The following is a 46,290-nucleotide window of genomic DNA, read 5'->3' on the forward strand; positions in this document are numbered from 1 at the left end:
GCGCGGCCTGGCTCGCAGCCTGGTTCGCGACGGCCTGCGTGGCCTGCTTCACGGCGTCGGCGGACTGCTTGCCGAGGTCGGGTGCGGAAGCGTCCTGCTTGTTGCAGCCGGCCGTGAGCGCCACGCACACGAGAAGCGGCGCGAAACCCAGCCTTGTCGTCGATACCTTCAAAAACATGGTCATCCTGAGAAGTTCACCGCATGGAGCGGCTTGCATAGGTGAAAACGCGGCAATGATACGCCGTCGCGCCAAACCCATTCTGACGAAATCAGCGAAAACCCCGCGCGCTCGAAAACGGGCCGCGACAACGCGCTCGCATCCACGCTCAACACGCTCGCCCGCGACTCGCGCGCGAACGCTTCGAGCCGCGCCACCAGCGCCGTGGCGAGCCCGCGGCGCGACCAGGCCGGCGCCACATACAGCATCTCCACGTGATCGCGCGGAAAGAGCTGGCCGAACGCCACGGCAGCGCCGTCGCAGTGTGCGACCAGTGTCACGCCGCGCGCCAGTCGCGCCTCGAAACCGGCGAGATCGTCGGCGGCCGCGGCCCAGACCGCACGCTGCGCCGCGTCATAGTGCGAAGCCGCCAGCGTGGAGACGGACGCGCGAAACAAGGCGGCCAGCGCAGGCGCGTCGCGCCCCGCCGCATAGCGGCGCCAGTCGATGGAAACCGGCGCGCGACCGCTGCCGGAATGCGTTGCAAAATCGTCAAACATGTTGAGGTAGACTCCGTGAGCGCACGATCTGTTCCACCGTCCCCTCTGGAGATCAACGATGGCCGTCAAGAAGATCCTGTTTCTCACCGGCGACTTTGCCGAAGACTACGAAACGATGGTGCCTTTCCAGGCGTTGCAGGCCGTCGGCCATCGCGTCGACGCCGTGTGTCCCGGCAAAAAGGCCGGCGAGCGTGTGAAGACCGCCATCCACGACTTCGAGGGCGACCAGACCTACACGGAAAAACCGGGCCATCAGTTCACGCTCAACGCGACCTTCGACGAGATCGACGCCGCCGGCTACGACGCGCTGGCCATCGCGGGCGGCCGCGCGCCGGAATACCTGCGCCTGAATCCGAAGGTCATCGAGCTGGTGCGCTATTTCGCCCAGGCGAACAAGCCCATCGCGGCAATTTGTCATGCTGCGCAACTACTCGCCGCCGCCGAGGTGATCCGCGGCAAGCGCATCTCGGCCTACCCGGCCTGCGCGCCCGAAGTGCGACTCGCGGGCGGCGAATACGCCGACATCGCCATCGACAGCGCCGTGACCGACGCGCCCTTCGTGACCGCGCCGGCGTGGCCCGCCCACCCCGAATGGCTGCGCCAGTTCCTCGCGCTGCTCGGCACGCGCATCGAGCCGTAAGCACCCGATCGTCGACTCGCTCATCGCTCGCCGTGCGCACCGGTCCTGCACACGACATGGTGCGAGCCGACTTGCGATTCGGACTGGTCTGATTTCACCGCACGCCGCCACTGGCCAGAATGAGCGCCAGTTATTCGGAGTGCGAGTCGATGAATCTAACAGACTGGTTAGTGATACTCGCGATCGCCCTGGCGGCGATCGCTTTTTTTTGTTCGCGTAACGGGCGCAAGGGCAGCTTGACCGACCGCGCGCGCCACGCGCATGGCACGCGTCTGCTCGTGCAGGCCACGCTGGCCTTGTGGGCGGCCCTGCTCGTGCTCGAGCGCTGCTTCGCCGGGTCCGTCAGCGTGCCGTTCGGGCTCGGCGCGAGTCCTCGCGTCGCGCTGGCCGTGGCGCTCGCGCTCGCAGCCGTGGGCGGCATCTGGTCGTTTCGCGCAAGCCGCCTGCTCAAGGCGCGCCGTATCTTCGGCGCCTGCTGAGCGCACGGCTATATCACATGCAATATGACTAGGCGCCCGCGGGCGGGCGCAAAACCGTTCCCGCTTCCGTGCCTGGCTGCGTGCCCGCCTGCGAACGCGTCTCGGTTCGCTCGCCGGCTTTCGCATTCGCACCGCCGGCGCCGTCTGCGGCGGTGCTGCTCGCCTCCCGCTCCGCGCGTTCGAGCGCGCTGATGATCTGCTCGGCGTCGCCGGGCGCCGGCGGCGCGACCGCCAGCGCGTCGGGCAACGACAGATAGAACGTCGTCCCCTCGCCTTCCACCGACTCCACCCAGACGCGCCCACCGTGCCGCTCGACCACGCGCCGCACGAGCGCGAGCCCGATGCCCTCGCCCGGCGCGACATTGCCGTGCATGCGCGCGAACGCCTGAAAGAGGCGCGGCAGCCCCACTTCGGGAATACCGAGTCCGTTGTCGCGCACATAGAAAATCTGGAGCGACTCGACACCCGGCGGCGCGCTCGCCGTGCCGATCTCCACGCGCCCTTCACGCTCCGGATCGAGATAGTTGAGCGCGTTGCCGATCAGGTTCGCAAACACCTGTTCGAGCGCCGTCGGATCGCCCCAGACATCGGGCAGCACCTGCACGCTCACCTGCGCGCCGCGCGCGCGAATCGAAGCGTGCATGGCGTCGACTACGCGCTGCACGAGCTCGCGCACGCCCACGCGCTGGCGCCGGTACTCCACGCGGCCCACGCGCGCGAGGCGCAACAGCGCGTCGATGATGTGGGACGCGCGCAGCACGGCCGTCTGGAGATAACGCAGCGCCTCGCCAATGTCCTCGTTGATGGTTCGCTCGATGCGCTCGCGCACCTCGGGCGCCAGCGAGGACTTCGCCACGCGCTCGCGCAAGTCGTTGCACGCGTGATCGAGTTCGCGCGAAAAACCCTGGAGGTTCACGAGTGGCGCGCGCAGATCGTGCGACACGCCGTGGATGAACATCTCGTTTTCCTGCGTCTGCTGGCGCAGGTTTTCGTTGATGCGCGCGAGCTGGTCGGCACGCCGCGCGAGGTCGGCCTGAAAACCGAGACGCAGGCGTTCGGCCTCGATCAGCCGCTGGCTGATCTGATGGAGCGTGAGGTCGAGTTCGGCGATTTCGTCGTTGCCTGCCGTGAGCGGCGCGAGCGGCTCGTTCGCGGCGAGCCGGTTCGCGTTGTCGGTGAGCGCGTCGAGCCGCCCGCGCACGCCGCGCGTGAACAGCCACACGGCCAGCGCCACCAGCACGATCGACCCGATCACGGCCGCCATCACGAGCGTTTGCTGCTGGGCGCGCGCCGCCTCGGCGGCGCTCACGCGCATCACGTCGAGGCGGCGCTCCTCGGTCTGGAACGAGACAATCTGCGCGCGCACGCGGTCAAGCACGTCGGCGCCCGTGAGCGCACGAAAGCGCTCGGCCAGGTCGGCGCGACGTCCCGAGCGCAGCAGGTCCTGCATGCGGTCCGACCACTGGCGATAGTTCTGCACCGCCTGGCGGATCTGCACCGCGCGCTCGACCTGGGACGGATTATCGGAGACGAGATCCACGAGCCGGTCGATGCGGCGATCCACGTCCATCCACAACGAAACGGGCGTCACATAACGCGTGTCGTCGGCCGCCACCGCGCCACGCAGTTGCACCGACTCCACCAGCACCGGTTCGAGTACGCGCGACGCCTGGGCCAGCACGGACTGGCTGTGCTGGCCCCAGCGCTCGGCAGCCTCGGCGTCGGCCTCGGTCTTCACGATGGCCGACAGCAGGATCAGTTCGAATACGGCGGGAATCGCGATCAGCAGAAGCCCTTTTGTCGTGAGACGCATTGCTTGGCGGGTTCGGGGCGACCGGACGCGCGTGAGGTGGCGATGCGGCCATTATGTCGGCGTTTGCGCCCTATGTGTGCCCTGCTGCGGCTCGACCGGGCAGGCGGCGGCATGGTGTGGAATTCGCACAACGCGAGGGTCCGCGCCACGCCACGCGCTCGCCCCCAGGAAAGTTTTCGAATAGCCGACAACACCTTGATAAAGAAAGGAAATTCGAATTTATCGCCCTATTCTGGCGCGCCATTTCCCCACCTTTGCGCGCACGCCCAGAAAGAGTGCCGCGCCGTGGTGCATGTGAGACGTGGCCGAGCACCAGATTTGCAGACCTCGCACGGCACTTTTTCCCGCTTCGGTGCACGTCCGCACCGGCTTAACGCGTTTTCTTACGCTCGTTCACCAGTTTGGCGCTCAAGCTGGCCCGCATCTTGCTGACTATGCGCCCATTTTGGGCAAACTGGGCAAGCCAGATGGACAATCTCAAGACCGGCACCGACACGCTGTTTCTGCTGCTCGGCGCAGCCATGGTGCTCGCCATGCACGCGGGGTTCGCGTTTCTCGAACTCGGCACCGTGCGCAAGAAGAACCAGGTCAACGCGCTCGTGAAGATCCTCGTCGATTTTTCGATTTCGACGATCGCGTACTTCTTCATCGGCTATACGCTCGCCTACGGCGTGCAGTTCTTCTCGCACGCCGACGTGCTCGCCGAGCACAACGGCTACTCGCTCGTGCGCTTCTTCTTCCTGCTCACCTTCGCGGCGGCCATTCCGGCCATCGTGTCGGGCGGGATTGCGGAGCGCTCGAAATTCAATCCGCAACTGTTCGCAACCTTCGTGATCGTCGGTTTCATCTACCCGTTTTTCGAGGGCATGGTATGGAACAACCGCCTCGGTTTCGAAGATGCGATGACGCACGTGTTCGGCGTACCGTTCCATGACTTCGCGGGCTCCGTGGTCGTGCACGCGTTCGGCGGCTGGATCGCATTGCCGGCCGTGCTGCTGCTCGGACCGCGCCACGGCCGCTATACGCGCGACGGCCGCATTGCCGCGCATCCCCCCTCGAACATCCCGTTTCTCGCACTGGGCGCGTGGGTGCTCGCGGTGGGCTGGTTCGGCTTTAACGTGATGAGCGCGCAGACCATCGACAAGATCAGCGGCCTCGTCGCCGTCAACTCGCTCATGGCGATGGTGGGCGGCACGCTCGCGGCCTGGTTCGCGGGCCGCAACGACCCGGGCTTCACCTACAACGGGCCGCTCGCGGGGCTCGTGGCCGTGTGCGCGGGATCAGACATCATGCATCCGCTCGGCGCACTCGTGACGGGGGCGGTCGCCGGCGCACTGTTCGTCTATATGTTCACCTGCGTGCAGAACCGCTGGCGCATCGACGACGTGCTCGGCGTGTGGCCGCTGCACGGACTGTGCGGCGCATGGGGCGGGATTGCGGCCGGCATTTTCGGCCAGCACTGGCTGGGCGGGATCGGCGGCGTGTCGCTCGGCGCGCAGATCGTCGGCACGCTCGCGGGCATCGTGATCGCCTTCCTCGGCGGCCTGCTGGTGTACGGCCTGCTGCGCAAGTTCGTGGGCTTGCGCATCGATCGGGAGCAGGAGTTCAACGGCACCGATCTGTCGATCCACAAGATCACGGCCACGCCCGAGCGCGAAACGGTCTCCTGACGCTGTACCCACGCGGGCGGCGCCCTGCCGCCCGCGCTGCCCGACATCAGCGGCCCATCAAAGCTGGCCCATTCCGCCGGCAACGATCACTTCGGTGCCGATCATGAAAGCCGACTCCGCCGCGCTCAGATGCAGCACCGTCGAGGCGATTTCCTCCACGGTCGCGAAGCGCTTGAGCGGCACCAGCGCGCGGATCGATTCCTCGGCCGCCGCAAGCGCGGCGGCATCCATGCCGAACTTGTTGTAGAGCGGCGTCTTCACGGGCCCGGGGCTCACCACGTTCACGCGAATGCCGCGCGGCAGCAGTTCGGCCGAGAGCGTCTTGGCGAACGAAATCAGCGCGGCCTTGCTCGCCGCGTAGACCGACGACGTCGGCATGCCGATATGCGCGTTGATCGAGCCGTTGAGCACGATGGCCGCGCCATCGTTGAGCACCGGCAGGAGCGCCTGAATCTGGAAGTACGCGCCCTTCACGTTGGTGTCGAAGGTGACGTCCCAGAGCGCTTCGTCCACTTGCTCGAACGGCGCGAGCTTCGCCACGCCTGCGTTGATGAATACGGCGTCGAGGCGCAGGCCCGCGTCGCGCACGGCGGCGGCCAGTTCGCGCGCGCCGGTGATCGAGGCGGCGTCGTTGCGCCAGGCGTGCGAGTTCGGGCCGAGTGCTGCGCGCGCGGCTTCGAGCCCGGCTTCGTCGCGGCCGGTGACGATGACATGCGCGCCTTCGGCCGCATAGGCTTGTGCGGCCGCGAGGCCAATGCCGCTGGTGCCGCCGGTGACGAGGACAGTTTTGTTTGCAAAGCGGTTCATGACGTTTCTCCTTGAAGGGGTGGGTCCGAACTGCGACCGTGACGCTATGGTGCCGCGAGCAGCTTCGTCTGCCGTGCGATGACCCTGGCGCAAACGTTCGAAGGCATCGAACGTCGTGGCGCGTCAGCCTGTGACCGCGATGCCTTCCACAAGACGTTTCGCCAGCCGCGGTTCGCGCAGCCGGTCGAGCCACCATTGCTGCGCCCGCCCCGGCTGTTCCCCGCGCCACGCCACGTAAAGCACGTTGGGCTCGCGCGCGGCCACCGTGGGCTTCTCGACCAGTTCGCCGCGCTCGATCAGCTTCGCGGCGCGCAGGCGCGGCACCCAGCCCACACCCAGGCCGTCTCGCTGCGCGAGGATCTTGGCGCGCATCGACGGCACCGCCAGCACGTCTTGACCGCCCAGCAGCCCGTAGGCTCGCCCCGGCGTGAGACGCGCCGAGTCGCCCACCGCCACGCCACGCTCGGCAAGCATACGCTCGCGCGAGAGCGGCGCATTTTCGCGCGCAAGCCGGTGGCGCGGCGACACCGCGAATACCCACTCCATCACGCCCAGCTCGAACCAGTGAAGGCCGTCGATCGCGGGCGGCTCGTTGGTCGCACCGATGATCAGATCGGCGCGACCGTCGCGCAGCGCCTCCCACGTGCCCGAGAGCACCTCGTGCGTGAAGCGCAGCCGGACGCCGGACTGCAAGGCGTCGAAGTCGCGAATCAAGGGCATCAGCAGTTCGAATTCGAGAATCTCGTCGGTGACGATCCACAGGCGGTCTTCCCACCCGTTCGCGATCTGCCGCACGCGCTGCGTCATGCGTGCGACGTCCTGCATCAGACGTCCCGCTTCCTCGGCAAGCAGATGCCCGGCCGGCGTGAGTTGCAGGCGATAGCGCCGACGGTCGAAGAGCAGCGCGTCGAAGCGCGCTTCGAGTTGCCGTGCGGCGTGCGACACCGTGGAAGGCGCCTTGTTCAGGCGCACGGCGGCGCGCGTGAGGCTACCGGTTTCGCGAATCGCATCGAGCAAGGCGAGTTCGTCTTCGGAAAGCATGTGCCACTCCATCGAACGGGTATGGTGCGATGGTACGGCAGTTGCGAAGACTGGAGCGTTCGAAGCGCGAGCGTGGCGAAAGCCACCGACGCTGTGTGAAAAAGCAGGCAAAAAAAAGCGCCACGCTTGCACGTGGCGCCTTGAAAAGTTCTAGCCATTCCGAGGGCCGTGCTAGAACCTGAGAGACGATATTCGGCTGGCGAGCGCCGCACTGCCGGGAGCATTACCGGGGAAACCACCGGAAAAATATGCGTAATGCATAGTTCCGGGCATATTAAAACCCCGCAAGTTATACGGGGTTAAGCGGCGTTTCAGCACTTTACCGAAATGAGATTCCATTTTTTACCTGCATGCTGACTAAGTCAAGCAAAATCTCGCCAAAATACGCGAATCATCAAGCATCTCGCATCCATTACAATCGCTTGCCGATATGTGCCCCAATTTTGGGAATGTGATATCGATCACACGCAAAAACTCGCGCCATGTAACACCTGCCCGCCAAGTCTGGCGTTGCCAGAAAGTAACCGGCACGAAACCTACGCAGAACCAGAATCTGAAATCCTGTTTCGGAAAAATCCTTCGCCGATGACCAACCCACCCGAACCGAGCGGCAACAACGAAGCGCCCCGCGAAAAAGACGGCGCCGCCGACGAAGTCACCGCGCTCGCGCGCGGCCTCGCCGTCCTGCGCTGTGTCGCGGCCGCCGACGCGCCGCTGAGCAATCGCGAGCTGACCGAACTGACGGGCATCCCGAAGCCCACGCTGTCGCGTCTCACGGGCACACTCGTGAGCACCGGCTTTCTCGCGCGGCTGCCCGACAGCGAGCGCTTCGTGCTCACCTCGTCGGTGCTGGAGCTCTCCAACGGATTCCTGCGCAACTCCGACATCCGCAGCCGCGCGCGGCCGTTCCTCACCCAGCTTGCCGAACGCACCGCCCTCTCGGTGCACCTCACGGTGCGCGACCGCCTCGATATGGTGGTGATCGACGCGATCCGCCCCCGTACGGCGGTGCTCGTCACGCGCCTCGAAGTCGGCTCGCGCATCGACATGGCGCGCACCGCGGTGGGCCGCGCCTATCTCGCCGCGCTCCACCCCGATGCGCGCACCGAACTCACCGCAGCGCTGCGGGCCTCGACCGGCAACGACTGGGGGTTCGTCGGCAGCCGGCTCGACGCCGCGATCTCCGAGACCTCGGCACAGGGCTACGGGCTCGCGATCGGCGAGTGGTACGACGGCCTGAACGCCATCGCCACCGCGTTCGCCGGACCCAATGGCGAGATCTACGCGATCAACTGCGGCGGCGCCGCGCAGCAATGCCCGCGCGAATGGCTCGTCGCCCACGTCGTGCCGCTGATGCGCGAATGCGTCGCGCGCGTCGTCGAGGAAATCGGCGGCGCGCAGCGCCTGCCCATCGGATCCTGAGTGCCCACCGCCCCTTCGCCTTACAGAAAACCCTCAGCAGGTGTAACGACCGTAACGTCCTGAAAGAAACGCCGCTGGACTGTAACGAAGGGGGCAACGTAGCATCATGCTTTTTGGCGGCAAGGGCCGTCAGGGCTCGCCTGCGCGAAACCGGGCCTGGAGCAGGCCCAGGACGCAATCGCACGCGGCTCGCGCTGGGGCTGCCGGCTCGGCGCCTGCATGGCACACCGCGCGAACGGACGGAACGCACGGCTCACCTGGCCGCGCCCGCAGCGTCCGGTGCGCCTGTTGCGCCCACACGCCAGCCAGCCGCACACCGCCCGTGACCTCATGGCGCGGCCCCGGCCAGCCCGCCACGGCGCCTGACATCAAGCTTGCGCGCCATCCACGTAGCATCGGCGCTCGTGCGGCGCGAGTGCGCCGCCCCATGCGTGCGCCTCGCCGCCCGCGACACATAATCCGCTCACACGAGAGCCCACGAGAACCCGTTACCGACCTGACCGATGGATCAACAAGAAAAGCGCCCGGATTCCTCCCGTAGAGATACGAAGCCGCAGTCCCCCGCTCCGGTCGCCGCCAGGCGCGGCAAGGGCAAGTTCATCGCGCTCGGCGTCGTGATCGTGATCGCCGGCATCGTGCTGGCACGCTGGCAACCGTGGAACAAGGCGCTTTCGGGCGGCAACGCAGCACCGGCGGCCGGCGCGCGCATGCGCCACGGCGGCCCGGGCGCGATGGCCAACATGCCCCAGCCGGTGAGCGTGGCCACGGCGAAGGCCGGCGACATGCCCATCGTCATCACCGCGCTCGGCACGGTCACGCCGCTCGCCGACATCACGGTGCGCACGCAACTTTCCGGCACGCTCCAGAACGTGTACTTCCAGGAAGGCCAGATGGTGAACAAGGGCGACGTGCTCGCCCAGATCGACCCGCGCCCGTACCAGATCTCGCTCGCCAACGCCGAAGGCCAGCTCGCGCGCGACCAGGCGCTGCTCGCCACCGCCCGCCTCGACCTCAAGCGCTACCAGACGCTGCTCTCGCAGGACTCGATCGCGAGCCAGCAGGTCGACACCCAGGCGTCGCTCGTCAAGCAGTACGAGGGCACCGTCAAGTCCGATCAGGCCAACGTCGACACCTACAAGCTCGACCTCACCTACGCGCGCATCACCGCGCCCGTGTCGGGCCGCGTGGGCCTGCGCCAGGTCGATCCGGGCAACTACGTGACGCCGGGCGACACCAACGGCCTTGTCGTGCTCACGCAGCTCGAACCGATCAGCGTGATCTTCACGACCTCGGAGGACAACCTGCCCTCCATCATGAAACAGTTGCGCGCGGGCACGAAGATGTCGGTCACGGCCTACGACCGCAGCAACACCACGATGCTGGAAGCCGGCTCGCTCCAGACCATCGACAACCAGATCGACACCACGACCGGCACCGTCAAACTGCGCGCGAGCTTCACGAACCACGAGCAGATGCTCTTCCCGAACCAGTTCGTCAACGCGCGCCTGCTCGTCGATACGCTCCACAACGCCGTGATCGTCCCCACTTCAGCCGTGCTCAACGGCTCGCAAGGGCAGTACGTCTATGTCGCGAAACCCGACAACACCGTGACCGTGCGGCTCGTGAAGGTCGGCCCCGTGGACGCCGAGCGCACCAGCATCGCCTCGGGACTCGCCGTGGGCGAGCGCGTGGTGACCGACGGCTCGGACCGCCTGCGCGAAGGCGCGAAGATCACGATTCCCGCCGAGCATCCTCAGCACGCGAAGGGGGCAGCGGGCGCATCCGGTGCGAAGGGCGCATCGTGGGCCGGCGCCGCCTCGGGCGCGCATCATGGCCGCCGCCACGCCTCGCAGACGCAAGCCCAGTAAGCCAGCATGAATCCATCCCGCGCCTTTATCCTGCGGCCGGTCGGCACGGCGCTGCTCATGGCGGCGATCATGCTGGTCGGTCTCGTCGCGCTGCGCTTCCTGCCGCTCTCCGCCCTGCCTGAAGTCGACTACCCGACCATCCAGGTGCAGACCTTCTATCCGGGCGCGAGCCCGGATGTGATGACGTCCTCGGTCACGGCGCCGCTCGAGCGCCAGTTCGGGCAGATGCCGTCGCTCAACCAGATGTCGTCGCAAAGCTCGGCGGGCTCCTCGGTCATCACCTTGCAGTTCAGCCTCGACCTGCCGCTCGATGTGGCCGAGCAGGAAGTGCAGGCCGCCATCAACGCGGCCGGCAACCTGCTGCCCTCGGACCTGCCCGCGCCGCCGATCTACGCGAAGGTGAACCCCGCCGACGCGCCGATCTTGACGCTCGCGATCACCTCGAAAACGCTGCCGCTCACGCAGATCCAGGATCTCGCCGATACGCGCCTCGCGCAGAAAATCTCGCAGGTGGCGGGCGTGGGCCTCGTGAGCCTGTCTGGCGGCCAGCGCCCCGCCGTGCGCATCCAGGCGAATCCGCGCGCGCTCGCGGCCTACGGCCTGAATCTGGACGACCTGCGCACGAGCATCTCGAACCTGAACGTCAACACGCCGAAGGGCAACTTCGACGGCCCCACGCGCGCCTACACGATCAACGCGAACGACCAGTTGACCGACGCCGACGCGTACAAGGACGCCGTGATCGCGTACCGCAACGGCCGCCCCGTCATGCTCACGGATGTCGCGAACATCGTGCAGGGCGCGGAGAACACCAAGCTCGGCGCGTGGGCGGACGGCACGCCCGCGATCATCCTGAACGTGCAGCGCCAGCCGGGCGCGAACGTGATCCAGGTGGTCGACAACATCAAGGCGCTCTTGCCGCAGTTGCAGGAATCGCTGCCCTCCTCGCTCGACGTGCAGATCGTCACCGACCGCACCACCACGATCCGCGCCTCGGTGCGCGACGTGCAGTTCGAGCTGCTGATGTCCGTGGTGCTCGTGGTGCTCGTGATGTACCTGTTCCTCGCGAACATCTACGCCACGATCATCCCCAGCCTTTCCGTGCCGCTTTCGCTCATCGGCACGCTCGCGGTCATGTACCTGTGCGGCTTCTCGCTCGACAACCTCTCGCTCATGGCGCTCACCATCGCGACAGGCTTCGTGGTGGACGACGCCATCGTCATGATCGAGAACATCGCACGCTATGTCGAGGATGGCGAAACACCGCTCGAAGCGGCCTTGAAGGGCTCGAAACAGATCGGCTTCACCATCATCTCGCTCACGGTGTCGCTGATCGCGGTGCTGATTCCGCTGCTCTTCATGGGCGACGTGGTGGGCCGCCTCTTTCACGAATTCGCCATCACGCTCGCAGTGACGATCGTGATCTCGGCCGTGGTCTCGCTCACGCTCGTGCCGATGATGTGCGCGAAGATGCTGCGCCACACGCCGCCGCCCGAAAGCCATCGCTTCGAGGCGCGCGTGCACGCGTTCTTCGATTACATCATTGGCCGCTACGGCGTGGCGCTCGAATGGGTGCTCGAGCGCCAGCGCCTCACGATGATCGTGTTCCTCATCACGCTCGCGCTCACCGGCTTTCTTTACGTGGTCGTGCCCAAGGGCTTCTTCCCCGTGCAGGACACGGGCGTGATCCAGGCCATCACGCAGATGCCGCAGTCGGTGTCCTATGCGTCGATGGCCGAACGCCAGCAGGCGCTCGCCGCGGAGATCCTCAAGAACGAGAACGTCGAAAGCCTCACGTCGTTCATCGGCGTGGATGGCACCAACATCACGCTCAACAGCGGGCGCATGCTCATCAACCTGAAGCCGCGCGACGACCGCAGCGAAACAGCGAGCGAGATCATTCGCGACCTGCAAAAGAGCGTGGCCCACGTGCCGGGCGCGACGCTCTACATGCAGCCGGTGCAGGACCTGACGATCGACTCGACGGTCAGCCCCACGCAATACCAGTTCATGCTGACCACGCCGAACATCCAGGACTTCACGACCTGGGTGCCCAAGCTCGTGCAGCGTTTGCAGCAGTTGCCCGAACTCGCCGATGTCGCGACCGATCTCCAGGACCAGGGCAGCTCCGTGTTCATCGAGATCGACCGCGCGAGCGCGGCGCGCTACGGCATCACGCCCGCGACGGTGGACAACGCGCTTTACGACGCCTACGGCCAGCGCATCATCTCGACGATTTTCACGCAGTCGAACCAGTACCGCGTGATTCTCGAAGCCGACCCGGTGCTCCAGCACTACACCGATGCGCTGAACTCGATCTACCTGCCCTCCTCGACTTCGACCACGGGCCAGGTGCCGCTGTCCGCCATCGCGAAGTTCCACGAACGCCCCTCGCCGCTGCTCGTCTCGCATCTCTCGCAGTTCCCGGCCACGACGGTGTCGTTCAACCTGGCTGCGGGCTCGTCGCTCGGCGCGGCGGTGAAGGCGATCCAGCAGGCGGAGAAAGACATCGGCTTGCCGGGCTCGTTCCAGACGCGCTTCCAGGGCGCGGCGCTCGCGTTCCAGGCGTCGCTCTCCAACGAGCTGTTCCTGATCCTCGCGGCCATCGTCACGATGTATATCGTGCTCGGCGTGCTGTACGAGAGCTTCGTGCATCCCATCACGATTCTCTCCACGCTGCCTTCGGCCGGGATCGGCGCGCTGCTCGCGCTCATCATGACCGGACACGATCTCGACATCATCGGCATCATCGGCATCGTGCTGTTGATCGGCATCGTGAAGAAGAACGCCATCATGATGATCGACTTCGCGCTCGAAGCCGAACGCCAGGAAGGCAAGCCGCCGCGCGAGGCGATCTATCAGGCGTGTCTCCTGCGATTTCGCCCGATCATGATGACGACGATGGCGGCGCTGCTCGGCGCGCTGCCGCTGATGCTCGGCACCGGCGCGGGCAGCGAGCTGCGCCGGCCGCTCGGCATTGCGATCGCGGGCGGCCTGATCGTGAGCCAGGCGCTCACGCTCTTCACGACGCCCGTGATCTATCTCGCGTTCGATTCGCTGGCGCAGCGCTTGCGGCAACGCTTTGGCGGCGGCGCATCCGGCGCCTCGTCCACGGAGCGCTGACGCGATGAATCTCTCGCGCCCGTTCATCTCGCGCCCTGTCGCCACCACGCTGCTCGCCGTCGGCATCGCGCTGGCCGGCCTCTTCGCGTTCACGAAGCTGCCGGTCGCACCGCTGCCGCAAGTGGACTTCCCGACCATCTCCGTGCAGGCCACCTTGCCGGGCGCGAGCCCGGAAACCGTGGCGACCAGCGTGGCGAGCCCGCTGGAGCGGCACCTGGGGTCGATCGCCGACGTGAGCGAGATGACCTCGCAAAGCTCCGTGGGCAGCACGCGCATCACGTTGCAGTTCGGCCTGAACCGCGACATCGACGGCGCCGCGCGCGACGTGCAGGCGGCGATCAACGCCGCGCGCGCCGACTTGCCGACGAGCCTGCGGCAGAACCCGACCTACCACAAGGTCAATCCCGCCGACGCGCCGATTCTGATTCTCGCGCTCACCTCGCCCACGCTGTCGGCGGGCCAGCTCTACGACTCGGCGGCCACGGTGCTGCAACAGTCGCTCTCGCAGGTGGACGGCGTGGGCGAAGTCGACGTGAGCGGCTCGGCGAACCCGGCCGTGCGCGTCGAACTGGAACCGCACGCGCTCTTTCACTACGGCATCGGTCTGGAGGACGTGCGCGCGGCGCTCGCCTCGGCCAACGCGAACAGCCCGAAGGGCGACATCGAGTTCGGCCCGCAGCGCTTCCAGCTCTATACCAACGACCAGGCGAGCAAGGCGAGCCAGTACAAGGATCTCGTGATCGCGTACCGCAACGGCGCGGGCGTGAAACTCTCGGACGTGGGCGAAGTAGTCGATTCGGTGGAGGACCTGCGCAACATCGGTCTCGCCAACGGCAAGCGTTCGGTGCTCGTGATCCTTTACCGCCAGCCGGGCGCGAACATCATCGAGACGGTGGACCGCGTGATCGCGATGCTGCCGCAGTTGAAAGCGTCGCTGCCCGCCGACGTCGAAGTGATCCCCACTTCGGACCGCTCCGTCACGATCCGCTCGTCGCTCAAGGACACCGAGCACACGCTCATCATCGCCGTGGCGCTCGTGGTGATGGTGGTGTTCCTGTTCCTGCGCAACTGGCGCGCGACGCTCATCCCGAGCGTGGCCGTGCCCATCTCGATCATCGGCACCTTCGCGGCCATGTATCTGATGGGCTTCTCGCTCGACAACCTCTCGCTCATGGCGCTCACCATCGCGACGGGCTTCGTCGTGGACGACGCCATCGTCGTGCTGGAAAACATCTCGCGGCATATCGAAAACGGCGTGCCGCGCATGAAGGCGGCCCTGCTTGGCGCGCGCGAAGTGGGCTTCACGGTGCTCTCGATCAGCGTGTCGCTCGTCGCCGTGTTCCTGCCCATTTTGCTGATGGGTGGCATTGTCGGACGCCTGTTCCGCGAGTTCGCGCTCACGCTTTCGCTCGCCATTGCGGTGTCGCTCGCTGTTTCGCTCACGCTCACGCCGATGATGTGCTCGCGCCTGCTCGAAGAGGCGCACGAGAAGAAGGAAGAAGGCCGTTTCGCGCAGTGGCTCGAACGCGGCTTCATGCGCATGCAGGGCGGCTACGAGCGCACGCTCGGCTGGGCGCTCGCGCATCCGTTCATCATCCTGCTCACGCTCGTCGCGACCATCGCGCTGAACGTCGCGCTCTACGTGGTCGTGCCCAAGGGCTTCTTCCCGCAACAGGACACGGGGCGCCTGATCGGCGGCATCCAGGCCGACCAGGCCACCTCGTTCCAGGCGATGAAGGTGAAGTTCGCCGAGATGATGCGTATTGTCCAGGCGAACCCGGCCGTCGAATCGGTCGCGGGCTTTTCGGGCGGTCGCGCGACCAATGCCGGCTTCATGTTCGTCTCGCTCAAGCCCAAGAGCGAGCGCAAGCTTTCCGCCGATGAAGTGATCGCGCAACTGCGCGGGCCGCTCTCGAACGTGGCGGGCGCGCGCACCTTCCTGCAAGCGGTGCAGGACATCCGCGTGGGCGGCCGGCAGTCGAACGCGCAGTATCAGTTCACGCTGCTCGCCGACAACACCACCGACCTCTACAAGTGGGGGCCCAAGCTCACGGAAGCGCTCCAGGCGCGCCCCGAACTCACGGACGTGAATTCGGACCAGCAGCAAGGCGGCCTGGAAGCGATGATCAACATCGACCGCGCGAGCGCCGCGCGACTGAAAATCACGCCCTCGCAGATCGACAACACGCTTTACGACGCGTTCGGCCAGCGCCAGGTCTCGACGATCTACAACCCGCTCAACCAGTACCACGTGGTGATGGAAGTCGCGCCGAAGTACTGGCAGAGCCCGACCATGCTCAACGAAATCTGGGTGAGCACCTCGGGCGGCACGGCGAGCGGCGCACAGAGCACAAACGCGACGGCGGGCACCGTGACCGGGCCGACCACGGCTTCGACGGGCGGCACGGGTGCCACCACGGCGTCGAGCGCCGCGGCCATCGCGGCCGATTCCGCACGCAACCTCGCGACCAACTCGCTCGCGGCGAGCGGCAAATCGAGCGCCTCCTCGGGCGCGGCCGTGTCGACGTCGAAGGAAACGATGGTGCCGCTCTCGGCGATCGCTTCGTTCGGCCCCGGCACGACGCCGCTTTCGGTCAATCACCAGAGCCAGTTCGTGGCCTCGACGATCTCGTTCAACCTGCCGCCCGGCAAATCGCTCTCCGACGCCACCCAGGCGATCTACGACACGATGGGTCAGATCGGCATGCCCGCGACGATCCACGGCAGCTTCCAGGGCACGGCGCAGGCATTCCAGCAGTCGCTCGACAACCAGCCGCTCCTGATTCTCGCGGCGCTCGCGGCGGTGTATATCGTGCTGGGCATTCTGTACGAGAGCTATATCCATCCGCTCACGATTCTCTCCACGCTGCCCTCGGCGGGCGTGGGCGCCCTGCTCGCGCTGCTGCTCTTCAAGACGGAGTTCAGCATCATCGCGTTGATCGGGGTGATTCTGCTGATCGGTATCGTGAAGAAGAACGCGATCATGATGGTGGACTTCGCGATTCAGGCGTCGCGCGAGGGGCTGAGTTCGCACGATGCGATCCGCCAGGCGTGTCTCCTGCGGTTCCGGCCGATCATGATGACGACCTGCGCGGCCCTGCTCGGCGCGCTGCCGCTCGCGTTCGGACGCGGCGAAGGCGCGGAGCTGCGCGCGCCGCTCGGCATTTCCATCGTGGGCGGGCTGATCGTGAGCCAGATGCTCACGCTGTATACGACGCCGGTGGTGTATCTGTATATGGACCGGCTGCGCGTGTGGTGGGATGCGAAACGCGGGCGCGGTGCGCCGGCGGCGACGGTGGAATAAGCGACACGCGTGAGCGTGCTCCGAATGCGGCTGAAGCGTGGCTTCAGCCGCTTTTTTTTGCGCTTATCGCGGTCAGAAATTCCCGCGCCAGGGCCGCACAGTGGTCGAATGACGGGGTATAGCCAAGCGTCTGGATATCGTTGAACCTCGCCGCAAGATACGCTCGACGCTCAACCAGAAGTCGCAGAAACGCGTCTCGATGCCGGACGAGGTACGCTCCCGCTGCGATCAACCCGTCCGGGTCCTTTTCTATCACGAGGCTCAAATCGAACAGGTCGCGCGCCGCCGGGCGATCGCCTCGGTGCCACATCTTCTTGGCGACGATCTCCGCTGCGGTCTCGACCCTTACCGTCTCGCCCATCAGCAGCCACTCGTCGTAGCCTGGTTCGGTCAAATTCTGCGACACGACGAAGTCGATTTCGCCTTCGGGTAGGAGCAGCTTCACAAATCCGGCGTGTTCCTCGTAGTCGTTCGTGATGTCGGACGCCGCCTCGCTGATGCGCGGATTGACGTAGCCGAGGTACTGCGGATTCGGAACGAAGATATCGATGTCCCGGCTCATGCGGTGGCCGTAACGCAACATGAGCACAGTGCCGCCGCCAAAGGTCCAGAACGGCGTGGCCGTGCCGTGTACACGGATCTCATCGATCAGCGTAAGCGCATGCCGGAAAAGACTCCGCCACTCGCCGCCGGGCAACGGCGAAGGCGCGCTCATACCCAGACTTCCCGGTACAGGTGCAGATCCTTTGACCAGGCCGCGAGATTCTTCCAGATCGTTCTGGGTGGCGTGCCCGAGCTTCTCGACACTTCCTCCACCGCCTTGACGACAACGGGCACGGGCACTTCGTCGAGGATCGTGGAGATCTGCGACTCACAACCCTCAGGAATCCTGCCGGTCGCAAGCGCCCTGGCAAGCGCTCGCTCCGTGAGATGCCCTTTGTAGCTGACGTTCGCACTCACCGTCGCCTTGTAGAGCCCTCTTTGCTCCGGCCGCGGCGTGGCCGCCAGTTCGAGACCCAGCACGCCCAGCAAGCCAATGAGCTTGTTGGCGCCCAGGTCCTTGACCTTACCGGCCTCGAGCTGATTGATCGTGACGCGTGACAGGCCGGCGAGCTTCGCCAGTTGCGCCTGCGTGAGATCGAGCTCGGCGCGCCGCTGTGCAATAGCCTGGCCAATTTCGTAGAGTTGCATGAGGATCTCCACCGCGCCGCCTGGCGGCCCTTGAATGTAAAGTATATTTTACATCAAGCTAGTCAGCCCGGCAGCGGCGTCATGGCGATCTCACGCCCGCCGCATATGCGCGGGCAAACACCGCACCATCACGTGCAACAGCAGCGGCACGATGATCCCGTCGTCCACCACGCCCGCCAGCGGCATCGCGATATTGAACGGGTCGAGCGCATAGAGCGCGACCAGCGCCGTGGCGGGCACGAGCCACACCGGGCGCTCCGGCTGGCGCAGCGCGTGCCACAGCACGCGCGCATCGCCCTTCACCACGTTCCACAGCAACGCAATACGTTTCATCATCGGTTCCCTCCTCGCGACTCGCACCCCGGGCGCGCCGGCCTCAATGCTGCTCGTGGCCCGGCGCGTCCGAACGCGACGTCCTGATCACGAGCCCGTCCGGTGAAAAATGGGCGTTGAACATGCCGTCGCCGGCCACGCCGCCTTCGGCCCAATGCCAGCTCCAGACTTCCTCGTGGCTCAGCGCATAGTTTGCCACCGTCGCCGGCTTGCCGAGCAGGCGTCTCACTTCTTCCTGCGTCATGCCCGGCGCGACCTGCGCGATGTTCTGCGCGGTCAGCGCCTGCGTCATCGCGACGAGCTTGCCGTCCGCGTCGAAGTCGAGCATCCACGTGGTGAGGCCGTTCGGGCCGCGCGGGTATTCGAGGCGTTGCGAGCCGTCGTCGTCCTCCCACACCATCTCGGGCTTGCCCGCCTGGCGGCGCACGTCCTCGACGGTCGAAACGCCGATGCGCAGGCCGCCGAAGGCCATCGAGTCGGGCTTGATCGCATTGACCGCGTCAGCGACCTTTTGCTGGTCGCAGGCGCCAAGCAGGGCGGCGCTCGCAGCGGCGAGCACGAGTGCGAGGCAAAGTTTTCGTGACATGAATAAATACAGAAGTGAAACGTGCGGTTGGCGTGCGCAATTGGCATGCGCGACGGCGAATGGCGAAGGAGTATGCCATCTGACAGGGCCGCGCCCGCTGCGTTCCTGGGCACACGCCACCGGTTCGGCCAATTGGCCTGCGCAAGGGTTGTGCTCGCGCAAACACCGGTCGTTTGATGCCGCCCCGGCGCCCGCCACGACCGTCACAGATTCTGTGCGATCGCCAGCGTGAAAATGCGCGCCCAGCGCTTCGCCTCGCGCTCGTTTTGCATCGGCAACTGCCAGAGCGGGCGCTTCGGGTCAGCCACGCGCAACGCGACGTGCCAGCCGTCGGCATCGCGCCCCGGTTGTGCGCCTCGCAGGTCCGCGAAGATGTACGCGCCGCGCGCGCCGCCCTGCGTCACTTCGCACAAGCGTTTGCCCGCCGCGAGCCGGGCCTCGCCCCACGCCCCCGCCACACGGTGCGTCCACTCGCCTTCGCCGCGCAGGTTGGGCGCGATATCGCGGCGGCGGCGCCACCACCAGGCCACGAGCGCGACGAACAGCGCCGCGGCCAGCACGGCCGCGCCCACGGCGACGCCCCGGCCGAACTGCGCGGCGATGGCGTTAAAGGACCAGTACGCGCCATAGACGAGCGCTGCGAACGCAAAAAGGACGACGAGAATCGGCATGCGGCTATTCCGTGCGGGGGCAAGTGACGAAAGCAGTGACGAAGGGCGAGGGGTCGGCAGGCCAGCCGGGGCACGCCAGGACGAAACGCGGGAGCCGGAGCGGGAGCGGGAGCGAGGCGGATTTGACGCGGAATCGAAACGGAATCGAAGCTGAACCGAAGCGGACCGCGGCCAGGCTCGCGCAAGCGGCGGACCTGGCCTTCATGACGCTCGTGATGCGCGTTCGCGACGCTTATTGCTGCGGATGCTGCGCGGCCCATTCCTTCACGGCGCGCAGCGTGTTCTCGACGTGCTGGTCGGGTGACAGGCTCGTGTATTCATAGATGACCTTGCCGTCGGGCGCGATCACATACGAAACGCGATTGGCCATCGATTCGTGCATCGGCATCGAGGCGTCGTACGACTTGATGATCTTCGAGTCCTGGTCGGCCGCCACGGGGAACTTGCTGCGGCACTCGCTCACCGAGAACTTCGTGAGCGTGTCGATGTTGTCGTGCGACACGCCGATCACGGTCGCGCCGTACTTCTTGTATTCATCCACGGCCTCGGCGAATTCGTGCGCTTCGATCGTGCAGCCTTTCGTGAACGCCGCCGGATAGAAGTACACCACCACCGGCCCCTTCTTCAGCTCGGAGGCGAGTGAATAGCTATAGGTCTTGCCGCCAAGCGAGGCCTGGGTCGTGAAGTCGGGCGCCGGATCGCCCGGTTTGAGCGTTGCCTGCGCGGACAGGCTGAAGAGCGCGAGACCGGCGCACACGAGCGCCGCGGCCCCCGCCGCAATGAACCTCGGTTTCATATCGGATGTCCTGGAGTTGAATCACCACGCCGGCGCGAGCATCGTGGCCGCGCGTCCGGCGATGCCCGTATTGGACCACACTCTGCCCGCGCCCGCAGAGCAGCGCCCGGAATGCTTTACAAGCGCCTTTCAGCCTTCCGCGTAGGCAGTGAACCACGCGCCGGCCCACAGGTTCAGCTCGGCGAGCAACGGCGGCGTGAGCGCGGCGAAGATGCCGCCCGCCTCGCTCGCGTAGTGCTGCGCGCCGTCGTGGTCGCCGCGCTCGGCCGCCATCGCGATGTGCAGCAGCGTGCCCAGTTCGCCGCGATAGCCGTCCACGGCCTCCACGATCTCGCGCGCCAGGCCCAGGCGATCGAGCGTGTTGGCGGGGGTCGATCCCACCAGCACGTGCACGAGCGAGAAGATGCCGGTCATGAACGCGGCATCGGCGAAGTCGGGGTCCTGGGGCTTCAGGCTGCGCGCGGCAAGCTCCATGAAGTGCGAGCGCGTGCCGGCAAGCTGCACGAGCGGGTCCGAGCCCCACGGCAGGTCGCGCCCGCTCGCATAGAGCAGCAGTTGCGCCCAGCGCGCGATCTGGCGCGTGCCCGCCGCGAGCACCGCTTCGCGCAGCGAAGAGATGGGCCGACCCGGCGCATAGGCGCTGGAATTGACCAGACGCAAAAGTTGCACGACGACGGCCGGGTGGCTGCGCAGCTCGCGCTCAAGCTCCGCCGTGCCCACGTCGTTGGCGACGAGTGCGAGCAGGCGCACGAGCGCCAGTCGCGAAGCGCGCACTTGCGGCGCGCGCAACACCTGCGGGCGCGCGAAGAAATACCCCTGGAACAACTCGAAGCCAAGCGACGATGCCAGCTCGAAGTCCTCGGCCGTCTCGACCTTCTCGGCGATCAGCGTCTTGCCGTAGGTGGCGAGCGTCGCGACGAGCGCGGGCAGCGCGGCGCGCTCGGTCTGCATCAGATCGACCTTGACGATGTCCGCGTAAGGCAACGCGCGCAGCAGGTTCTCCGTGACCTCGCACACGTCGTCGAACGCGATGCGGTAGCCGGCGCGGCGCAACTGCGCGAGACGCTCCAGCACGGCGGCGTCGAAGTGCACGTGTTCGAGCACCTCCAGCACGAAGCGGCCCGGCGGCAGCAGATGCACGATGTCGTCGAACAGCAGCTCGCGGCTGATGTTGACGTAGCCATAGTGACGCCCGAGCACGGCGGGCACGCCGAGCTGGCCGATGGTGCGCGTCATCACCTGGGCCGTGGCGAGTGCGTCATCGTCGACGTCCGCGCGGTTCTGCACGCCGCCGCGAAACAGCAGCTCGTAGGCGTTCAGCGCGCCGTTGCGATCGAGAATGGGCTGCCGGCCGAGATAGACGAACGGCTGCGCAGCGCCAGGGCTCGCCCCCGACGCCTTGGGCTGTGAACCAGGCTGTGAACCGGGCTGCGGACCAGGCGGCAAAGCGGATGATGACCCGTGCTGCGGGTCGGGCTGTGAAGCTGACGACATAGTTGGCGCGGAACCAGGCGTGCCCTTGCCCCCATCGCCTGGTGCGGCCTCGCTTGCCGGCGCGCCGAACGCTGACGATGAATCGGACATGGCGAATAACTCGTGTTTGTAATGGCCTGCGATGCAGCCTGGCCGCCCCTGCGGCCGGCAAGACGGCGCTTCACGCGCGCAGACCCAATGCGCATGGCGAACGGCGTCTCGACCGGCGCCACTTTAACCGAATCCGGACGCCGCCGCAGTGCCTGCCGTCACGTTTCTGCGCCGGTTGTTTTTTCGCCTCGGCCGCTAAAGATTTTCGGCTTACGGTCGATAACTTGCTCTGATGGGCGGCTTCAGCCGGACGTAAAATCCGGCCGCCGCGCCCCGCGCGTTCAGCGACGCGAGGGAGCGCAGCAGGCACGCCCGGGACAAACACAGGGTTGCCAGCGACAGACATGGAAGCGAACAGGATCACCGCGCCCCGCCAGGGCTGGTTGCGCACGGTCGTGGACCGGCTATGCGCACTTGCCGGGCTCAAAGGCGAAGCCGGCGACCCGCCCCTGTCCGCGCCGCGGCACGACATGGGCGCCGCGCCGCTCGTGCCCGCCTCGCTTGCCGCCGCCGAACCCGACTACGCGGACGCCGTCTCGCTCTCGTTCGAGAACACCGCAGCCGCGGTGGACTTCCTCGCGCACGTGGACGCCCACCTGCACTTTCTCTACGTCTCCGACGCGAGCCTGCGCTTTGCCGGTTACCACCGCGAGTTCCTGCTCGGCGCAACGCTTGCCGACATCGTCGCGCCCGAGCATCACGAACGCCTCTCGGCGCTGTTCGCGCGCGCCGCGCACAGCGGCGCCGTGGAGAAAGACACCATCGATCTCGTCAAGGCGCTGACCTACCCGCTCGCCGTCGAGCTGCGCGTGCAGCGCGCGCAATACGGCGAGACGGCGGGCTTCGCGGTGGCGGGCTTCGACGTCGCCGCCTGGCAAGGCACCGAGGCGGCGCTCACGCACGCGCTTCATCACGACCCGCTCACGGGCCTGCCCAACCAGACCGCGCTCGCCCCCGCGCTCCAGCGCGCCCAGGCCGACGCCGATCATTTCGGCGTGCCGGTGGCGCTGCTGCTGCTCGACCTCGACGACTACCAGCGCGTGAACCGCGCACTGGGTTACGACGCGGGCGACGAGCTGCTGCGCGAGACCGCGCGCCGCCTCTCGCATCTCGCGCTGCAAGGCGAGATGATCGCGCGCATCGGCAGCGACGAGTTCGCGATCCTCATCACGCCGCAACGGCACGCCGCGCCCGACGAAGTGCGCGCCGCCGCCGAGGCGCTGGGCCGGCGCCTGCTCACGTCGATCCTGCAACCGTACTCGTTTCGCAACCAGCCGGTGCATCTCTCGGCGAGCATCGGCATTGCGTTTCATCCGGACCAGCAGCCGGGCGCCGCCCCGGAAAGCGCAAACGGCGCGGCGAACGCCGAGACCACGCCGCTCATCCGCCGGGCGGATCAGGCGCTCCAGCAGGCCAAAGCCATTGGCGGCAACACGCTAACGTTACACGTGCCCGACGACGATCCGACCGACGCGCTGCGCCTGAAGCTCGAATCGGACCTTTACGACGGCGTGCGCAACGGCGAGTTCTCGCTGCACTTCCAGCCCATCACGAGCAGCGCGTCGCGCGGCGTGGTCGGCGTGGAAGCGCTGATCCGCTGGCAACATCCATTGCACGGGCTCGTGCCGCCCTCGACATTTATTCCCCTTGCGGAATCCGTCGGCCTGATTAATTATCTCGGCAACTGGGTTCTGAAGGCTGCCTGCATGCAACTGACCCAATGGGACGAGCAAGGCATCGCGCTACAGTACGTCGCGGTCAATGTCTCGCCCCAGCAGTTCCGCAATCCGCGCTTCAGGGAAAGCGTCGAGGAAGCTATCGAGCTCACCGGAGTCGATCCGCGCCGCCTCGTGTTCGAGATCACCGAGAGCCTGCTGATGCACGACCCGCAGCATGCGAAGACGCTGCTCGAGGAGCTCACGTCGCTCGGCATCCGCTTCGCGGTGGACGACTTCGGCACAGGTTATTCGAGCCTCGCTTACCTGCAACGCTTCCCGCTCTCGAAGCTGAAGATCGACCGCAGCTTCGTCGAAAACCTCATCACCTCGCGCAACGATCAGGCGATCGTGAACGCAGTGGTCGGGCTCGCCCGCACGCTCGATCTCGAACTGGTGGCCGAGGGTGTGGAAACGGAAGCGCAGCGCGAGCTGCTCACGAACATGGGTTGCGAGCATATCCAGGGATGGCTCGTCTGCAAGGCGCTGCCTTCGGAAGAATTGCAGCAGCGCTTCGTTTCGGGCGCATTGCATGTGCACGAGGTGCAATGATGCCGGCACCGCAAACAGCAGGGCTTTCGCGAAATTGACATGGTTCAGATGGTAAAGGCCGTCCTGCTCGACCGCTTATGGGCCCGCATGAATGAACGCGGCGACTTCCCCATGCTGTCGCAATCGCTGCGCACCACGGTCGCGGCGATGACGAACGACGACTACGATTTCAGCGCGCTCGTGAAGGTCGTGCTCTCGGATTTCGCGCTCACGCAGAAAGTGCTGCGGCTCGCGAATTCGGCCATGTACATGGCGTTCGGCGGCAACATCACCACCGTCACGCGCGCGCTGATGGTGCTCGGCATGGACGCCGTGGGCCACCTCGTCGTCGGCCTGAAGATCGTCGATCACTTCCATCACAGCGCGCCGCGCCGTATCGACGCCAAGCTCGAACTGAACCGCACGATGCTCTCGGGCTGCGTCGCGCGCAAGCTCACCGAAAACGGCGACCTGCGCGCGGGCGAAGAGGCCGTGGTCTGCACGCTCATGCGCCAGGTAGGCAAGCTGCTCGTGGTGTTCTATCTCGAACCCGAGTGGGACCAGATTCGCCGCGAGATCGAAGAAGGCGCGAGCGACGACGAGGCCTGCCTCGACGTGCTCGGCGTGACCTTCGAGGAACTGGGCATGGAGGCCGCCTCGCGCTGGCGCCTGCCCGACACGATTCGCGCGGGCATGGGCCAGTACGACCCCGCCGACAACGAATCGCGCCAGGTGCAGTGGCTGCGCGCCACCACCAACTATTCGACCGAAGTGGCGCGCGTGCTGACCACGACGGGCCTCTCCGACGAAATGCGCGAAACGCATATCGCCGAGCTTGCGCAACACTACGGCCGCGCGCTCTCGATCGACGCCGACGTGCTCGTGCAAATGAGCCTTGCGCTTGCGCGCGAGGAAGCCGAAGACGGCGTGATGCGCGAAATCGTCGAGTTGCGCGCCAACGCCGACGCCATCGCGCGCGAGGCGCTCGACCCCGAGGCGCGCATCGCGGCGGGCGTCGAGGACTTGCGCGCGCTGCCGCTTGAAAGCGCGCTCGGCACCGCGCTCACGCTCGCCACCGAAACCGTGCTCGCGGGTCTGGGCTTCGCGCGCTCCGTGGTGTTCGTGCGGCGCGGCGCGAACATGTTCGAAGCGCAACACGGCTTCGGTCCGCATATGGGCGAAGTGTTGCCCAAGCTCTCGTTCTCCGCCGCGTTCCAGCCCGACGTGTTCCATCTCGCGATTGCGAACAAGGTGGGCATTTTCATCGAGAACGCGCGCGACGCGAAAATGCTCGCGCGTCTGCCGGCCTGGTATCGCGAGAGCTTCGAAGACGCGCGCGCATTCGTGCTGCTGCCCGTGGGCGCGGCCGGTGAATCGCCCGTGGCGCTCATGTATGGAGACTGGCTCGTGAGCCAGGAGCCGCGCCGCATCTCGCAGAAAGAGATGAGCGCGCTGAACGACCTCGCCCAGCAGCTCTCGCGCTTTTTCGCGCACACTCCGCAGACCGTCTGATCAGGCTAGCTGCTTAGGGCACCTGATCAGCCCGTCTGAGCAGACCGGTGGCGCACCGTCGCGCCACCCTGCCCTTCGGTTCCGGCTCAGTCCTCGATGCGCTCCAGCCCTTCGTCCTCGGCATTGCGCCCGGACGTGCCCGCCCATTCCGCAGCCGCCAGCGAGAGCGCCGCGACCGTGGCCGCGTCGAGCGGCGCAAGCTCCTGACACAGTGCATCCACGCGCGCCCAGTCCGCGCGTTCTAGCGCCTCGGACAGATCCAGCAAACGCCCGAGCACGCCCTCACGCTTCACGATGGCCGTGCGGATCGGCCGCGCGAGCGTGAGCACTTCGAGCGTGCCTTCGAGCGAGCCGCCGAACACCGCCTCGACAAACGAGAACACGCCCACGAGGAACGCCGCGTCTTCCTCTTCGAGATGCGCCTTGGCCAGTTGCGTCACGGCGACTTCCATGAAGCGCGCGCGCGTGGCCACGAGTTGCAGCAGCGGATCGTCCTCGGCGGCGATCTTGCGGCCGTCCGCGTAGAGCAGCAGTTGCGTCCAGCGCGCGATGGCGTTGGTGCCGGTGGCGTTGATCGCCTCGCGCAGCGTCGTCACCTTGCGCCCGATGTTCATGCTGCCCGAGTTGGCAAGGCGCATGAGATGCATCACGAGCACGGGATTGAGTTTGAGCTCCGCTTCGAGCTGCGCGACAGTGGGTTCGGCGGCAAGCAGATGAAGCAGATTCAAAAGCGCCTGGCGCGGCGCGCTGGAGCGCCGCGCGCCGCCGTGCGGCTTCGCGAAGTAATAGCCCTGGAAACGGTCGAAACCGAGGTCGTGCGCGCGCTGATAGTCTTCCTGCGTCTCGACGCCCATGGCGACGAGCAGCTTGCCCGCCGACTTCATCACGCTGGCGAATTTGGGCAGCAGCGCGGGCGCGATCTCGCGGATGTCGATCTTGATGGCGTCCACATACGGCAGCAGCTTCGCAAACGACTCGTCCGCCTTCGACACGTGGTCGAGCGCGAAGCGGTAGCGGCGCCGGTGCAGCGCAATGAGCCGCGCGATGAGTTCCGGGTCCGCGCCGATATCCACCGGCAGTTCGAGCATCACGCGCTCGGCGCTCACGCGCTGCAAGGCGTCGTCAAAGAGCGCATCGCGCGTCATGTCGAGCCACGCGGGATGCCCCGCCAGCGCGGCGCGCAAGGCGGGCGCGCTGAACGCGCCGATCAGCGCCGAGCCGGTGACGGAGGGTTTGGGCGGCATGCCGGCGGCGACATCTTTCGCGGCGGCTTCGGCCTCGCGTTCGATATCGGCGGCCTCGCGCCTGTCGATGAGGCGCGGCAGCGTCTCGAACGCACAGAGCAAGCCTTCCCGGTCCAGCATGGGCAGGCGGGCGAAGTACACATCGATGGGCGGGCCGGCCTGTTCCGGCGACGCGTCGCCCGCGACTCCTGACATTTGCAGCCGATCTGCGGCGTTCAAGCTCATGGGATCCCCCGCGCGGCGTCGCGTTCGTGGCGACGCCCTGGTCCTTGTCTCTTGGCATGCCGCAACCGTTTGCGCAAACGCCGGCCGCGGCTCGTTCTGCGGTCGATTTTATCCTGGCCGGTAAGACTCTGAAATGAAGATCGCGTCGATTCAGCGGATTTTTCGCGGGTTTTTCGAGCTTCCGTCCGGCTTACACAGGTCGCGCGGCACGACCGGCTCGATACTTGATATGGAATCCGAAGCAAATGGCTCAAAACAAGACCGACCGGCCGGACATCATCCGGCCGGCCGGCCATCGCGCTTAGGGTAATACGGGCCGCGCGATTACTTGAGCACGACCTTCACGTCGAAGTACTTCGCGGCGATGCGATCGAGCGTGCCGTCGGCCTTGAGATCCTTGAGCGCACCGTTGAGCGCGGCCTTGAGCGCCGCGTCGTTCTTGCGCAGGCCGTAGCCCACGCCTTCGCCGAGCAGTTTGGCGTCCACGACCTGCGGGCCCGCGAACGCGAAGCCCGCGCCCTGCGGCTTGTTCAGGAAGCCCTTCGAAGCGGCTTCGGCGTCCTGGAACGAGGCGTCGAGGCGGCCCGCAACGAGGTCCGCGTAGATCTGGTCCTGGGTCTGGTACGGCACGACGTCGACGCCCGCGGGCGCCCACTTCGCCTTCGCGTAGGTTTCCTGGATCGTGCCCTGGAGCACGCCCACGTGCTTGCCCTTGAGCGACTCGGGCGTGGGCAGCAGCGGGCTGCCCTTCTTCGCGATCATCTGGTTCGGAATCGCGTAGATCGGGTCGGTGAAGTCGATGGCCTGGCGGCGCTGGTCCGTGATCGACATGTCCGAGTTGATCGCATTGAACTTGCGCGCCTGGAGCGCCGGAATCAGGCCGTCGAACGAGTTCTCCACCCACACGCACTTCGCCTTGAGCTTCGCGCAAACGGCGTTACCCACGTCGATATCGAAGCCTTGCAGCTCACCCGCGGGCGTCTTCGATTCGAACGGCGCGTACGACGCCTCCAGGCCGAAGCGGACTTCCTTGATATCGGCTGCGTGTGCGGCGCCGGCCGTCATGGCGGCTGCGCAGAATGCGAGCGTTGCCAGCTTGTTCCAGTTCATCTTCATCAGTGTCTCGTTCCAGTCAGATAAGTGGCGCCGGCAGGGACCGGTCAGGCAAATCGACGGGCTGCGGGCGCCGGCACAGGATCGCTGCGCCAAAATCACGGCTCAATCGCAGGCACCCGGTTTGGTGCGCCGCAACAAGCGCGCGGGCGGCATTGTACCGCGCGCGCACGCGAGCCTCCGCGCGTAGCCTGCGGCCGGCGCGGGGCGCTGAACATGCAATTGGGTGTCGTGGATGCGCAAGCGCGCGCTCAGGCGAGTGCGGCGAGCGTCTCCCGGGTGGTGTCGACGACGAGCAGGCCCGCGCGCAAACCGGGCTTCACGCTCGGATTCGGAAACACGATGCGCTCCTCGTCGTGCTCCACGACATAGCGGTACGCGCCGTCCTCGGCCAGCACCTCGCCGCGCGCGAAGGGCGTGAAGTTGGGCACATCGGCGGCAACGTGGAGCTTGAGCGCATCGCTTTGCTTTGTGATCTGGCCGATCACCGTGAAGACGCGCGGCATGGGCGCGGTATCGAGCGAAGGCGTCTCGCCCGCCACGAGGCGGCGCACGGCGGCATCCGCGCTCGCGAAGCGCGCGAGGTCGTTCTCGCCGAAAGGCCGCACCTTGCCCAGTTCGAGCGTGCAGGCAAGCGCGCCGCACGTTTCGGCCGTAAACGACGACAAGGTGGGGCCCTTCTCCGTGTGAATCAGCACGGCCGCGATGCGTGCGTCGGCGAGCCATTCGAGCATGGCACGCGAGGGCTGCTCGCCTGTATGCGGCAGCAGCGCGAACTGCTCGAACGCGGACGCGCGAATCGCCGTATGCATGTCGAGATGCCAGCGTGCCAGCGGCGCCTGCCCGGCGCGCGCGAAAAAGCGCTCCACCATCGCTTCGAGCGCGACGGCGCGCGGCGCTTCGCGGCTTTGCGGCACGCGGGCATGGCGGCCGCCGAACAGGCGATTGAGATCGTCGTCGAGATAGCGCTCGCCCGCGCGCATCGCGCCCGCGTTGCCGAGCACCACGAGCACCCGGCAAGCGAGCGGCGCGCGGCCCGCCGCGAGGTCGGCCACGAGTTGCGAGAGCAATTCGATCGGCGCGGTCTCGTCGCCGTGCACGCCCGCCGAGAGCAGCACGCTGCGCGTCGCAGCGTCTTCATGCGCCGGTTCGAGTTCGAGCACGCCCTCGTCATGCCACTGCCAGCGCACGCCGCCCGCGCATTCGCCGCGCGCCTCGCCGGGCGTCGCGGGGCGCTCGCCCGCGAGCGTGTAGCCGAGAAAATCCGCAAGCGGCGTGACGGGCGTATCAGCGCTGGAAGTCATAGAGCGATCCGAGCCCGAGAATCTGCGTCAGCTCGTCGAGCGCCGTGCGCGACTCGACGAGCAGCGCCGGATCGGTGAGATCCTGCGGCGCGAGCCGGTCGCGATAGTGCCGTTCGATCCAGCCGTCGAGGCGCGTGAAGAGCGCGTCGTTCATCCACACGCCCGGCGCCGTCGCGGCGCGCTCCTCGTCGGTGAGCGCGACACGCAAGCGCAGGCACGCGGGGCCGCCGCCGTTCTTCATGCTCTCACGCAGGTCGAACACGAGCACCTCGTCGATGGGCCCGCTGCTCGCCACCAGTTCGTCGAGATAGATCGCCACGTGCGGATTCTCGCGGCACTCCTGCGGCACGACGAGAATCTGCGTGCCGTCGGCGCGGCTCAGCAACTGGCTGTTGAACAGATACGACGAGACCGCGTCCGCCACGCTCACGCGCGCCTCGGGCACTTCGATCACATGAAACGGCGCGTCGTGGGCCGCGAGCTTCGTGCGCAGTTCGTCGTACACCGCCTTCTGCTCGACGAACGCGCGCTCGTGACAGAACAGCGTGCTGCGGTTGCCCACTGCGATCACGTCGTTGTGGAACACGCCCGCGTCGATCACATCGGGGTTCTGCTGCGCGAACACCGTGCCTGCGTCGCTCAGGCCGTGGCGCTGCGCAATCGCGCGGCTCGCCTCGAAAGTCTGCCGCGCGGGGTAGCGCTTCGGCTCCGGCCCGCGGCGATATTCGCTGCGCCCGTAGACGAAGAACTCCACGCCGCGCTCGCCGTACTGCGCGCAAAAACGCGTGTGGTTCGCCGCGCCCTCGTCGCCGAGCGCGGGCGTGCCGGGCAGCGCATCGTGCACCATGAAGTGCGCCGGGTCCGCGAACACCGTGCCGAGCGTGCGGCGCGTGGCCTCGTGCTCGATCGCGCGATGCAGCTTGCTACAAAGGTTCGCGGGCGTGAAATGCACGCGCCGGTTCGGCGTGTCGGCCGAGGGGCTCACCGTGGCCGCGTTCGCGGTCCACATGGCCGAAGCCGAGCTTGCCGCGGCGAGCAGTTCGGGCGCCTCTTTCGCGGCGCGCGCAATCGCTTCGGCATCCTTACCGCCGAAACCCAGTTCGCGCAGCAAGCGAATGGACGGGCGCTCCTGGGGCGGCAGCACGCCCTGCGCAAAGCCGAGATCGGCGAGCCGCTTCATCTTGCGCAGGCCCTGCTGCGCGGCGGCGCGCGGGTTGGCCACGGACTTCTCGTTGCTTTGCGAGGCGACGTTGCCGAACGACAGCCCGGCGTAGTTATGCGTGGGGCCGACGAGTCCGTCGAAGTTGGCTTCAAGGGTTTGCATCGTCGTTCCTTAGAAGTGGAGGCCCGGCGAAAGGCTCGCGGGCATCTGCAATTGCGCGCTTTCCACCGAGGCCATCGGGTAGGCGCAGTAATCGGCTGCGTAATACGCACTCGGCCGGTGATTGCCCGAACGCCCCGAGCCGCCGAACGGCGCACCGCTCGACGCGCCGTTGGTCGGCCGGTTCCAGTTCACCACGCCCGCGCGAATCTCGCGCGTGAAGCGTTGCCACAGCGCTTCGTCGTCGGCAAGCAGACCCGCCGAGAGGCCGAAGGCCGTGTTGTTGGCCTGCGCGATGGCGTCGTCGAAGCCCGCGTAGCGGGTGATCTGCACGAGCGGCCCAAAGTGCTCCTCATCCGGCAGATCGGCCACACCGGTCACGTCGAGGATTGCGGGAGTCACGAAACCGAGCGCCGCATCGCGTTGCGCCATCGGCAGCAAGGTGCGTGCGCCGCGCGCTTGCAACTGCGCCTGCGCGGCCACGAGCTTGGCCGCCGCGCGCGCCGAAATCACGGCGCCCATGAACGGTTGCGGCTCGGCGTCGTACTCGCCCACCGTGATGCGCGAACTCACTTCGACGAAGCGCGCGAGAAAGCGCTCGCCGAATGCGTCCGAGGGCACCAGCATGCGGCGCGCGCAGGTGCAGCGCTGTCCCGCCGAGAGAAACGCCGACTGGATCGCGTGATGCACGGCCGCGTCGATGTCCTCGACCTGCGCGACCACGAGCGGATTGTTGCCGCCCATTTCCAGTGCCAGCACGATCTCGGGCCGCCCGCCGAACTGGCGGTGCAGCAGCGTGCCCGTGTCGGAGCTGCCCGTGAAGAAGAGGCCGTCGATCTGCCGGTGATTGGCGAGCGCGACACCCGTGTCGCGCTCGCCCTGCACGAGGTTCAGCACGCCCGCGGGCAAGCCCGCTTCGTGCCATAACTCGACCGTTGCGCGCGCAACGTCAGGCGCAAGCTCGGATGGCTTGAACACCACGGCATTGCCCGCGATCAGCGCGGGCACGATATGGCCGTTGGGCAAATGGCCCGGAAAGTTATACGGCCCGAACACGGCGACGACGCCATGCGGGCGATGGCGCAGCACCGCCTCGCCATCGGCCATCGGCGCACGCTTTTCGCCGGTGCGCTCGCCGTATGCCGTGATCGAGATGGCGACCTTCGCGGCCATCGAAGCCGCTTCGGTGCGCGCTTCCCAGAGCGGCTTGCCCGTCTCGCGGCCGATAGCCTGGGCGAGCATTTCCTTCTTTTCGGTGACGAGCGCGGCGAAGCGCTTGACGATTTCGCAGCGCGTTTCGAGCGGCGTTTGCGACCATTCGGCGAATGCGCGGCGCGCGGCGTTGACCGCGCGATCGACATCGCTTTCGCTTGCGGCATGGCCGCTCCACACCGTCTTGCCGGTGCCGGGATTGCGCGAGGCGAACGCGTGGCCCGAAGCCGCGCCCCATTGCCCATCGATGTAAAGCTCGTTCATGGTCATCCTTTGTGTTGCTTCGGGGCGGGGCCGAGCACGCGCACCAGTTCGCCCGCCGCGACGTTGAGCGACGCCGCCTCCTGGGCGCTCAGCGTGAGCACGCCGTCGTGCACGACGCCCGGCGCGAAGCCCACGCGAAAATCGCCGAGCGACGTGTTCGAGACGAGCGAGCTCACGCCCGCCTCTGCTTGCGCCGCGCCGATCTCGACCGGCACCAGCACGCTGTCGCGCACCGTGCGCAGGTCGCCGACATGGCATTCGAGCACCGGACCCGCGTCGAAGATATCGACGTGATTCTCGTAGCGCAGCCCCTCGGCTTCGAGCATGCGGCGCGCGGGAATCGTGTCGGCATGCGTGAGACCCACACAGGCCTGCGCCTCCTCGGGCAGCAGTTCGACGTACACCGGGTAGCGCGGCATCAATTCCGCGAGAAACGACTTGCGACCGTGCGAACTGAGATAGTCGGCGGCGTTGAAATCGATCTGATAGAAGTGCGAACCGACGGCGCGCCAGAACGGCGACGTGCCCTCCGAATCGAAATGGCCGCGCAGTTCCGCGCACAGGCGTTCGGGAAAGCGCTCGCGAAACTGCGCGATGAACATGAAGCGCGAGCGCGAAAGCAGGCTGCCCATGCCGCCCGTACGGTAACGCGGCGAGAGAAAGAGCGAGCAGACCTCGGCATAGCCCGTGAGATCGTGCGAGATGTTGAGCGCGCGCATGCGCGTCCAGATGCCCAGCTCCTGGCTCGCGTGCACCACCGTGCTCACGCGGTAGTTGTAGAACGGCTGCTCCAGTCCCACCGCCGTTTCGATGCCGCACACGCCGGCCACGTCGCCCGTCGCGCTGTCTTCCATCACGAAGAAGTAACCGGCTTCGCGCGGCGCGGCCTCGCCCGCCAGCGTGCGCCGCGTGCGCTCGATGCGCGCCTTGAGCGCCTCGCGGTCCGGCTTGAAGGTGGTGAGGCCGGGGCCCGTTTCCTGAGCGAGCGCGACGAGCGCGTCCACGTCGCCCGTTTGCACGACGCGTACCACGATCATTGTGCGTCTCCCATGTAAGCATTTTCCGTTTGCGGGGTGGCGCGATAGAGCGGCGCGCAGCGCACCGGTTCGCCGTCCTGCACGCCGAGCGCGGCGCGCGCGGCGGCGTCGAGCGGCGCGATGATCCCGGCGCCCTTCTCGCTTTCGGGCAGGGTGGCAAGCACGCAGCGGAATTCGCCCGCGCGCTGGCTTGCGACCAGATACGCCGCGCCTTGCGCATTCGTTGCGAGCGCAACTTCACGCACCGTGCGCGTCTCGTTGCCGGCCACCGAAGCCGTGCGGTCCACTTGTGCGGTCAGCACCGGGCCCGCGTCGAAGATATCGACGTAGCGGTCCGGCTCGAAGCCCTCTTCCAGATGAATCTCGTAGGCGAGCAAGGCGCTCGGGTCCGGCTCGCCGAGCACGCGCTGCGCGGGTTCCGGCAAGAGCGGCACATAGAGCGGGTAAGCGGGCATCACCTCGGCGATGAAGGTGCGGCTGCGCCCGCCCGAGGCCAGTTCGATGTCCTTGAAATCGCGTCCGAAGAACTTGCGCCCCACCGCTTCCCAGAACGGCGACGCGCCCGCGTCGTCGGTCACGCCGAGCAGCAGCGAAAACACCTCGGGCGTGAAGCGCCGGCGGTTCATCGCGACATACATCATGCGTGCGCGCGACATCAGGTGCGCGGCCGCCTCGCCGCGCAGCGCAGGCTCGATATAAAAGCCCGCGAGGCGGCTCTTGCCCGTGAGTTCGTGCGACATCGTGAGCGCGTGGATCTTGCGGTTCACGTGCAGCTCGCGCGAGGCGTGGATCAACGCGTCGTTGCGAAACGCGTAGAACGGCTCCGCGTAACCGGCCGCGGCCACGATGCTCGACGTGCCCACGAGCCGCCCGGTGGCGGAATCTTCGAGCACGAACAGGTAGAACTCCTCACCGGGGAAGTCCACCTCCGCCCGAAACGAATCCTCGGAAAGCGCGATACGCGCTTCGAGCGCCGCCCGGTCGTGCGGCAGCGAATGCAGCACCGGCTGCGCGGTGCGCGCCATCTGGGCGATCGCGTCGAGATCGGCCAGTCTGGCGGGGCGAACGAATAGCATCGTCGGTCCTGTGAGTGCGCTGGGGTTGCGGTTGAGCGAAAACGCGCGAATTTCAGCGCGTGCCGATGACGTCTTCGAAAGCCTGCTCGAGGCGCGCGAAGCCCTCGTTCAAATCGGCTTCCGGAATGATGAGCGAGGGCGCGAAACGCAGTACGTCCGGCCCGGCGATCAGCATCATCACGCCGCGGTTCGCGGCCGCCGCGTTGAAATCCTTCGCGCGGCCCGCGAAGCGCGCATTGAGTTCCGCGCCGATCAGGAGGCCCTTGCCGCGCACTTCCTTGAACAGGTCGAAGCGCTCGTTGAGCTTCGCGAGCCTGGCGCGAATCGCTTCGCCGCGCGCACGCACGCCCGCCAGCAGCGCCGGATCGCTCACGAGTTCGACCACCTTGGCCGCGATCGCCGCGCCCAGCGGATTGCCGCCGTAGGTCGTACCGTGCACGCCCACCTTGAAGTGCGCGGCGATCGGCTCGGTGGTGAGCATCGCGCCGATCGGGAAGCCGTTGCCGAGCGCCTTGGCCGTGGTGAGGATGTCGGGCGTGACGCCCGTATCTTCGTACGCGTAGAAGTGGCCCGTGCGGCCCACGCCGGTTTGCACCTCGTCGAAAATCAGCAGCGCGCCGTGCGCGTCGCAGGCTTCGCGCAGGGCGCGCAGGAACGCGGGATCGGCGGGAATCACGCCGCCCTCGCCCTGCACCGGCTCGACGATCACGGCGCAGGTCTGCGCGCCGATCGCGCGCTTCGCCGCCTCGATGTCGTTGTACGGCAGATGCGTGATGCCGCCCGGCACCGGGCCGAAGCCTTCGGAGTACTTGGGCTGGCCGCCCACGCTCACGGTAAAGAACGTACGGCCGTGGAACGACTGCGCAAACGAGATGATTTCGAACTTGTCAGCGCCGTGGCGCTCGAACGCCACGCGGCGTGCGAGCTTGAGCGCCGCTTCGTTGGCCTCGGCGCCCGAGTTCGCGAAGAACGCGCGATCGGCAAAGGTGAGCGCTTCGAGCTTGCTCGCGAGGCGCAGCACCGGCTCGTTGGTGTAGCCGTTGCCGATGTGCCAGAGCTTGCCGCCCTGCTCGTGCAGCACGTGCAGCAACTCGGGGTTCGCGTGGCCGAGCGAGGTCACGGCGATGCCGCACGCAAAGTCGATGTAATCGCGGCCCTCGGTGTCCCACACGCGCGAGCCGACGCCGCGATCCGGCACGAACGGCGCGGGCGAGAAACACGGCACCATTACTTCGTCGAAGGTCTTGCGGCTCACAGTCTGGTCGTTCATGGCGATTCCTCTTTGGCTAAATGCGTAGCTCAGTGCGTATCGAATTCAGGGTCGGTGCCGCGCGGGCCCGAGTCCGCTTTCGGGCGAAAGCCTTCGCGGCGATTCGTGGCGATAACAGCCAGTGTAGGCAAGCCCGGAATAATCGTCTTGCGCAGGCGCGACGCGTTTTTTCGTGCGAAACGTAGCGAAACATCAAAAGCGGGCGTGCGGCATGCTGCGATCCGTCGCTCACCGCCCGCCACGCGCGCTCACTCCACTTCCGGCCGCTCGACGAGCGCGCCCGCGCGCGGCTCGGTGGCCGCCCCGCCGTGCTGGCGCTCGATCCAGTTGCGGCGATCCTCGCGCGGCGTCACGCCGAAGCGCTCGCGGTACGCGTTCGAAAAATGCGCCGCCGACGAAAACCCGCACGCGAGGCTGATCTGCACCACCGACTTGCTGGTGCGCTGCAACTGCGAGCGCGCCTTGGCGAGGCGCAGGCCCAGGTAATACTTCGACGGCATCGCGCCGAGATACTGGCGAAAGAGCCGCTCGAGCTGACGCCGCGACACGCCCACGAGATTCGCGATCTCGTCGGTGGTGAGCGGGTCTTCGATATTCGCTTCCATGAGCATCAGCGCGTCGTTCATGCGCGGATGGCGCTCGCCCGGCGCGGTCACATACGGGATGCGCTGGCGCTCGTCGCCGCTGCGCAATGTGCTCGCGCCAAGCGCGTCGGCGATGCGCTCGGCAAGCTCGGGCCCGTGATCGCGCCCGATCATCGCGAGCATGAAATCGAGCGTGGCCTGGCCGCCCGCGCAGGTCGCGCGGTCGCGGTCGATTTCGTAGATGTGCTGCGTGACGATGGTGCGCTCGAACTGCTCGGAGAACTGCTGGTACGTCTCCCAGTTCACGGCCACGCGGTAGCCCTGCAACTGCCCCGCCATCGCGAGCCACCAGATGCCGTGGTGAATGCCCGTGACGAGCGGCGTGCGCTGCCCCACGCGCGCGAGGCTCGCGAGAAAGAGCCGGTAGTCCGCGAACTGCTGGTAGCGCTCGGTCACGACGATGAGCCAGTCGGCCGACACCGCGTCGCCGAACGCGCAGTCGGCGGGCCATTGCGCGCCGCCCGCGAGCGGCACGGGGCGGCCGTTCCACGAGCACATCTGCCAGCGGTACAGCGCGCGGCCGTCGATCTCGTTGGCGAGATTGAGCGCGTCGACGATCGGGCCCACGCCCGACATCGAAACGGGCGGCAGCGCGACGATCGCCACCTGGGTCGTGCGGCCGGCGCGGGACGCAGGCGCCTGCCCGAGCGCCGCAGTGGCGGCGGGAGCGGAAGCGGAAAGGGAAACGGAGGAACGAACCATCGAGAGCGATAAACCGAAAGCGCGCGGGGCGCCGCTTACTTGAGGCTGCCCGAGAGGAACTGGCGCAGGCGCTCGCTCTTCGGCGCGCCAAGCACGTCGGTGGGCGCGCCCTCTTCCTCCGTGCGCCCCTGATGCAGGAACATCACGTGATTCGACACGTTGCGCGCGAAGCCCATCTCGTGCGTGACGACGATCATCGTGCGGCCTTCCTCGGCGAGCTTTTGCATCACCTTGAGCACTTCGCCCACGAGTTCGGGGTCGAGCGCCGAAGTCGGCTCGTCGAACAGCATGACGTCGGGGTGCATGGCGAGCGCGCGCGCAATCGCCACGCGCTGCTGCTGGCCGCCCGAGAGATGCGAGGGATACTGCTTCTCCACACGGGGTGCCAGGCCCACTTTCTCCAGATACTGGCGCGCGCGTTCCTCGGCTTCCTTGCGCGGCACGCCGAGCACGTGCACGGGCGCTTCCATCACGTTCTCCAGCACATTCATGTGCGACCAGAGATTGAAGTGCTGGAACACCATGGCGAGCTTCGTGCGAATGCGCTGAAGCTGCTTGTGGTCGGCCACGTCGAGGTCGCCGTTGCGGCCCGCCTTCGTGCGCACGGTCTCGCCGTCCACGACGATCTCGCCCGCGTTCGGCTTCTCGAGAAAATTGATGCAGCGCAGGAAGGTGCTCTTGCCCGAGCCGCTCGCGCCGATGATGCTGATCACGTCGCCCTTCTTCGCGTCGAGCGAGACGCCCTTGAGCACCTCGTTGTCGCCGTAGCGCTTGTGGATGTCGCGCGCGACGAGCTTGCTGTCTGAGGATTGCGTCTGAGCCAAGATGGTCTCCAATGTTTCCGGTGAATCAGCGGGTGCGCACGGCGAGATGGCCGAGCCAGCGTTTTTCGGCGCGGCGGAACGCAGCCACCAGCACGAACGATACCGCACAGTAGATCAGCGCCGCGAGGCCGAACGACTCGAACGAGCGGTAGGTGGCCGAGTTGGCGTCGCGCGCGACCTTGAGGATGTCGGGCACCGTCGCGGTGAAGGCCACCGTGGTCGCGTGCAGCATCAGGATCACTTCGTTACTGTACAGCGGCAGTGCGCGGCGCAGCGCCGAAGGCAGGACCACGCGCCAGTACATCGTGAACGGGCTCATGCCGTAGGCGCGCGCGGCTTCCACTTCGCCGTGCGAGGTGGCGCGAATCGCGCCCGCGAAAATCTCCGTGGTGTAGGCGCAGGTGTTGAGCGCGAACGCGAGAATCGCGCAGTTCAGGCCGCTGCGAAAGAACGCGTCGAGCAGCGGCTCCGAGCGGATGAACGCGAGACTGTACACGCCCGTGTAAATGAGCAGCAACTGCACGTAGAGCGGCGTGCCGCGAAACACATAGGTGTAAAAGCGCACCGGCAGCGAGACCCAGCGGCGGCTCGATACGCGCGCTACCGCCAGCGGCACCGCGCACACGAAGCCGAAGGCGACGGAGATCACGAGCAGCCACAGCGTCATCGCGAGGCCCGAAACATGCTCGCCGTCCCAGTAGAGGAACGCGCGGCCGAATTGCTGGATGATTTCGTTCATGGCGGCCTTGGCCTCACAGTTGCGCGTGACGCACGCCCACCGAATAGCGGCGTTCGAGCCAGATGAGCGCGAAGTTCGAGATGGTGGTGATCGCGAGGTAGATGAGCGCCGCGATCACGAGGAAGAAGAACAGGTTGAAGGTGCTGCGGCCCGCGTCCTGGGCGGCCTTCACGACATCGGCGAGACCGATGATCGACACGAGCGCCGTCGCCTTCACGAGCACCTGCCAGTTGTTGCCGATGCCGGGCAGCGCAAAACGCATCATCTGCGGAAACAGGATGCGGGCGAACACACGTGCCCCGCTCATGCCGTAGGCGTGGCCCGCTTCGAGCTGGCCGCGCGGCACGGCGAGAAACGCGCCGCGAAAGGTTTCGGTGAAGTACGCGCCGTAGATGAAGCCGAGCGTGATGACGCCGGCCACGAACGGATCGATGTCGATCTGCGCCATGCCGAGCGCGTCGGTGGCCTCGTTCACGCCGATCTGGATGCTGTAGAACAGCAGCAGCATCAGCACGAGGTCGGGCACGGAGCGGATCAGCGTCGTATAGGCGGTCGCCACGGCCGCGAGCGGCCGGTTGAACGAGAGCTTCGCCGCTGCGCCCGCGAGTCCGAGCAGGACGGCCACGCCTAGCGAGAGCAGCGAAAGTTCGATGGTCTGGATCGTGCCGGCGAGAAGCACCGGGCCAAAGCCGTAGAGGAACACGCGCGTCTCCGGGTCAAGTCGTGTTGTCGGCGGCTTCGCGCGGCGCTTGCGGCGCCGCCGAAACCGGGTGAGTTGGCGCGGATCGTCTCAGTGCAAAATTGATCGTTCAAACCGGGGCGGCGCGGATATTGCAGTGCAACATGGCAACACGATGCCCGGCCGCAGCCGCAATGGCCCGCACCGTTGTGGCCGCGATGGATTTGAAAGGCAAAAAAAACGCCCCGGCAAGCGGGGCGTTTTCGCAAGTTTCGGGTCGCTTTTGCGATAGGCGCGCGGCGCGCGCCCAGCGGCCCGGCAGGCGCTCAGGCAGCGCGCGTCTGTGCGCCGCGCGCGCCGCCCGCACGGGCGTTCGCGCCCACGAGGCGCTCGGCGAGCGCACCGAAAAGCAGCCCGATGGTGGTCCAGAGAATCACCTGCATGCCGATCGATACGGCGCGGAATTTCCACAGCAGCACGGCCGGGAACCCGGCGGGCACCTCGTTGATCGTCGGCAGGGCGAGCTGGATCGCGCCGATCACGACGACGAACAGCACGAGCGCCGCGATCGACGCGTTCCATACGCCAAGCCTCGGCACGAAGGCGGCGCGCACCTTCAGCGAGAACACCGACACAGCGATGGAGATCGCGATCATCAGGAAGAAGAGCCCGGTGCGATAGCCGATGGTCTCCGGATCGCCGACCGAGGGCGGGTTCGCCGGGTACTTGATGTTCGGCACCAGATAGATCGCGACGAAGGCCGCCAGCGCGAGCCAGGCGGACAGTGCGCGCGGCGAAAGCCGCCCGGCGCGGCCATGCGCGAAAGCGAACACGAGCGCGAACAGCCCGCCGATCGATGCGCCATACACCATCACGCCCGTGAAGAGACCGTAGCTCGCCTGCGTCTCGCGGCTCACGATCTCGGGTTCGGGGGCCTCGCCCTTCGCGGCGTCGGCTTTCTCTTCGAAGGAGATCGCCTGATCGACCTGCGGCTCGCCTGCGATTTTCGCGAATCCGAACGTGAGGAGTCCCGCGGCGATGCCTGCAAGCATCCCGCGCACCAGCAACTTGCCTACCATGTTCGGCCCCCGGTCAGTGGCAGGGGAAGCCGAGCAGATGGCGGCCGTCGTGAACGAACTCGTGGACGTACATGCCCTGGAAGATCGCCGTCGCGCCCTGCTCCGCGCCAACGAAATACAGCGCGAGCAGCAGCATGAGGCCGACGAAGATGGCCCACGGCAGGATTTCGCGCAGTGGAATGGGCGCCGGTGCAGCCGGTGCGTGCAGGGGCAATGAGGCTTGGGACATGTGGACTTCTCCTGGGGTTACGCGCCCCGATAGTCGTTGAAAAGACGGGTACACGACGCGCAGGTCTGACTCCCGTTGCGGCTTCGATGCGCATTGATGCGCGTTGATACTTTCGAGGGCAACCAGTTACAGTGGCGCGACCGCGCCGGACTTGCACCGGCTTCCGCGTGTCGTGAAGCCTGTATTCTACGCGCTGCGGCGGCCTCGCGAAGGCCGGATGCGAACCATCGCAAACCACGGAGCCAGGGAACACGATGCCAACGACGGTCTGGCTGGTCAGTCACGCGGCGAACGCCGCGATGCGCTCGGCAACGCTGCCCTGCGCGCAGGCGGAGGACGACGCCGCCGAGTCCGCACTGGACACTCGCGCGATCGAGGCGCTCGCCGCGTGGCGCGAGCGCTGGTACGCGCGCCTCGCCGCAACGGGCGACGACGCGCCGCGCGTACTGACGAGCCCCGCCGCGATCGCCCGTGCGAGCGCCCGGGCAGCCGGTTTCCCGGCGGCGGCGAGTTGCGAAGCGATACGGGAAGCCGCCTACGGCGCGTGGCAAGGCCGACGCCTCACCGATCTCGCGCGGGAAACGCCTGAAGCGCCCGAAGCGCTTGCGGCATGGACCCGCGATCCGGCCTTCAGGCCGCCCGGCGGCGGCGAATCGTTCGAAGACGTGCGCGCGCGCGTGAGCGCATGGCTCGACGAACCGGGTGACTTCGAGGGCCACGTAATCGCCTTCACGCACGCGAGCGTGATACGCGCGGCGATCCTTCACGCGCTGGGCGCGCCGTCGGCGGGCTTTCGCTCGGTGGAGATCGCGCCGCTTGGCGTGACGACGCTGCGCCGCGCCTCGCACGGCTGGGTCTGGCGCGCGGCGCTCGACTGAAGCGGACCAGGCATTCCTTGATCTGCGCCCATAAGACGTCACGCGGGCATCAAGATACGCGTATCAACGCGTTGACACATCAAAATGCGAAGCCTAGCATCGAGGCTGTATCAACAACGTAGATACACCACGATCAGGTATGGACATCAAGCTCACTCCGTTGCTGGCCAAAAGGCTAGTTCAGTACGAGGACGAAATGGCGATACAAACCCTGAAGCGTTGGGGAAACAGCCTTGCGGTGCGCGTTCCGGCCAGCCTTGCGGCAAAGCTGGGACTCGCGGAAGGACAGGAAGTCGAGGTCGAAGTGGAAGACGGGTCGCTCACGGTTCGCCCGCATACGGCGATCCGGCGCTTCTCGCGCGAGCGCTATTTGCAGCAGTTGCGCGAGCGGAAGCTGGAACCGCACACGCTCGTCGACTTTGGCCGGCCGCAGGGGACCGAAATCGGCGGACCCGATGACCCCACGCGTTTTGACCAATGGTAAGAACGCATGAGAAACGGCACACCGGACGCAGGCGATATCCTCTGGCTCAACGTCGGGCCGGGCGCGGGCAATGAGCAGGACGGCTATCGCCCTGCCCTCGTGCTCATCGACGCCGAGTTCAACGAACTCACGAGCCGCTTCATCGGGCTGCCCATCACCAGCAGCATTCATGGATGGGAGTCCGAAATCCCGATCAGCGGCTTGAGCAAGCCGTGCGTCGCGATGGCCGACCAGATCACCACGTTTTCCCTCGCGGGCAGGGTCTGGCGGCACAAAGGCGAAGCGGCGACGGCCGAGGAACTGGAGGCGGCGAAATTTGCCGTGGCCGGCATCCTGAATCTTTAGCCGCGGCGCACCCCAGGCCCTAGTCCAGTCCCAACTGCGCCTTGATGGCGGGCAGCATGTACTGCACGGCTGCGCGCCCTTCCTCGATGGCGGGCCCGGCCCGGTGAAAGTCGAAAATCCCCATGCCGCCCAGGCGCGGCTGGATCAGCACGTCGGCGGGCTCGCCCGCCAGCCGGCTGCGCGTAATGCGCACCTGCATGATGTCGATGCTCTGTGCCACCGAGCTCAGCATGGAAGGCACGCGCGTGCTGGGCGGCGGCGCCACCCGCACGTCCGGTCCACCCGTCGCGCCCGGCCCCGCCGGTTGCAGCCAGCGCGGAAAACGCTTGCCGTTGCGGCGCATGAGCGGCTCCGGGGCGGCCTCCCCGTTCGCCGCGCCGTCGGCTGAAACGCCCGATGGCTCGGCCGGCGGCGGTTCGCTCACCTCCACGGGCAACTCGCGCGGCACCGTGTCGAGCGCGCCGCCCAGGTCCCGGCCATTGAGAATGTCGTGATTGAGGTCGATGGCGATGACCGTGTCGGCGCGCATCGCGCGCGCGGCTGACACCGGCACCGGATTGCTCAGGCCGCCGTCCACGAGCCACACGCCGTCATGCCAGATCGGCGTGAAGATGCCGGGAATCGCAATCGAGGCGCGCACCGCGTCCACCACGCCACCCTCGCGCAGCCAGACTTCGCGCCCGGTGTCGAGTTCGGTCGCGACCGCCGTGAACGGCAGACGCAGGTCATCGATCGAGCGGCCGTTGAACTGCTGCGCAAAGAGGTCGATCACCTTGCGCCCGCCCAGCAGGCCGCCTGACAAGCGCAAATCGAGCAGGCGCACCACGATTTGCCAGGTGAGCTTGCCCACCCAGTCTTCGAGCCAGTCGAGGTCGCCGTTCGCGTACACGGCGCCAACCAGCGCGCCGATCGAGGTGCCGCACACCACGTCGGGCTTGATGCCCGCTTCCTCCAGCGCGCGGATCGCGCCGATATGCGCCCAGCCGCGCGCGGCGCCCCCGCCGAGCACGAGTCCCACACGCCTGGGCCGTCGCCGTTGCATCATGCGCGCCTCCCAGCGTGTCGAGCGGTCAGTGACCGCGAATGATGTCCGAACGCGAGGTCGTCGTGACCCGCCCGTCCGGTCCGAAATGCACGTTGAAATACGCTTCGGGCGTCACGCCCCCTTCCAGCCACTTCCAGCTCCACACCGTCTCCTTCTTCAAGCGGTAGCCGGCCACCTGCCCCGGCTTGCCCAGCAGACGCCGCACCTCGTCCTCGCTCATGCCGACGCGGATCTTCGCGAAGTTCTCCGCCGTGAGCGCCTGGGTGATGGCCACGAGCCGCCCGTTCGGGCCGATATCGACCATCCACGTCTTGAGCCCCTGCGGGCCGCGCGGATATTCGAGGCGGCGCGAGCCGTCGTCGAACACGCGCTCGGTTTCGGGCTTGCCCATTTGCTCGCGCACCTGATCGAGCGTGGAGACGCCGGGCGTGAGGCCCTTGAGCAGCAGCGCGTCGGGCTTCACCGAATCGAAGAACGCCTTGAACCCCTGCCGGATCGAATCGAACATGGCATCGAACTGGCGGTCGTCGCAGCCGGAAAGCGTGAACGCCGCCATGGCGGCGCACGCGAGCGCGAGCGAACGCGTGGATGAGAACGTGGGCAACATGTCCTTGCTAACGCATCAACATGGGCTTGCGTCGACTTGCGCGCCGAAATGGCGGCGCGCACCGACATACCCACAATGTACCGTCAATGGACCTGATCGTGCTGCGGGCCCCGCTTAGGCCCGCGCGGGCTTGCGCCAACGGTCGCGACGGCGGGCAGTTTGGCGTCGCGCTGTGCGCCGGGCTGTACGCCCAACGGCGCCTCGCCTCGCACCGCACGACGCGTGCGAACAATCTCCGCCACCTGCCAGGAAATCAGCGCGAGCACGCCGAACACGACTTCGCGCATGCGCTTCACGAGCGCGAGCGAGAACGCCACTTCCTGGCTCACGCCAAAAAGCTGGGCCAGCAGCACCACGGCGACTTCCTGCACGCCGAGGCCGGCGGGCACCATGAAGGCCGCGTGGCGCACGGCCTGGGTGATGGCTTCGATGGCGAGCGCATCGCCCACCGTGACCGGATGACCGAGCAGCGCGAGCGCCCACCAGGTCTCGAAGGCCCCGAGCATATAGCCGCCGAGCTGCCAGAAGAACGCGCGGAACATGAGGCCGGTGCGCGACATCAGCGCGTCGAGATCGGCGTCGAGCTGCTTGCCGTCGAGACCTTGCATAAGCGGGTTTTCGGTGCCGAGCAGCCGCGCGGCCCAGCGCTCGATCGCATGGAACACGCCGCCGCGCCGCACGAGGAACACCGCGAGCACGGGCAGCGGCGCCGAGAGCAGCAGCGCGAGCGCGACCGTGACGATGGTGCGCAGCGACCCGCCGTCACCGGTCGCCGCAACGATCAGCACGACGCCGAGCGCCGAGAACGCATATTGGACGGCGATCGTCACGAACACCTCGACGATCACCGAAGCCGTGACTTCGCTCGCATTGCGCACCTTCCAGCGCGCAAGGCGAATGCCGACGAGCTCGCCCCCCACGCCCACCACGGGCAGCAGCCGGTTCACGGCTTCGCGCACGGTCGCGGTCCACCAGAGGAACGTGAGCGGCGCGCGCTTGTCGAGCAAGAGGCGCCACGCCTGCGCGTCGAGCAGGAGCGGCAACGCGTGGAAAGGCACGAGCCAAAGGAGCACCGGACCCGCCGTGCCAATCACGCGCAGCACGTCGTGCGCGCCGTTGTGGACGACCAGACCGATCAGGATGGCGATCCCGAGCGGCAGGCCCAGCCATTGAAGCCACTTCATGACGCCTGCACCTCTGCGCCGCGTGATGCCGCAGGACCGGAGCCCGAAGCCGCTCCAAAGAACACGTCGGTGAAGCCGCCGTGGCGCACGCCCGCCTGCGCGAGCGCAGCGGCCACACGCGGTGAAACGAGCGCGCCGAATTCGTCGGCGTGGCGATAGGTCTGCATCGACGGCGTGATGGGTGCTTCACCCGCCTCGCCGGCGAGCGCCGGATGGCAGTAGATCTCGCCCACGCCGCGAGCGGGCAGATGCGCAAGCGCGTCGAGCACGGCGGCCTCGTCCATTGCGCCCGTCTTCGCGATGCCGACCACGTAGTCGTTGTGCGCCACGCCCGCGCGCGCCAAACGCGCGCGCACGAGCGCGAGCCACGGCCTGAGCGCCAGCGGCGCGCCCGCCTCCAGCGGCAGGCGCATCGCGCGCAACCCATAGTCGCGTCCGATCGAAAGGATCAGCGCGAGCACAGTGGGATGCAGATGAAAATGCTTGTGCGTATTCACGTGATCGAGCGCGAGCCCGGTCGCCGCGAATGCTTCGAACTGCGCACGAATTTCCTTCGCCAGTTGTCGGCGCACGTGCGGCAGGAAGAAGAAACGCACGCCGTCGCGCACCATGTTGTCGCCGAAACGCCCTTGCTCGTTCACGAGCGCGGGAATCTGCGCGCGCGGCAACATCGGCGCGCCGTCCGCCAGCACCAGATGCAGGCCCACGCGCAGGCCCGGCGTGCGGCGCGCGCGCGCCACGGCGTCTGCCGCGGCGGGCGCGGCCACCATCAGGCTCGCGCAGTCGAGCACGCCCTCGCGATGCGCACGCTCCACCGCCGCATTGACCCGCTCGTGCAGGCCAAAGTCGTCGGCGGTGAAGATGAGCGCGCGGGCATCGCGGGACAAGCGGTCCATCATGCCTCGTGCGCGCGCAGGAAGCGGAAGAACTCCACGCCTTCGCGCAGACGCCGCTTCATCATGTCCCAGCTCATGAGCATCTC

The 46,290-nt window shown here is 66.9% G+C and carries 43 protein-coding genes (1 of these 43 cut by a window edge); 12 read left to right on the forward strand and 31 right to left on the reverse strand.

Features of this window, described 5'->3' with window-relative positions; translation table 11 throughout:
- Nucleotides 1-178 carry the 5' portion of a BCAL1086 family glycoprotein gene (locus tag C7401_RS28435; protein WP_112174756.1) on the reverse strand. Its footprint begins 287 nt before the window's first position, so only the first 178 of its 465 coding nucleotides appear in the window; its start codon is at nucleotides 176-178; the stop codon falls past the left edge of the window.
- 2 nt (nucleotides 179-180) lie between these two features.
- On the reverse strand, nucleotides 181-717 hold the full coding sequence (locus tag C7401_RS28440) for a GNAT family N-acetyltransferase (protein ID WP_112174757.1): 537 nt from the start codon (nucleotides 715-717) through the stop codon (nucleotides 181-183).
- 58 nt (nucleotides 718-775) lie between these two features.
- On the opposite strand from C7401_RS28440, the gene C7401_RS28445 reads away from it, so the two are divergent.
- A complete protein-coding gene (locus C7401_RS28445) occupies nucleotides 776-1,357 on the forward strand; it encodes a DJ-1/PfpI family protein (RefSeq protein WP_112174758.1) in 582 nt (193 codons plus the stop codon).
- Nucleotides 1,358-1,506: 149 nt separating this feature from the next.
- A complete protein-coding gene (locus tag C7401_RS28450; RefSeq protein WP_112174759.1) occupies nucleotides 1,507-1,836 on the forward strand; it encodes a hypothetical protein in 330 nt (109 codons plus the stop codon).
- A 28-nt stretch (nucleotides 1,837-1,864) separates the two neighbouring features.
- Here the strand turns inward: C7401_RS28450 and C7401_RS28455 are convergent, their stop codons facing one another.
- The gene (locus C7401_RS28455) at nucleotides 1,865-3,649 is read right to left on the reverse strand and encodes a sensor histidine kinase (protein ID WP_112174760.1); all 1,785 of its coding nucleotides are present in this window, start codon (nucleotides 3,647-3,649) and stop codon (nucleotides 1,865-1,867) included.
- Between the two features lie 467 nt (nucleotides 3,650-4,116).
- On the opposite strand from C7401_RS28455, the gene C7401_RS28460 reads away from it, so the two are divergent.
- Nucleotides 4,117-5,319 (forward strand): ammonium transporter, encoded by a 1,203-nt coding sequence (locus C7401_RS28460; RefSeq protein WP_112174761.1) that lies wholly within the window; start codon nucleotides 4,117-4,119, stop codon nucleotides 5,317-5,319.
- A gap of 57 nt (nucleotides 5,320-5,376) precedes the next feature.
- Here C7401_RS28460 and C7401_RS28465 read toward each other — a convergent pair whose 3' ends face one another.
- Together C7401_RS28465 and C7401_RS28470 are read right to left on the reverse strand one after the other, a co-directional pair.
- A complete protein-coding gene (locus tag C7401_RS28465) occupies nucleotides 5,377-6,126 on the reverse strand; it encodes an SDR family oxidoreductase (protein WP_112174762.1) in 750 nt (249 codons plus the stop codon).
- A gap of 123 nt (nucleotides 6,127-6,249) precedes the next feature.
- A complete protein-coding gene (locus tag C7401_RS28470) occupies nucleotides 6,250-7,167 on the reverse strand; it encodes a LysR family transcriptional regulator (RefSeq protein ID WP_112174763.1) in 918 nt (305 codons plus the stop codon).
- A 585-nt stretch (nucleotides 7,168-7,752) separates the two neighbouring features.
- Here C7401_RS28470 and C7401_RS28475 point away from each other — a divergent pair.
- The 4 genes from C7401_RS28475 to C7401_RS28490 all read left to right on the forward strand — a co-directional run bounded on the left by C7401_RS28475 (nucleotide 7,753) and on the right by C7401_RS28490 (nucleotide 16,884).
- Nucleotides 7,753-8,589, forward strand: coding sequence for an IclR family transcriptional regulator (locus C7401_RS28475; RefSeq protein WP_112174764.1), 837 nt, complete (start codon nucleotides 7,753-7,755; stop codon nucleotides 8,587-8,589).
- A gap of 503 nt (nucleotides 8,590-9,092) precedes the next feature.
- The gene (locus C7401_RS28480; RefSeq protein ID WP_112174765.1) at nucleotides 9,093-10,457 is read left to right on the forward strand and encodes an MdtA/MuxA family multidrug efflux RND transporter periplasmic adaptor subunit; all 1,365 of its coding nucleotides are present in this window, start codon (nucleotides 9,093-9,095) and stop codon (nucleotides 10,455-10,457) included.
- Nucleotides 10,458-10,463: 6 nt separating this feature from the next.
- On the forward strand, nucleotides 10,464-13,580 hold the full coding sequence (locus tag C7401_RS28485; RefSeq protein WP_112174766.1) for an MdtB/MuxB family multidrug efflux RND transporter permease subunit: 3,117 nt from the start codon (nucleotides 10,464-10,466) through the stop codon (nucleotides 13,578-13,580).
- 4 nt (nucleotides 13,581-13,584) lie between these two features.
- Complete coding sequence (locus C7401_RS28490; RefSeq protein ID WP_112174767.1) at nucleotides 13,585-16,884, forward strand: efflux RND transporter permease subunit; 3,300 nt, start codon at nucleotides 13,585-13,587, stop codon at nucleotides 16,882-16,884.
- 43 nt (nucleotides 16,885-16,927) lie between these two features.
- Here the strand turns inward: C7401_RS28490 and C7401_RS28495 are convergent, their stop codons facing one another.
- The 7 genes from C7401_RS28495 to C7401_RS28525 form a co-directional block, all read right to left on the reverse strand.
- Complete coding sequence (locus C7401_RS28495; RefSeq protein ID WP_112174768.1) at nucleotides 16,928-17,599, reverse strand: nucleotidyl transferase AbiEii/AbiGii toxin family protein; 672 nt, start codon at nucleotides 17,597-17,599, stop codon at nucleotides 16,928-16,930.
- Nucleotides 17,596-18,075, reverse strand: coding sequence for a helix-turn-helix transcriptional regulator (locus tag C7401_RS28500; protein WP_112174798.1), 480 nt, complete (start codon nucleotides 18,073-18,075; stop codon nucleotides 17,596-17,598). Before C7401_RS28500 ends, C7401_RS28495 begins: the two co-directional genes overlap by 4 nt.
- A gap of 90 nt (nucleotides 18,076-18,165) precedes the next feature.
- Entirely contained in the window at nucleotides 18,166-18,411 is a 246-nt protein-coding gene (locus C7401_RS28505; RefSeq protein ID WP_224038639.1) for a hypothetical protein, read from the reverse strand.
- Nucleotides 18,412-18,451: 40 nt separating this feature from the next.
- Nucleotides 18,452-18,994 carry an outer membrane protein assembly factor BamE domain-containing protein gene (bamE, locus tag C7401_RS28510; RefSeq protein ID WP_112174769.1) on the reverse strand — a complete coding sequence of 181 codons (543 nt, stop codon included), beginning with the start codon at nucleotides 18,992-18,994 and terminating at the stop codon, nucleotides 18,452-18,454.
- A 203-nt stretch (nucleotides 18,995-19,197) separates the two neighbouring features.
- Complete coding sequence (locus tag C7401_RS28515) at nucleotides 19,198-19,665, reverse strand: hypothetical protein (RefSeq protein WP_112174770.1); 468 nt, start codon at nucleotides 19,663-19,665, stop codon at nucleotides 19,198-19,200.
- A gap of 232 nt (nucleotides 19,666-19,897) precedes the next feature.
- Nucleotides 19,898-20,461, reverse strand: coding sequence for a peroxiredoxin (locus tag C7401_RS28520; RefSeq protein ID WP_112174771.1), 564 nt, complete (start codon nucleotides 20,459-20,461; stop codon nucleotides 19,898-19,900).
- Between the two features lie 129 nt (nucleotides 20,462-20,590).
- Complete coding sequence (locus tag C7401_RS28525) at nucleotides 20,591-21,955, reverse strand: EAL and HDOD domain-containing protein (RefSeq protein ID WP_112174772.1); 1,365 nt, start codon at nucleotides 21,953-21,955, stop codon at nucleotides 20,591-20,593.
- Nucleotides 21,956-22,389: 434 nt separating this feature from the next.
- Here C7401_RS28525 and C7401_RS28530 point away from each other — a divergent pair, with 434 nt between their 5' ends.
- Nucleotides 22,390-24,312: a putative bifunctional diguanylate cyclase/phosphodiesterase gene (locus C7401_RS28530; RefSeq protein ID WP_112174773.1), complete on the forward strand. Its 1,923-nt coding sequence runs from the start codon at nucleotides 22,390-22,392 to the stop codon at nucleotides 24,310-24,312.
- Nucleotides 24,313-24,360: 48 nt separating this feature from the next.
- On the forward strand, nucleotides 24,361-25,803 hold the full coding sequence (locus C7401_RS28535) for an HDOD domain-containing protein (RefSeq protein WP_112174800.1): 1,443 nt from the start codon (nucleotides 24,361-24,363) through the stop codon (nucleotides 25,801-25,803).
- A gap of 86 nt (nucleotides 25,804-25,889) precedes the next feature.
- Here C7401_RS28535 and C7401_RS28540 read toward each other — a convergent pair whose 3' ends face one another.
- From C7401_RS28540 to C7401_RS28605, 15 genes are all read right to left on the reverse strand, one after another.
- Nucleotides 25,890-27,272, reverse strand: a complete 1,383-nt coding sequence (locus C7401_RS28540) for an EAL and HDOD domain-containing protein (protein WP_373864465.1) — start codon at nucleotides 27,270-27,272, stop codon at nucleotides 25,890-25,892.
- A gap of 324 nt (nucleotides 27,273-27,596) precedes the next feature.
- Nucleotides 27,597-28,388 carry an ABC transporter substrate-binding protein gene (locus tag C7401_RS28545; RefSeq protein WP_112174774.1) on the reverse strand — a complete coding sequence of 264 codons (792 nt, stop codon included), beginning with the start codon at nucleotides 28,386-28,388 and terminating at the stop codon, nucleotides 27,597-27,599.
- Between the two features lie 248 nt (nucleotides 28,389-28,636).
- The gene (astE, locus tag C7401_RS28550; RefSeq protein ID WP_112174775.1) at nucleotides 28,637-29,689 is read right to left on the reverse strand and encodes a succinylglutamate desuccinylase; all 1,053 of its coding nucleotides are present in this window, start codon (nucleotides 29,687-29,689) and stop codon (nucleotides 28,637-28,639) included.
- Nucleotides 29,673-31,013, reverse strand: a complete 1,341-nt coding sequence (astB, locus tag C7401_RS28555; RefSeq protein ID WP_112174776.1) for an N-succinylarginine dihydrolase — start codon at nucleotides 31,011-31,013, stop codon at nucleotides 29,673-29,675. The genes astE and astB overlap by 17 nt, the downstream gene beginning before the upstream one ends.
- A gap of 9 nt (nucleotides 31,014-31,022) precedes the next feature.
- Nucleotides 31,023-32,486 carry a succinylglutamate-semialdehyde dehydrogenase gene (gene astD / locus C7401_RS28560; RefSeq protein ID WP_112174777.1) on the reverse strand — a complete coding sequence of 488 codons (1,464 nt, stop codon included), beginning with the start codon at nucleotides 32,484-32,486 and terminating at the stop codon, nucleotides 31,023-31,025.
- A 2-nt stretch (nucleotides 32,487-32,488) separates the two neighbouring features.
- Nucleotides 32,489-33,523, reverse strand: a complete 1,035-nt coding sequence (gene astA, locus C7401_RS28565) for an arginine N-succinyltransferase (protein WP_112174778.1) — start codon at nucleotides 33,521-33,523, stop codon at nucleotides 32,489-32,491.
- Entirely contained in the window at nucleotides 33,520-34,599 is a 1,080-nt protein-coding gene (gene aruF, locus C7401_RS28570) for an arginine/ornithine succinyltransferase subunit alpha (protein ID WP_112174779.1), read from the reverse strand. The genes astA and aruF overlap by 4 nt, the downstream gene beginning before the upstream one ends.
- Nucleotides 34,600-34,651: 52 nt before the next feature.
- Nucleotides 34,652-35,869: an aspartate aminotransferase family protein gene (locus C7401_RS28575; protein WP_112174780.1), complete on the reverse strand. Its 1,218-nt coding sequence runs from the start codon at nucleotides 35,867-35,869 to the stop codon at nucleotides 34,652-34,654.
- Between the two features lie 29 nt (nucleotides 35,870-35,898).
- On the reverse strand, nucleotides 35,899-36,111 hold the full coding sequence (locus tag C7401_RS44550; protein ID WP_133254607.1) for a hypothetical protein: 213 nt from the start codon (nucleotides 36,109-36,111) through the stop codon (nucleotides 35,899-35,901).
- A 6-nt stretch (nucleotides 36,112-36,117) separates the two neighbouring features.
- The gene (locus C7401_RS28580; RefSeq protein WP_224038654.1) at nucleotides 36,118-37,089 is read right to left on the reverse strand and encodes a GlxA family transcriptional regulator; all 972 of its coding nucleotides are present in this window, start codon (nucleotides 37,087-37,089) and stop codon (nucleotides 36,118-36,120) included.
- A gap of 161 nt (nucleotides 37,090-37,250) precedes the next feature.
- On the reverse strand, nucleotides 37,251-38,042 hold the full coding sequence (locus tag C7401_RS28585; protein ID WP_372460326.1) for an ABC transporter ATP-binding protein: 792 nt from the start codon (nucleotides 38,040-38,042) through the stop codon (nucleotides 37,251-37,253).
- 22 nt (nucleotides 38,043-38,064) lie between these two features.
- Nucleotides 38,065-38,778 carry an ABC transporter permease gene (locus C7401_RS28590; RefSeq protein WP_112174783.1) on the reverse strand — a complete coding sequence of 238 codons (714 nt, stop codon included), beginning with the start codon at nucleotides 38,776-38,778 and terminating at the stop codon, nucleotides 38,065-38,067.
- A 13-nt stretch (nucleotides 38,779-38,791) separates the two neighbouring features.
- On the reverse strand, nucleotides 38,792-39,481 hold the full coding sequence (locus tag C7401_RS28595; RefSeq protein ID WP_112174784.1) for an ABC transporter permease: 690 nt from the start codon (nucleotides 39,479-39,481) through the stop codon (nucleotides 38,792-38,794).
- Between the two features lie 302 nt (nucleotides 39,482-39,783).
- Complete coding sequence (locus C7401_RS28600) at nucleotides 39,784-40,536, reverse strand: CbtA family protein (protein WP_112174785.1); 753 nt, start codon at nucleotides 40,534-40,536, stop codon at nucleotides 39,784-39,786.
- 13 nt (nucleotides 40,537-40,549) lie between these two features.
- Entirely contained in the window at nucleotides 40,550-40,765 is a 216-nt protein-coding gene (locus C7401_RS28605; protein WP_112174786.1) for a CbtB domain-containing protein, read from the reverse strand.
- Between the two features lie 254 nt (nucleotides 40,766-41,019).
- Here C7401_RS28605 and C7401_RS28610 point away from each other — a divergent pair, with 254 nt between their 5' ends.
- The 3 genes from C7401_RS28610 (at nucleotide 41,020) to C7401_RS28620 (ending at nucleotide 42,472) form a co-directional block, all read left to right on the forward strand.
- Complete coding sequence (locus tag C7401_RS28610) at nucleotides 41,020-41,643, forward strand: histidine phosphatase family protein (RefSeq protein WP_112174802.1); 624 nt, start codon at nucleotides 41,020-41,022, stop codon at nucleotides 41,641-41,643.
- Nucleotides 41,644-41,782: 139 nt separating this feature from the next.
- On the forward strand, nucleotides 41,783-42,127 hold the full coding sequence (locus C7401_RS28615; protein ID WP_224038629.1) for an AbrB/MazE/SpoVT family DNA-binding domain-containing protein: 345 nt from the start codon (nucleotides 41,783-41,785) through the stop codon (nucleotides 42,125-42,127).
- Nucleotides 42,128-42,133: 6 nt separating this feature from the next.
- Nucleotides 42,134-42,472, forward strand: a complete 339-nt coding sequence (locus tag C7401_RS28620) for a type II toxin-antitoxin system PemK/MazF family toxin (protein WP_112174787.1) — start codon at nucleotides 42,134-42,136, stop codon at nucleotides 42,470-42,472.
- A gap of 19 nt (nucleotides 42,473-42,491) precedes the next feature.
- Here C7401_RS28620 and C7401_RS28625 read toward each other — a convergent pair whose 3' ends face one another.
- The 4 genes from C7401_RS28625 to hpnK all read right to left on the reverse strand — a co-directional run bounded on the left by C7401_RS28625 (nucleotide 42,492) and on the right by hpnK (nucleotide 46,195).
- Entirely contained in the window at nucleotides 42,492-43,517 is a 1,026-nt protein-coding gene (locus C7401_RS28625; protein ID WP_112174788.1) for a patatin-like phospholipase family protein, read from the reverse strand.
- A 25-nt stretch (nucleotides 43,518-43,542) separates the two neighbouring features.
- A complete protein-coding gene (locus C7401_RS28630; protein ID WP_224038628.1) occupies nucleotides 43,543-44,124 on the reverse strand; it encodes an outer membrane protein assembly factor BamE in 582 nt (193 codons plus the stop codon).
- Between the two features lie 83 nt (nucleotides 44,125-44,207).
- Nucleotides 44,208-45,308 carry a lysylphosphatidylglycerol synthase domain-containing protein gene (locus tag C7401_RS28635; protein ID WP_112174789.1) on the reverse strand — a complete coding sequence of 367 codons (1,101 nt, stop codon included), beginning with the start codon at nucleotides 45,306-45,308 and terminating at the stop codon, nucleotides 44,208-44,210.
- A complete protein-coding gene (gene hpnK, locus C7401_RS28640; RefSeq protein WP_373864466.1) occupies nucleotides 45,305-46,195 on the reverse strand; it encodes a hopanoid biosynthesis-associated protein HpnK in 891 nt (296 codons plus the stop codon). Before hpnK ends, C7401_RS28635 begins: the two co-directional genes overlap by 4 nt.
- Nucleotides 46,196-46,290 lie beyond the last annotated feature (95 nt).

This window comes from Paraburkholderia unamae (assembly GCF_003268775.1).
In the GTDB taxonomy this organism is placed as follows: domain Bacteria; phylum Pseudomonadota; class Gammaproteobacteria; order Burkholderiales; family Burkholderiaceae; genus Paraburkholderia; species Paraburkholderia unamae.

Bases quoted from the DNA above. Each gene is read 5' to 3' on its own strand.
- C7401_RS28440 (WP_112174757.1), bottom strand. From the start codon at position 717: ATGTTTGACGATTTTGCAACGCATTCCGGCAGCGGTCGCGCGCCGGTT.
- C7401_RS28445 (WP_112174758.1), top strand. From the start codon at position 776: ATGGCCGTCAAGAAGATCCTGTTTCTCACCGGCGACTTTGCCGAAGAC.
- C7401_RS28450 (WP_112174759.1), top strand. From the start codon at position 1,507: ATGAATCTAACAGACTGGTTAGTGATACTCGCGATCGCCCTGGCGGCG.
- C7401_RS28455 (WP_112174760.1), bottom strand. From the start codon at position 3,649: ATGCGTCTCACGACAAAAGGGCTTCTGCTGATCGCGATTCCCGCCGTA.
- C7401_RS28460 (WP_112174761.1), top strand. From the start codon at position 4,117: ATGGACAATCTCAAGACCGGCACCGACACGCTGTTTCTGCTGCTCGGC.
- C7401_RS28465 (WP_112174762.1), bottom strand. From the start codon at position 6,126: ATGAACCGCTTTGCAAACAAAACTGTCCTCGTCACCGGCGGCACCAGC.
- C7401_RS28470 (WP_112174763.1), bottom strand. From the start codon at position 7,167: ATGCTTTCCGAAGACGAACTCGCCTTGCTCGATGCGATTCGCGAAACC.
- C7401_RS28475 (WP_112174764.1), top strand. From the start codon at position 7,753: ATGACCAACCCACCCGAACCGAGCGGCAACAACGAAGCGCCCCGCGAA.
- C7401_RS28480 (WP_112174765.1), top strand. From the start codon at position 9,093: ATGGATCAACAAGAAAAGCGCCCGGATTCCTCCCGTAGAGATACGAAG.
- C7401_RS28485 (WP_112174766.1), top strand. From the start codon at position 10,464: ATGAATCCATCCCGCGCCTTTATCCTGCGGCCGGTCGGCACGGCGCTG.
- C7401_RS28490 (WP_112174767.1), top strand. From the start codon at position 13,585: ATGAATCTCTCGCGCCCGTTCATCTCGCGCCCTGTCGCCACCACGCTG.
- C7401_RS28495 (WP_112174768.1), bottom strand. From the start codon at position 17,599: ATGAGCGCGCCTTCGCCGTTGCCCGGCGGCGAGTGGCGGAGTCTTTTC.
- C7401_RS28500 (WP_112174798.1), bottom strand. From the start codon at position 18,075: ATGCAACTCTACGAAATTGGCCAGGCTATTGCACAGCGGCGCGCCGAG.
- C7401_RS28505 (WP_224038639.1), bottom strand. From the start codon at position 18,411: ATGATGAAACGTATTGCGTTGCTGTGGAACGTGGTGAAGGGCGATGCG.
- bamE (WP_112174769.1), bottom strand. From the start codon at position 18,994: ATGTCACGAAAACTTTGCCTCGCACTCGTGCTCGCCGCTGCGAGCGCC.
- C7401_RS28515 (WP_112174770.1), bottom strand. From the start codon at position 19,665: ATGCCGATTCTCGTCGTCCTTTTTGCGTTCGCAGCGCTCGTCTATGGC.
- C7401_RS28520 (WP_112174771.1), bottom strand. From the start codon at position 20,461: ATGAAACCGAGGTTCATTGCGGCGGGGGCCGCGGCGCTCGTGTGCGCC.
- C7401_RS28525 (WP_112174772.1), bottom strand. From the start codon at position 21,955: ATGTCGTCAGCTTCACAGCCCGACCCGCAGCACGGGTCATCATCCGCT.
- C7401_RS28530 (WP_112174773.1), top strand. From the start codon at position 22,390: ATGGAAGCGAACAGGATCACCGCGCCCCGCCAGGGCTGGTTGCGCACG.
- C7401_RS28535 (WP_112174800.1), top strand. From the start codon at position 24,361: ATGGTAAAGGCCGTCCTGCTCGACCGCTTATGGGCCCGCATGAATGAA.
- C7401_RS28540 (WP_373864465.1), bottom strand. From the start codon at position 27,272: ATGAGCTTGAACGCCGCAGATCGGCTGCAAATGTCAGGAGTCGCGGGC.
- C7401_RS28545 (WP_112174774.1), bottom strand. From the start codon at position 28,388: ATGAAGATGAACTGGAACAAGCTGGCAACGCTCGCATTCTGCGCAGCC.
- astE (WP_112174775.1), bottom strand. From the start codon at position 29,689: ATGACTTCCAGCGCTGATACGCCCGTCACGCCGCTTGCGGATTTTCTC.
- astB (WP_112174776.1), bottom strand. From the start codon at position 31,013: ATGCAAACCCTTGAAGCCAACTTCGACGGACTCGTCGGCCCCACGCAT.
- astD (WP_112174777.1), bottom strand. From the start codon at position 32,486: ATGAACGAGCTTTACATCGATGGGCAATGGGGCGCGGCTTCGGGCCAC.
- astA (WP_112174778.1), bottom strand. From the start codon at position 33,523: ATGATCGTGGTACGCGTCGTGCAAACGGGCGACGTGGACGCGCTCGTC.
- aruF (WP_112174779.1), bottom strand. From the start codon at position 34,599: ATGCTATTCGTTCGCCCCGCCAGACTGGCCGATCTCGACGCGATCGCC.
- C7401_RS28575 (WP_112174780.1), bottom strand. From the start codon at position 35,869: ATGAACGACCAGACTGTGAGCCGCAAGACCTTCGACGAAGTAATGGTG.
- C7401_RS28580 (WP_224038654.1), bottom strand. From the start codon at position 37,089: ATGTCGGGCGTGGGCCCGATCGTCGACGCGCTCAATCTCGCCAACGAG.
- C7401_RS28590 (WP_112174783.1), bottom strand. From the start codon at position 38,778: ATGAACGAAATCATCCAGCAATTCGGCCGCGCGTTCCTCTACTGGGAC.
- C7401_RS28600 (WP_112174785.1), bottom strand. From the start codon at position 40,536: ATGGTAGGCAAGTTGCTGGTGCGCGGGATGCTTGCAGGCATCGCCGCG.
- C7401_RS28605 (WP_112174786.1), bottom strand. From the start codon at position 40,765: ATGTCCCAAGCCTCATTGCCCCTGCACGCACCGGCTGCACCGGCGCCC.
- C7401_RS28610 (WP_112174802.1), top strand. From the start codon at position 41,020: ATGCCAACGACGGTCTGGCTGGTCAGTCACGCGGCGAACGCCGCGATG.
- C7401_RS28615 (WP_224038629.1), top strand. From the start codon at position 41,783: ATGGACATCAAGCTCACTCCGTTGCTGGCCAAAAGGCTAGTTCAGTAC.
- C7401_RS28620 (WP_112174787.1), top strand. From the start codon at position 42,134: ATGAGAAACGGCACACCGGACGCAGGCGATATCCTCTGGCTCAACGTC.
- C7401_RS28625 (WP_112174788.1), bottom strand. From the start codon at position 43,517: ATGATGCAACGGCGACGGCCCAGGCGTGTGGGACTCGTGCTCGGCGGG.
- C7401_RS28630 (WP_224038628.1), bottom strand. From the start codon at position 44,124: ATGTTGCCCACGTTCTCATCCACGCGTTCGCTCGCGCTCGCGTGCGCC.
- C7401_RS28635 (WP_112174789.1), bottom strand. From the start codon at position 45,308: ATGAAGTGGCTTCAATGGCTGGGCCTGCCGCTCGGGATCGCCATCCTG.